This window comes from Acinetobacter sp. A47, assembly GCF_000805455.1.
GTDB lineage: Bacteria > Pseudomonadota > Gammaproteobacteria > Pseudomonadales > Moraxellaceae > Acinetobacter.
This window is the reverse complement of the sequence record NZ_JSUS01000016.1, coordinates 1-57,671: the sequence shown is the minus strand read 5'-3', so window position 1 is coordinate 57,671 and position 57,671 is coordinate 1. Positions and strand designations below refer to the sequence as shown.

General features: G+C 42.6%; 51 protein-coding genes, 1 other RNA gene and 2 pseudogenes. 33 read left to right on the top strand and 21 right to left on the bottom strand.

Annotated features, from left to right (window positions below):
• Positions 1 to 168 precede the first annotated feature (168 nt).
• Together OC23_RS05345 and rhtC are read left to right on the top strand one after the other, a co-directional pair.
• Positions 169 to 3,240 (top strand): DNA translocase FtsK, encoded by a 3,072-nt coding sequence (locus OC23_RS05345; RefSeq protein WP_038343346.1) that lies wholly within the window; start codon positions 169 to 171, stop codon positions 3,238 to 3,240.
• A 128-nt stretch (positions 3,241 to 3,368) separates the two neighbouring features.
• Positions 3,369 to 3,986 (top strand): threonine export protein RhtC, encoded by a 618-nt coding sequence (gene rhtC / locus OC23_RS05340; RefSeq protein WP_038343345.1) that lies wholly within the window; start codon positions 3,369 to 3,371, stop codon positions 3,984 to 3,986.
• A gap of 90 nt (positions 3,987 to 4,076) precedes the next feature.
• Here rhtC and OC23_RS05335 read toward each other — a convergent pair whose 3' ends face one another.
• The 7 genes from OC23_RS05335 to OC23_RS05305 all read right to left on the bottom strand — a co-directional run bounded on the left by OC23_RS05335 (position 4,077) and on the right by OC23_RS05305 (position 9,231).
• The gene (locus tag OC23_RS05335; protein ID WP_038343344.1) at positions 4,077 to 4,481 is read right to left on the bottom strand and encodes a hypothetical protein; all 405 of its coding nucleotides are present in this window, start codon (positions 4,479 to 4,481) and stop codon (positions 4,077 to 4,079) included.
• A 284-nt stretch (positions 4,482 to 4,765) separates the two neighbouring features.
• Positions 4,766 to 5,053: a PA4642 family protein gene (locus OC23_RS05330; protein ID WP_038343343.1), complete on the bottom strand. Its 288-nt coding sequence runs from the start codon at positions 5,051 to 5,053 to the stop codon at positions 4,766 to 4,768.
• A 187-nt stretch (positions 5,054 to 5,240) separates the two neighbouring features.
• Positions 5,241 to 5,513, bottom strand: a complete 273-nt coding sequence (gene minE, locus OC23_RS05325) for a cell division topological specificity factor MinE (protein ID WP_004655180.1) — start codon at positions 5,511 to 5,513, stop codon at positions 5,241 to 5,243.
• Positions 5,514 to 5,515: 2 nt separating this feature from the next.
• Entirely contained in the window at positions 5,516 to 6,328 is an 813-nt protein-coding gene (gene minD, locus OC23_RS05320; protein WP_038343342.1) for a septum site-determining protein MinD, read from the bottom strand.
• A gap of 65 nt (positions 6,329 to 6,393) precedes the next feature.
• Positions 6,394 to 7,113, bottom strand: a complete 720-nt coding sequence (gene minC / locus OC23_RS05315) for a septum site-determining protein MinC (protein ID WP_038343339.1) — start codon at positions 7,111 to 7,113, stop codon at positions 6,394 to 6,396.
• A gap of 117 nt (positions 7,114 to 7,230) precedes the next feature.
• Positions 7,231 to 8,289 carry a hypothetical protein gene (locus OC23_RS05310; protein ID WP_038343337.1) on the bottom strand — a complete coding sequence of 353 codons (1,059 nt, stop codon included), beginning with the start codon at positions 8,287 to 8,289 and terminating at the stop codon, positions 7,231 to 7,233.
• Between the two features lie 6 nt (positions 8,290 to 8,295).
• On the bottom strand, positions 8,296 to 9,231 hold the full coding sequence (locus OC23_RS05305) for an acyltransferase (RefSeq protein WP_038343336.1): 936 nt from the start codon (positions 9,229 to 9,231) through the stop codon (positions 8,296 to 8,298).
• 379 nt (positions 9,232 to 9,610) lie between these two features.
• On the opposite strand from OC23_RS05305, the gene OC23_RS05300 reads away from it, so the two are divergent.
• From OC23_RS05300 to OC23_RS05255, 10 genes are all read left to right on the top strand, one after another.
• Positions 9,611 to 10,264: an OmpA family protein gene (locus OC23_RS05300; RefSeq protein WP_038343333.1), complete on the top strand. Its 654-nt coding sequence runs from the start codon at positions 9,611 to 9,613 to the stop codon at positions 10,262 to 10,264.
• A 199-nt stretch (positions 10,265 to 10,463) separates the two neighbouring features.
• A complete protein-coding gene (gene rep, locus OC23_RS05295; RefSeq protein WP_038343332.1) occupies positions 10,464 to 12,503 on the top strand; it encodes a DNA helicase Rep in 2,040 nt (679 codons plus the stop codon).
• A 23-nt stretch (positions 12,504 to 12,526) separates the two neighbouring features.
• The gene (gene dut, locus OC23_RS05290) at positions 12,527 to 12,979 is read left to right on the top strand and encodes a dUTP diphosphatase (protein WP_038343330.1); all 453 of its coding nucleotides are present in this window, start codon (positions 12,527 to 12,529) and stop codon (positions 12,977 to 12,979) included.
• Positions 12,980 to 13,172: 193 nt separating this feature from the next.
• Entirely contained in the window at positions 13,173 to 14,594 is a 1,422-nt protein-coding gene (locus OC23_RS05285; protein WP_038343328.1) for a phosphomannomutase/phosphoglucomutase, read from the top strand.
• Positions 14,595 to 14,607: 13 nt separating this feature from the next.
• Entirely contained in the window at positions 14,608 to 15,507 is a 900-nt protein-coding gene (gene argB / locus OC23_RS05280; RefSeq protein WP_038343325.1) for an acetylglutamate kinase, read from the top strand.
• A gap of 124 nt (positions 15,508 to 15,631) precedes the next feature.
• On the top strand, positions 15,632 to 16,408 hold the full coding sequence (locus tag OC23_RS05275; protein WP_038343324.1) for a GNAT family N-acetyltransferase: 777 nt from the start codon (positions 15,632 to 15,634) through the stop codon (positions 16,406 to 16,408).
• A gap of 193 nt (positions 16,409 to 16,601) precedes the next feature.
• Positions 16,602 to 17,450, top strand: a complete 849-nt coding sequence (locus OC23_RS05270) for a class II glutamine amidotransferase (protein ID WP_038343357.1) — start codon at positions 16,602 to 16,604, stop codon at positions 17,448 to 17,450.
• Between the two features lie 286 nt (positions 17,451 to 17,736).
• Positions 17,737 to 18,192 carry a bacteriohemerythrin gene (locus OC23_RS05265; RefSeq protein WP_038343323.1) on the top strand — a complete coding sequence of 152 codons (456 nt, stop codon included), beginning with the start codon at positions 17,737 to 17,739 and terminating at the stop codon, positions 18,190 to 18,192.
• A 258-nt stretch (positions 18,193 to 18,450) separates the two neighbouring features.
• Positions 18,451 to 19,533, top strand: a complete 1,083-nt coding sequence (locus OC23_RS05260) for a membrane protein (RefSeq protein ID WP_038343322.1) — start codon at positions 18,451 to 18,453, stop codon at positions 19,531 to 19,533.
• Positions 19,533 to 19,856, top strand: a complete 324-nt coding sequence (locus OC23_RS05255) for an RnfH family protein (RefSeq protein WP_038343321.1) — start codon at positions 19,533 to 19,535, stop codon at positions 19,854 to 19,856. The genes OC23_RS05260 and OC23_RS05255 overlap by 1 nt, the downstream gene beginning before the upstream one ends.
• Before the next feature lie 53 nt (positions 19,857 to 19,909).
• Here OC23_RS05255 and OC23_RS05250 read toward each other — a convergent pair whose 3' ends face one another.
• Positions 19,910 to 20,308: an outer membrane protein assembly factor BamE gene (locus tag OC23_RS05250; RefSeq protein ID WP_038343320.1), complete on the bottom strand. Its 399-nt coding sequence runs from the start codon at positions 20,306 to 20,308 to the stop codon at positions 19,910 to 19,912.
• A gap of 111 nt (positions 20,309 to 20,419) precedes the next feature.
• On the opposite strand from OC23_RS05250, the gene fur reads away from it, so the two are divergent.
• Positions 20,420 to 20,857: a ferric iron uptake transcriptional regulator gene (gene fur, locus OC23_RS05245; RefSeq protein WP_038343319.1), complete on the top strand. Its 438-nt coding sequence runs from the start codon at positions 20,420 to 20,422 to the stop codon at positions 20,855 to 20,857.
• Between the two features lie 95 nt (positions 20,858 to 20,952).
• Here fur and OC23_RS05240 read toward each other — a convergent pair whose 3' ends face one another.
• Both OC23_RS05240 and OC23_RS05235 read right to left on the bottom strand, forming a co-directional pair.
• On the bottom strand, positions 20,953 to 22,071 hold the full coding sequence (locus OC23_RS05240; protein ID WP_038343317.1) for a PilT/PilU family type 4a pilus ATPase: 1,119 nt from the start codon (positions 22,069 to 22,071) through the stop codon (positions 20,953 to 20,955).
• Positions 22,072 to 22,095: 24 nt separating this feature from the next.
• Positions 22,096 to 23,133, bottom strand: coding sequence for a type IV pilus twitching motility protein PilT (locus OC23_RS05235; RefSeq protein ID WP_005229075.1), 1,038 nt, complete (start codon positions 23,131 to 23,133; stop codon positions 22,096 to 22,098).
• A gap of 127 nt (positions 23,134 to 23,260) precedes the next feature.
• On the opposite strand from OC23_RS05235, the gene OC23_RS05230 reads away from it, so the two are divergent.
• From OC23_RS05230 to OC23_RS05220, 3 genes are all read left to right on the top strand, one after another.
• A complete protein-coding gene (locus tag OC23_RS05230) occupies positions 23,261 to 23,947 on the top strand; it encodes a YggS family pyridoxal phosphate-dependent enzyme (protein WP_038343316.1) in 687 nt (228 codons plus the stop codon).
• A gap of 182 nt (positions 23,948 to 24,129) precedes the next feature.
• Complete coding sequence (locus OC23_RS05225) at positions 24,130 to 24,867, top strand: hypothetical protein (protein ID WP_038343315.1); 738 nt, start codon at positions 24,130 to 24,132, stop codon at positions 24,865 to 24,867.
• Between the two features lie 192 nt (positions 24,868 to 25,059).
• The gene (locus OC23_RS05220) at positions 25,060 to 25,449 is read left to right on the top strand and encodes a hypothetical protein (protein ID WP_227505540.1); all 390 of its coding nucleotides are present in this window, start codon (positions 25,060 to 25,062) and stop codon (positions 25,447 to 25,449) included.
• A 21-nt stretch (positions 25,450 to 25,470) separates the two neighbouring features.
• On the opposite strand, the gene OC23_RS05215 is transcribed toward OC23_RS05220, so the two are convergent.
• Together OC23_RS05215 and OC23_RS05210 are read right to left on the bottom strand one after the other, a co-directional pair.
• Entirely contained in the window at positions 25,471 to 29,067 is a 3,597-nt protein-coding gene (locus OC23_RS05215; RefSeq protein WP_038343312.1) for an SbcC/MukB-like Walker B domain-containing protein, read from the bottom strand.
• 9 nt (positions 29,068 to 29,076) lie between these two features.
• Positions 29,077 to 30,327, bottom strand: a complete 1,251-nt coding sequence (locus OC23_RS05210; protein WP_038343310.1) for an exonuclease SbcCD subunit D — start codon at positions 30,325 to 30,327, stop codon at positions 29,077 to 29,079.
• Positions 30,328 to 30,489: 162 nt separating this feature from the next.
• Between OC23_RS05210 and OC23_RS05205 the strand changes: the two genes are divergently transcribed.
• Positions 30,490 to 31,272: a crotonase/enoyl-CoA hydratase family protein gene (locus tag OC23_RS05205; RefSeq protein WP_038343309.1), complete on the top strand. Its 783-nt coding sequence runs from the start codon at positions 30,490 to 30,492 to the stop codon at positions 31,270 to 31,272.
• A 7-nt stretch (positions 31,273 to 31,279) separates the two neighbouring features.
• Here OC23_RS05205 and OC23_RS05200 read toward each other — a convergent pair whose 3' ends face one another.
• Both OC23_RS05200 and OC23_RS05195 read right to left on the bottom strand, forming a co-directional pair.
• Entirely contained in the window at positions 31,280 to 31,666 is a 387-nt protein-coding gene (locus OC23_RS05200) for an SMI1/KNR4 family protein (RefSeq protein ID WP_038343308.1), read from the bottom strand.
• A gap of 31 nt (positions 31,667 to 31,697) precedes the next feature.
• Positions 31,698 to 32,078, bottom strand: a complete 381-nt coding sequence (locus OC23_RS05195) for a VOC family protein (RefSeq protein WP_038343306.1) — start codon at positions 32,076 to 32,078, stop codon at positions 31,698 to 31,700.
• A gap of 158 nt (positions 32,079 to 32,236) precedes the next feature.
• On the opposite strand from OC23_RS05195, the gene OC23_RS05190 reads away from it, so the two are divergent.
• From OC23_RS05190 to OC23_RS05180, 3 genes are all read left to right on the top strand, one after another.
• Entirely contained in the window at positions 32,237 to 32,689 is a 453-nt protein-coding gene (locus tag OC23_RS05190) for a GNAT family N-acetyltransferase (RefSeq protein ID WP_038343356.1), read from the top strand.
• A gap of 287 nt (positions 32,690 to 32,976) precedes the next feature.
• Positions 32,977 to 33,426 (top strand): ABZJ_00895 family protein, encoded by a 450-nt coding sequence (locus OC23_RS05185; RefSeq protein WP_038343305.1) that lies wholly within the window; start codon positions 32,977 to 32,979, stop codon positions 33,424 to 33,426.
• 79 nt (positions 33,427 to 33,505) lie between these two features.
• The gene (locus OC23_RS05180; RefSeq protein ID WP_038343303.1) at positions 33,506 to 34,414 is read left to right on the top strand and encodes a TIGR01777 family oxidoreductase; all 909 of its coding nucleotides are present in this window, start codon (positions 33,506 to 33,508) and stop codon (positions 34,412 to 34,414) included.
• On the opposite strand, the gene thiO is transcribed toward OC23_RS05180, so the two are convergent.
• Together thiO and hemB are read right to left on the bottom strand one after the other, a co-directional pair.
• A complete protein-coding gene (gene thiO, locus OC23_RS05175) occupies positions 34,400 to 35,521 on the bottom strand; it encodes a glycine oxidase ThiO (protein ID WP_038343302.1) in 1,122 nt (373 codons plus the stop codon). The two genes, OC23_RS05180 and thiO, sit on opposite strands and share 15 nt — an antisense overlap.
• Positions 35,522 to 35,803: 282 nt before the next feature.
• Positions 35,804 to 36,817: a porphobilinogen synthase gene (hemB, locus tag OC23_RS05170; protein ID WP_038343301.1), complete on the bottom strand. Its 1,014-nt coding sequence runs from the start codon at positions 36,815 to 36,817 to the stop codon at positions 35,804 to 35,806.
• 169 nt (positions 36,818 to 36,986) lie between these two features.
• On the opposite strand from hemB, the gene OC23_RS05165 reads away from it, so the two are divergent.
• The 5 genes from OC23_RS05165 to ssrA all read left to right on the top strand — a co-directional run bounded on the left by OC23_RS05165 (position 36,987) and on the right by ssrA (position 43,402).
• Entirely contained in the window at positions 36,987 to 37,484 is a 498-nt protein-coding gene (locus tag OC23_RS05165; RefSeq protein ID WP_038343299.1) for a thioesterase family protein, read from the top strand.
• Between the two features lie 421 nt (positions 37,485 to 37,905).
• Positions 37,906 to 39,054 carry an HlyD family efflux transporter periplasmic adaptor subunit gene (locus OC23_RS05160; protein ID WP_038343297.1) on the top strand — a complete coding sequence of 383 codons (1,149 nt, stop codon included), beginning with the start codon at positions 37,906 to 37,908 and terminating at the stop codon, positions 39,052 to 39,054.
• 6 nt (positions 39,055 to 39,060) lie between these two features.
• On the top strand, positions 39,061 to 40,587 hold the full coding sequence (locus OC23_RS05155) for a DHA2 family efflux MFS transporter permease subunit (RefSeq protein WP_038343295.1): 1,527 nt from the start codon (positions 39,061 to 39,063) through the stop codon (positions 40,585 to 40,587).
• A gap of 299 nt (positions 40,588 to 40,886) precedes the next feature.
• On the top strand, positions 40,887 to 42,881 hold the full coding sequence (gene ggt / locus OC23_RS05150; RefSeq protein WP_038343293.1) for a gamma-glutamyltransferase: 1,995 nt from the start codon (positions 40,887 to 40,889) through the stop codon (positions 42,879 to 42,881).
• A 161-nt stretch (positions 42,882 to 43,042) separates the two neighbouring features.
• Positions 43,043 to 43,402, top strand: a transfer-messenger RNA (tmRNA) gene (gene ssrA / locus OC23_RS18695).
• A gap of 65 nt (positions 43,403 to 43,467) precedes the next feature.
• Here ssrA and OC23_RS05140 read toward each other — a convergent pair.
• Positions 43,468 to 44,628: pseudogene (locus tag OC23_RS05140) on the bottom strand (tyrosine-type recombinase/integrase).
• 1,110 nt (positions 44,629 to 45,738) lie between these two features.
• On the opposite strand from OC23_RS05140, the gene mobC reads away from it, so the two are divergent.
• Both mobC and OC23_RS05130 read left to right on the top strand, forming a co-directional pair.
• Positions 45,739 to 46,308, top strand: coding sequence for a plasmid mobilization relaxosome protein MobC (gene mobC, locus OC23_RS05135; RefSeq protein ID WP_038343290.1), 570 nt, complete (start codon positions 45,739 to 45,741; stop codon positions 46,306 to 46,308).
• A 38-nt stretch (positions 46,309 to 46,346) separates the two neighbouring features.
• Positions 46,347 to 48,776 carry a hypothetical protein gene (locus tag OC23_RS05130; protein WP_038343288.1) on the top strand — a complete coding sequence of 810 codons (2,430 nt, stop codon included), beginning with the start codon at positions 46,347 to 46,349 and terminating at the stop codon, positions 48,774 to 48,776.
• A 289-nt stretch (positions 48,777 to 49,065) separates the two neighbouring features.
• Here OC23_RS05130 and OC23_RS19270 read toward each other — a convergent pair whose 3' ends face one another.
• The 4 genes from OC23_RS19270 to OC23_RS05115 form a co-directional block, all read right to left on the bottom strand.
• On the bottom strand, positions 49,066 to 49,239 hold the full coding sequence (locus tag OC23_RS19270; RefSeq protein ID WP_171194757.1) for a hypothetical protein: 174 nt from the start codon (positions 49,237 to 49,239) through the stop codon (positions 49,066 to 49,068).
• 237 nt (positions 49,240 to 49,476) lie between these two features.
• The gene (locus OC23_RS05125; protein ID WP_038343286.1) at positions 49,477 to 50,331 is read right to left on the bottom strand and encodes a hypothetical protein; all 855 of its coding nucleotides are present in this window, start codon (positions 50,329 to 50,331) and stop codon (positions 49,477 to 49,479) included.
• On the bottom strand, positions 50,318 to 50,662 hold the full coding sequence (locus OC23_RS05120; RefSeq protein ID WP_038343285.1) for a hypothetical protein: 345 nt from the start codon (positions 50,660 to 50,662) through the stop codon (positions 50,318 to 50,320). Before OC23_RS05120 ends, OC23_RS05125 begins: the two co-directional genes overlap by 14 nt.
• A gap of 495 nt (positions 50,663 to 51,157) precedes the next feature.
• Positions 51,158 to 51,523, bottom strand: coding sequence for an antitoxin Xre-like helix-turn-helix domain-containing protein (locus OC23_RS05115; RefSeq protein WP_038343284.1), 366 nt, complete (start codon positions 51,521 to 51,523; stop codon positions 51,158 to 51,160).
• A gap of 862 nt (positions 51,524 to 52,385) precedes the next feature.
• Between OC23_RS05115 and OC23_RS05110 the strand changes: the two genes are divergently transcribed.
• The 6 genes and pseudogenes from OC23_RS05110 to OC23_RS18995 all read left to right on the top strand — a co-directional run.
• Positions 52,386 to 52,994 carry a hypothetical protein gene (locus OC23_RS05110; RefSeq protein WP_038343282.1) on the top strand — a complete coding sequence of 203 codons (609 nt, stop codon included), beginning with the start codon at positions 52,386 to 52,388 and terminating at the stop codon, positions 52,992 to 52,994.
• A 97-nt stretch (positions 52,995 to 53,091) separates the two neighbouring features.
• Positions 53,092 to 53,855: pseudogene (locus OC23_RS05105) on the top strand (hypothetical protein).
• A gap of 26 nt (positions 53,856 to 53,881) precedes the next feature.
• The gene (locus OC23_RS05100; protein WP_038343281.1) at positions 53,882 to 54,265 is read left to right on the top strand and encodes a hypothetical protein; all 384 of its coding nucleotides are present in this window, start codon (positions 53,882 to 53,884) and stop codon (positions 54,263 to 54,265) included.
• Between the two features lie 438 nt (positions 54,266 to 54,703).
• Entirely contained in the window at positions 54,704 to 55,417 is a 714-nt protein-coding gene (locus OC23_RS05090; protein WP_038343275.1) for a 4'-phosphopantetheinyl transferase family protein, read from the top strand.
• 104 nt (positions 55,418 to 55,521) lie between these two features.
• The gene (locus tag OC23_RS05085; protein WP_038343273.1) at positions 55,522 to 56,841 is read left to right on the top strand and encodes an MFS transporter; all 1,320 of its coding nucleotides are present in this window, start codon (positions 55,522 to 55,524) and stop codon (positions 56,839 to 56,841) included.
• Between the two features lie 628 nt (positions 56,842 to 57,469).
• On the top strand, positions 57,470 to 57,671 hold a 202-nt coding region (locus OC23_RS18995), incomplete at its 3' end, for a hypothetical protein (RefSeq protein ID WP_152607799.1).

The window sequence follows — 57,671 nt, the reverse complement described above, 5'->3', positions numbered from 1 at the left end:
ATTAACTCAATCGAATTGAGCTATATCCGTGCAGAATGTTAACAACAACAGTAAATAATCGTGCATCTTTTTTGTAAGAACGAGTGCATAATATAAAACGTATTGCTTTAAGGCAGGTTAAACCTTAAAAGATACCAACAAATAACGAATCGGGTTACAGGACTGTATATGACTGCGGTGTCAAGTGTTTATGCACAACGCTTTTTAATGACATTATTTTTGATTTCCTTTGGCATTTATTTATTTCTTGCCACAGTAACTTATACACCGTTTGATCCAGGGTGGATGCATATTTCCAGTGATACCCAGCAGGTTTCAAATGCAAGTGGTGTGGCAGGTGCCTGGATCGCAGATTTACTCTTTGGATTTCTGGGCTGGGCCAGCCTGCTTATTCCACTGTTCCTGTTTGTAGAAGCAATTCAGGTCTGGTGGCCGAGGAGCTTTTTAAATCGCCCATTTCGTTATGCTGCCCAGTTTTTCCTGATTCTTTCGGTTTCAAGCCTGCTGTATTTACACTGGAATATGCCTGCAGATACCCTGGACAATGCCGCTGGCGGAATCATCGGTTATGAACTGGGAGGAAGCCTGTCCCAATTGTTGACGATTTATGGGGCGAGCCTGTTTTTACTGGCTTTCAGTATTTTGTTGCTGACACTGGCTTTTGGAATTCAATGGAACAAGACCTGGGCCACTTTGAAAAATACCCCGGCCTATTTGCAAGACCTGTTTTATAAAAATGTACCGCAAAACGAATCGGCCTATGATTTAACCGAGCAGTTGGCAGCAGCAGAAACACCGGCCGTGCAGAAGAAGGCAACTCAAGCATCTGAACCTGCTGATCCTGCGCCTGAAGTAGAAGAACCTAGAACCGGGCAGGTACAGGCCAAACTGGTCAAGATTGATGATTCCCATCATCAGTTGATGGCTGAAAAGTTATTTGCAGATGTTGTTGCCAAAGAGCAGCAAGGCCAGCAACCACAGCCAGCTGTGGTGCAGGATGAAGATTTTGAAGAAACCCTGCAACGTGCATATCAGCTTGAAACCGAAAGTCAGCGTTTAGTCAAAACAGGCGAGGTGTGGCGCGCATTACAACGTGATGATGCAAGTCATAAACAGGAAATTGATGCCTTATTACGTGCTGCTGATGACGCTGTCCAGACGACTCCGCTTTCACCTGCTGCGGCTGAAGCTGTCATGCAAAGAGCCAATCCGGACAATCTGGACTGGAATGATGACCAGATTTTTGATGAGTTACTGGCGGCCGTACCAAATGGTAAAACGGCTACAGATGTGCATACGCCTTTTACTCAGGACACGCATACACCAGCTGTACAGGAAAACGAGTTTGAAGCTGATATTGAAGCCCTGATCAGTGAATCGAATCAGGTCAACGTTGCCCAGACTCACACGCCGCCTGTGCACCATACTGGGCCAGAGGACAAGACTTACTCTGTTGCAGAAGAGATTGATGAATTTAATGATCTTCTGGTTGAGGAAGAGCGTGAACCTGCTGCTCCACGCGCCACCAGTTATGCCCAGTCATCCGCTTTTGTAAAAGCACCGATTGAAGTGAAGGCCGCACCGAAAGAAACCTTGTCAAAAGAAGCTTTCATCGAGGCCTGGCAAGAAACGGCTGGTAAAGCTGAACCTGAACCGGACTTTGATATTGAAGATGACTTTGATCTGGATGCACCACTGACCGATGCATTTGGTCGTCCAATGTCGCGCGCCATGCAGGTGGCACAAAAACGCCGTGATTTACCAACCTTACCTGGACTGGAATTGCTGGATGAAGTTGATCCGAATAAAAAAGTAAACTTCACTGCCGAGCAGTTATCGCGTCTTTCTGAGCTGCTAGAGATCAAGTTGCAAGAATTTAATGTCAAGGCGCAAGTGGTGGAAGCGCAGCCTGGCCCGGTGGTGACACGTTTTGAACTGGATCTGGCTCCGGGTGTAAAAGCCTCTAAAGTCACTAATATCTCGCGCGATCTGGCACGTTCAATGTCGATGGCTTCGGTACGTGTGGTTGAGGTTATTCCAGGTAAGCCGTATATCGGGATTGAAGTACCAAACAGTACCCGTGAAATGGTTCGCTTGATTGAGTTATTGAAAACGCCAGCTTTTGAAGACCCTGCGGGTTTGCTCTCTATGGCGATGGGTAAAGACATTTCAGGTAATCCAGTCATTACTGACCTTGGTAAAGCACCGCATATGCTGGTTGCAGGGACCACTGGTTCAGGTAAATCGGTCGCAGTGAACTCGATGATCTTATCGATGTTGCTGAAATATACGCCAGATCAGTTACGCTTGATTCTGATTGACCCAAAACAGCTTGAACTGGCCAACTATAACGATATTCCTCACCTGTTGACGCCAGTAGTAACTGACATGAAAGATGCAGTCAGTGCGTTGAACTGGTGTGTCAATGAAATGGAACGCCGTTATAAACTGATGTCTTTCCTGAAAATCCGTAAGCTCAGCGATTATAACCGCAAAGTCGAAGAGGCGATTGCCAATGGCGAAGACCTGATCGATCCGACATGGAAGCCGGGAGACTCTGCCACACAAGAACGTGCACCGCGTTTAACCCCGTTACCTTCGATTGTGATCGTTGCCGACGAGTTTGCCGACATGATTATGCAGGTCGGTAAAAAGGCGGAAGAAATGATTACCCGTCTGGCACAAAAATCCCGTGCGGCAGGTATTCATCTGTTACTTGCCACACAACGACCTTCTGTGGATGTCATTACCGGTCTGATCAAGGCCAACATCCCGACACGTGTGGCATTACGTGTCAACAGCAAGATCGATTCCCGTACCATTCTGGATGCTGGCGGTGCAGAAGACCTGCTTGGTCATGGTGATATGCTGTTCCTTGGACCGGGTAAAATCGAGCCTGAGCGTGTGCATGGAGCATTCATCAGTGATGATGAGGTGAACCGTATTTGTGATGCTTGGCGTGAGCGTGGTGAACCGGATTATGTCGATGAGATCCTCACGCCGTTTGATGAAGAACCTGCATCGCGTGGTTTTGAAGAGGGTGATGGTGATCCAAGCCGTGACGCGCTTTATGACCAATGTGTTTCTTTTGTTCTGGAAACGCGTAAAGCCTCTACGTCATCTTTACAGCGTAAATTCAGTCTCGGTTATAACCGTGCTGCACGGATTATTGACCAGATGGAAGAGAACGGTATTGTCAGTTCCATGGGGGCAAATGGCAAGCGTGATATTCTCGTTTAAGGAGAATCTTCCACTGAAAAGCCTCTATATTAGAGGCTTTTCTGCTTTATAGTTCTGTATTTTTATATGGTAAAAATCACGTTTTTTATTTAAGCTAAACTTTTCAAATCTCAACCTTGAGGTGAGTCGTGTTCGTTGCATTAAGTACACTCATTTTTATTCATTTCTGTGCACTGATTACACCCGGACCAGACTTTTTCCTGGTTTCGCAAACCGCGATTAGCCGCTCCCGCAAAGAAGCGCTTCTGGTGGTTCTGGGGATTTGTCTTGGGGCAATGTCGTGGTCATTGCTGGCATTGATGGGACTGAACATCATCTTTGAAAAAATGACATGGCTTAAACAGGGGTTACTGATCGCGGGTGGACTATATTTATGTTGGCTGGGTTTCCAGATGCTCCGTTCTGCCTTTTCTAAAAATAAACAAGACCTCAATCCAATTACTTTACCCCGGTCACCTTATCTGTTTTTTATGAAAGGATTGCTCACCAACCTTTCCAATCCTAAAGCCATTATCTACTTTGGCAGTGTCTTCTCCTTGTTTTTGGCCAATCCTCTATTTGACCAGCATCATTCTTTATTATTTATCATTGTATCGGTTGAAACGGTATTGTGGTTTGTACTGGTTGCATTTGTATTCTCACTGCCAACCTTCCGTACTGCTTACCAGAACTTTGCAAAATGGATTGATGGCGTTTCTGGCGGTTTGTTTACCTTGCTGGGGATTTACCTGATTGGAAGCCGCTAATCGTTCTAAAAAGCCAGTATCTTGAAGCGCACCCCGAAAGTTAGACACTTAAGCTAATTTGAAGGGTGCTTCTTTATAGCCCGATACAGGTTAAATTTGCATAAAAAATCCAATCAAAAGTAGTAACCAGAAGATGCTCCCGAATATGATGACCATGACTTGAGCGAGATTGAATTTTTCCTGAAGTATGATGCTGAAAGCATTGGTATGCGTTTTTGCATAATTTAGTGCGACAAATGCCCGGATCAGGAATATAAAGCTCAGTGAGGAGATGAGCCAGTAAGGATCTGGCAGGTTAGCTACAATAACTGCAAAAAATAGATAGCCGATATACATCCAGCCTGTAGAAAAACGCTGGGCATACCCTTGTTCCCCGGCATAACGCTGAATTCTGTTAAACAGTGAATATAAAAAGAATATGAAAAAAATGGCACGGAGCGCCGGCATGATATTGAGGTGATCTTTAATTGCAAAAAAACGCCATGCCTTAAACATCCACCAAATTTAGTATAGGCCGAAAGAAATGAGAGATAAAAAAATAAACTTTCTTAGACTAATGATTTTCAGGTCGGCTAAATGAGGGGCAGTGGTATTATTTTCAATTATATTGAGGGTAGGTTCTGTCATTTTTGGAAAAGTGGCTGGTTCAAAGATAAACGGGCTGAGGCTGGATGACCAAGCTCAAAGCACCAAAATATATTCGTATTTTTTATCAAAACCACATACTTGTTTCCCAAACAGGAAATGCATAAGTGATGTGGTTTTATACCGGAGATTGATCAGGCAAATTTCGCCAGCACTTCCAGAAAGCCTGCTTTTTGGCGAGGAAACTGTGCAATTACCTCATGAATGCGCTGTCCTTCCGGATTGGTGGCATTCAGATCGCGGCCATCTGCCAGAAACTTGATGATCAAACGCTCGTAGTCGTTTGGACGCATATGTTTAAATGCATGATAGAGCACATGAAAGTCAGCATTTACGCCAGTTGGAGGAAGCTGGTTAAGGTAGGCAAATACACGCTCATCCGACCATTCTTCATTGAAAGTTGCTGGCTGTGATAATGCCATGACAATCTCCTCAGTCTTATAAAATAATAAAGGCAAAATATGAGGCAGGATCAGAAAAGTATCGCTTTTCCCTGTCACACAACCCGAAGTCTGGCTTCACGTGAAAGAGGGAAAAGAAAAGTCATACTTTTCAAATTCTGCGACGTATTTTGCCCTTATTTATAAAAAATCGCTAATGAAAAAACTTCTATCGATCTTCAGGTAAATTGATATTCATTTCTAACATTTCGATATTGGCTTCTGAACGAACCTGCATTTGAATGTGCTGTTCATCCACTCCACGAACATAACGACTGACGACCTGCATGATTTCTTTTTTCATCTGGTCGATTTTGTCTTGACCCAGGCGACGGCCCAGGCCTTGTTCAGATGCAACAATAACTTTTAAACGATCTTTGGCAGTTTGTGCACTTGATGGTTTTTCATCACTGCTGAAAAGTTTACTCCAGAATCCTGCCATAATTACGCTCCAAATAGTCTAGCTAACCAACCTTTTGGCTGTACTGCAATGTGTCGATAAGGACGGTCTTCGCCAAGGAAGCGAGCCACCAAGTCATCATAAGCCTGACCAGCTTTTTGATCTGAATACAGAATCACTGGCTTACCTTCGTTTGATGCTTGAAGCACGCTTGGACACTCAGGAATCACACCTAAAGTCGGCACACGCAAAATGTCTTTAGAAATATCGTCGATGGTCAGCATTTCCTGTTTATCAGCACGTTCCGGATTGAAACGGGTGATACATAAATGCTTACGGATACGACCTTCGTTTTGTTCAACTTTCTTGGTTTTGCTGTCTAGCATACCAATAATACGATCTGAGTCACGTACAGATGAAATTTCAGGGTTGGTCACAATGATGGCTTCATCAGCGTGATACATTGCTAAAATTGCACCGCGTTCAATGCCGGCAGGTGAGTCACAGATAATATAATCAAACTCTTGAGAGAGTTCGTCGATCACACGTGCAACACCTTCATCACTCAACGCATCTTTATCGCGGGTTTGTGACGCTGGGAGAATATATAAGTTTTCAATATCTTTATCACGGATGAGTGCTTGTTGTAAGCGAGCTTCATTATTGATGACATTGACAAAGTCATAAACTACACGGCGTTCGCAGCCCATGATCAAATCAAGATTACGTAAACCCACATCGAAATCGATCACAACAGTCTTATGACCACGTAGGGCTAAACCTGTTGCAAAAGATGCACTTGTTGTAGTTTTACCTACACCACCTTTGCCTGACGTTACGACAACAATTTTGGCCACCGAATCCACTCCTATTTATGGTCATACGCCCCTAAAAGGGCTTTTTTGGTGTTTAATGAGATAAATTAAAACTGCAAGGCCTCAAATTCAAGTTCTTGCTTGTTATTTAAATAAATATGCACAGGCTTTTTGATCATATCTTTTGGAATATCATCCGCTACACAATAGGTTCCAGCAATCGAAATTAATTCTGCTTCCAGTGAATGGCAGAAAATACGAGCTGCAGCTTGCCCACCTGCACCTGCAATGACTCTACCACGAGCATTACCATAAATGTGAATGTTTCCAGACGCAATGACTTCCGATCCACTATTCATGCCTGCATTTAAAATGATATCGCCCTGATCTTGCACCAGACATTGGCCTGTACGCAAAATTTCATCATGATACGAGGTGATATAAGCATTCGATGTGTTTTTTTGTGGTGTTTGTATTGCAGAATGATCGGCTGCCTTGGCTGGTGCGTGCTCAACCACCTGTTCTTTTGTGGCTTTAATACGCTGCAAGGGCTGGTCTGCCGGCAGGACAGGGAACTGGATGGCACGTGCTTCATCGCCCAAAATGCCATCAATCACCGCCATCGGTTGTAATCCGATATCGATAAGAAGCTGAATTAAGGCAATCAATTCCTGTTCTACGGTACTGTCAATAATGACCAGGGTTCCAATATAAGAACCTTCACTCATTGTCGACGTCAGTTGCTGTCGGATTGCATTATGGTCATTTGTGTCGAAAGTCAGACGACTAAAATTCACCATTCTGCCCGTAATCCGTATATCAGCCATAATTTATCCTTCAGGGCTTTTTAAGCGCTCTATATGTGTTAAAGCAGTTGTAAATAAAAGCAAATGCTAGAACAAATTACACGAATTCTCTAGCTTGATTGGTAATTTTTCTTGTAATCATTCTGCTTTTTTATCCAATTGATCATATTCTTGCAAAGTTTGCTGCCATTGCTTGACCTTGACCTGTTTGCGTATGGCTTCAAGGCTCTCAAATACGACAGACTCCACCAGTTCTTCCAGGTATTGATTGTCAATATTTAACCGGCTGACCTGATCGGCAATATATTGATAGTTCTCATTGGGTCTTTGAACCGAACCGGCCGTAAAGGGTTCAATCAAACCGGCACTGATATTTTCCCCGAGACGCTGTCCAATACTTTGAATCTGCTGTTCAATCCTTCCCCCAACAATGGGAATCAGACGCAGCAGTTGCGTGAGTTCAGGTGTATCTTCAATTGCCTGATTGACAATGGTACCGACTTTTTGGGTAATCAAAGGCTGTTGCTGTTGCAGCGCGGTTGCCAGAGATTCCTGCAACATGGACGCAAGCGTAACGGTAAACAGCTGACGGTGGTGATCGACCAGATCATGTATAATTTTTTTATGATGTGAACTGGTTTGCAACTCATGACGAATACCATCAATGACGGTAATCACTACACGATCTGATAATTCTTCCATGACCACGCGGTAGTAAAAGACCGCTTTAATACGAATTCCGTCCGGTACCACTTTATAGCCCAGCTCATATAAGCGATAAGCAATGATGCCGGCACGGAACAGGCGCAAGAAGCGGAAATATGGAATGATTGCCAGAATTTCATACCAGTGAACAAAAGGAAAGAACCACCAGCGTGCATGATGTTTTTGCACAATTGACAAAAACCAGCGAATGACCAGCTCTACAATTAAAAAGATAATGAACCAGGCTTCAGTGGTGATCACCCAAGGATGCAGGTACGTCCGGTAATATTCCAGCACAGACGGGAGTTGGATGGTATTGAAAAACCAGCTCCCGATATTGCTCATCAGGAAAAAGTTCATGCCTAGGCAGAACAGGTTAAAAACAATAATAAAGACCATAAAAATGTCATAGACCAGAAACAGCTTAAAGAATTTGCTGTTCGGGTTGACATCGTTATATTTAGAGTTTTTTCCTGAGTCCTGCTGGGTCATGTCTTACTATGATTCCTTTTGAAGTGAGGGTTGGTATCTGGATTTCATCTGGCTGATCAGCTGGTCTTTTTCAGTCCAGATCTGGTCTACCCATTTCTGGAAACGTTCCCGATAAACCGGATCGTCTTCATAGTTACCACCTGGTACCCAGTCCGGAATATCTATTTTACGTAAATCTACCGCGATACGAGACACATCACCCAGCCAGAAATCACCATAACCCGGCGCCCCGTCCGGATAGACAATGGTCATATCTACAAGGGCATCAATCTGGTCACCCAGGATATTCAGCGCCAAGGCCAGACCGCCTGCTTTAGGTTTAAGCAGGTTCTGATAAGGGGATTGCTGTGCGGCATGCTTTTCTGCTGTAAAGCGAGTACCTTCCAAATAATTGAGCAGGGTAAAGGGCTGGCTCAGGAGCTGTTCACAGGCTTTACGTGCTTCCAGCATATCGCGTGACTTGAGTTCCGGATTTTTCGCGATCTGCTCTTTGGTGTGGCGTTTCATCATCGGGAAACCGAGGATTTTAAATGCCTGCCCGACAAATGGAATAAAAATGAGTTCCCATTTGGTAAAGAAACGGGTCAGTGGCATACGGGTTAGGCCAAAATATTGATTGACTGTGGTATCGACCCAGCTTTGATGATTACAGATCATCATATATCGGCCCTGCAAATTCAGATCAAGACTCTCATCGATTGTGATGTCCCAGTGCAGGTCTGGCAGCACGTGATCAATTAACCAGTTGTTGACGCCTAGCCAGCTATTGGTGATCTGTATATTGGTTTCATCGACTTTTGCTGATTTTTTAAATAATTTTGTCAGGCCCAGTGCCAGTACTGGAGGCCCATGCAAAAAGGTACTTCCTGTAATGACGGAACTAACTGTTAATCCTTTACTGACTTTTTGCAATAAGGACGCTTTTTTATTGGCATTAGACATAAATCGAGCCTTGAGTGCAGCTGTTTGAAAAAGAGATGTCCCAACTATAAACAACAGATGTTGAAATACAACTGTCTATTTTCAGATCTTGACAATTTTTATATATTTACACAGCTTAACTGCACTTTTTTCCGATAAATTCCGTTTTGGGGGATTGGGGTGGTGAAAGGTTAATTGTGTGATGTTATTCACATAAAGAAATAATAGTGTGAAAAGCATAACCATGAAGAAATTGTGGTGCTGTATTCAAGCAAAATGCATCAAAATATTACAAAAATACAAATAAAGTGTTTATTATTAACAAAATATCAATGGTCTAGGCCTGTTTTCTCATTCATTATTTGTCCAGACAACAAAATACATAGACAGGAGCTACGCAATGCGTGCATTAGTAATTTCAACACTCGTAGGGGCTGGATTGGTACTTTCTGGTTGCCAAACGACTGGTAATAACATCGGTGGCGTAGAATATGACAAATCTGCTCTAGGTGCATTAATTGGTGCAGCAGCAGGTTATGGCGTATCTAAAGGTAACGCAAATACAAGTAAACAAAACAACCGTGCTGCGGCAATCGGTGCTGTGCTTGGTGCTGCTGGTGGTTTATATCTCGACAATAAAGAGAAAAAATTACGTGAGCAAATGGCTGGTACTGGTGTAGAAGTTGGCCGTAATCCAGATGGTTCTGTACAGTTAATCATGCCGGGTAGCATTACTTTTGATACCAACAAGTCAAACATCAAGCCTAACTTCTACGGTACTTTAAACAAAGTAGCGCAAACACTGGCTGAAGATAACCGAAGTGCGATCCTTGTAACTGGTTATACAGACAATACAGGTAATGATTCAATCAATATCCCGTTATCTCAAGCACGTGCACAATCAGTGAAGAATTACCTGGCTGGTCAAGGCGTAGCGTCTAGCCGTATTGATGCACAAGGTTATGGTTCTTCTAACCCGATCGCATCTAACGCGACTGCTGCTGGTAAAGAGCAAAACCGTCGTGTAGAAATCAGCATTTATGCAAAACAGTAATTTATACTGATTTCTCAAAAAACCACCTTCGGGTGGTTTTTTTATTGTCGCTTTGGTCAGGCGACAAGCCGTGGCGCATCAGGTCGATTAAGGCATCATAATTTATACATATCCCGAGATTTACTATTGGGTTTCTAAAACAGAGATGTCTATAATTGTGCTCGAAAAATCAGGCTCGGAAACGAGAGAGGAATAACCAATGTCATCTGCCAGTCAACTTAATGACAAGCAACTTGAAGCCATGAAGTATGTTCAGGGGCCTTTGTTGGTACTTGCAGGTGCAGGTTCGGGTAAAACTTCGGTGATTACCCAGAAAATTGCCTTTCTGGTACAGCAGTGCGGGATTCCGGCATATCGTATTACCGCGATGACCTTTACCAATAAAGCCGCGCGCGAAATGAAAGAACGTGTAGGCAAGCTTCTGTCCCGTGAAGAAGCCAAAGGCCTCTCGGTTTCAACCTTCCATACCTTTGGCCTGAACTTGCTCCGGGTAGAGCTGAAACATCTACCGCTTAAACCGAACTTCTCGATTCTTGATGCAGATGACTGTAAACGGATCCTGATGGATTTGATGCAGCGTGACAATATGTCCGGGGCTGAAAGCAAAGAGCTGATTGCCAAGGCCATGAAGAAAATCTCGGACTGGAAGAACGATCTGGTGGTCCCGGAGCAGGCCCATTCAACTTGTGAAACTGCTGAAGATGTTCAACTGGCGCATTTGTACCAGCTATATGAGCGCAACTTGCGGGCTTATAACGCGGTTGATTTTGATGACCTGATTGTTATGCCGACACGTTTGCTTCAGGAAAATGCAGAAGTTCGTGATAAATGGCAGAACCGTGTCCGTTATTTGCTGGTCGATGAATATCAGGATACCAACACGGCGCAATATACCTTGGTGAAACTGTTGGTGGGTGTGCTGGGGCAGTTTACTGCGGTAGGGGATGATGACCAGTCGATTTATGCTTGGCGGGGCGCCAAACCGGAAAACATGGCCTTGTTGAAAGATGACTTTCATAATCTTAAAGTCATTAAACTTGAGCAGAACTATCGTTCCACCAGTCGTATTCTAAAAGCAGCCAATGCCGTAATTGAAAATAATCCGCATATTTTTGACAAGAAACTGTGGAGTGATAAAGGGCATGGCGAAACCATTCGTGTGATCACCTGTTTAAATGATGATGATGAAGCAGAGCGCGTTGTAAAAGACCTGATCACCCACAAGCTGATGAATGGTAAAAACTGGAAAGACTATGCGGTGTTATATCGCGGTAACTTTCAGGCACGTGTGATTGAAACCCAACTGCGTCAGATGCAGATTCCCTATAAATTATCAGGTGGCCAGTCTTTCTTCGCGCGCGCCGAAATTAAGGATGTGATGAGCTACTTACGTCTCATCATTAACCCGGAAGATGACAGTGCATTCTTGCGTATCATCAATACGCCAAAACGTGCCATCGGGCCTGTCACTCTCGAGAAGCTGGGTTTGTTTGCCCAGGAAAATACCTTGTCGTTGCTGACAGCTTCGTCTGACCAGCGTTTAAGCATGGTATTACCAAAGAAAGCGGCAACACAATTACATGAGTTTGCCGACTTTATCGCGACCTTTACCCGTGAATTGCTTGATGATGATGAGCCGATGCCAAAGGTTCGCCAAATGATCAATGAAGCCGGTTATATCGATTATATCCGTGAACAGGCATCTACACCTGCTCAGGAAAAAACCAAGCTCGACAGCATCGAAAGTCTGTATAGCAGTATTCAGAACCTTCTGAACCGTACCGATGACGTGGATGAAAAAAATATTGAAAGCGTGATCCGTAAACTGGTGCTGCTGGACATGCTTGAGCAGCAGCAGGAAGAAGAGGATACCGATAAAGTCAACCTGTTGACCCTGCATGCTGCAAAGGGGCTGGAGTTCCCTTATGTGTACATGATTGGTCTGGAAGAAGAGCTGTTGCCACATAAAAACTCGATTGCATCGGAAACCATCGAGGAAGAGCGCCGTTTGATGTATGTCGGCATTACCCGCGCGCGTCAGGGCTTGACTTTGACACTGGCGGAACAGCGCAAGAATGGCGGCCAAATGCGTCAGATGACCCCAAGCCGCTTTCTGGACGAAATGCCGCAAGATGATCTGGAATGGCATGGCCGCAAGAAGAAACTGGCGCCAAATGTTGACCCGAAAGAGCAGGCACAGCAATACCTTGCTAACCTGAAAGCATTGTTAAAACGTTAAGAATTTGTAAGTAGGAAGTTGTAATGAAAGTCCAGGTTAAAGTATTAGATACGCGTTTAGGTCAAGAGTGGGCTTTGCCTTCTTATGCAACCACCGGTTCGGCAGGTTTAGACCTGCGTGCATGTCTAGACAGTGCAATCGAGATTGCACCCGGTGAAACAGTGTTGGTAAAAACCGGATTGGCGATCTACATTGAAGATCCAAATTTTGCTGGCCTGATCTTGCCGCGTTCAGGTCTGGGCCATAAACACGGGATTGTGCTGGGGAATCTGGTCGGTCTGATTGACTCGGACTATCAAGGTGAATTGATGGTGTCGGTCTGGAATCGTGGACAAAATACCTTCCGTTTAGAGCCGGGCGAGCGTCTGGCGCAATATGTTCTGGTGCCGGTAGTACAGGCCGAGTTTGAACAGGTAAACGAGTTTGTCGCAACCGAGCGTGGTGCTGGTGGTTTTGGACATACCGGTCAGCAATAGATTTAGAACGTTACCGATTGAAAATGCAATGCTTTGCTAAAAGCGTTGCATTTCTTATATTGATTGTTGATTAAAATTATATTACAAAGCAAATGATTAATTATTTTAATTTTTCTGAACAAGGGTTAATTAATTACTTAATAATTTTGCCATTTTTTGCATAATCGAATGATTATAAAAATAGGGGCTTGCTGTGAATATACAACAAACTTTTCCTTTGAATATTTTTCGCGCCTATGATATTCGCGGAAAACTTTCAAATCTCACGCCAGACATTATATGTTCAATTGCCCATGCCCTTGCTTTACAGTATAAAAATGCTGGACAAAATCAGGTTGTTATTGGTTATGATGCACGATTAACCAGTCCTTATTATGCTGAGATTATTCAACAGGTTTTTCAACAGCAAGGTTTTCAGGTTACCCAGATCGGCTGTTGCTCAACGCCGATGATGTATTATATTGCCCGTGATTTTGGCGGTAATGGCATTATGGTCACAGCAAGCCATAATCCAAAGTCAGATAACGGGATCAAATGGATTGTAAAAGGGGAACCTCCCAGCCCTGAAGCCATTCAGGCGGTTGGTCAGCTAGCCCAGATTGCACTCCCGACCTTCAAGAACAGTTTTTTCTCCGAGCTTGGCTCTCATCAGATCGTTTCTCAGTATTGTTTACAGTATCAGCAGGCAGTGCTGGATGATATTCAGCTGCAACGACCATTAAAAGTTGCCCTGGATGGCCTGCATGGCTCGGCAGGCCGTTGTGCAAAACAGGTGCTGGAAAAGCTAGGCTGTGAGGTCATCGCTTTACGTTGCGAAGCCAATGGAGATTTCCCGGATCATGCTCCTGACCCATCTCATGCGGCGCATTTAAGGCAGTTACAGCTTGCTATTGTGACGGGCCAGGCCGACCTTGGGATTGCTCTGGATGGTGATGGCGACCGTGTGGTATTGCTGGATGAACAGGCAAATATTATCAGCCCTGACCGGTTACTGTCCCTATTTGCACAAATGTGTTTACAGCAGCATCCGCAAAAAGAGATTGTATTTGATGTGAAATGCTCGCGCATGGTGGCAGATACGGTTCAGCAGCTTGCCGGGCAGGCCAAAATGATCCGGACGGGCAGCAGTTTCCTGCGGGCCTATTTATCCCGTTCACAAGGGCAGGCGGTGTTCGGTGGCGAGTATGCAGGTCATTATGTCTTTAACGACGGACGCGGGTATGGCTATGATGACGGCCTGTATGCGGCTTTGCGGGTGATGGAATACCTCACACGATCAACAGCAAAAAGCTTGTCTGAATTATTGAGTATTTATCCTGAACGTTATTGTACAGAAGACACCTATATCGGCACGCATGATGCCAATCCGCAACAGGTTTTAGGCGCTATTGAAATCCTGAGTCAGCGTTTAGGCGCCCGTCTAAGTAAAATAGATGGGGTAAGACTTGATTTTGATGATGGTTTTGGCATTATTCGAGCATCGAATACCGGCGAATATTTTACCGTTCGTTTTGATGCAGATAACCCTGAACGTTTAATCGATATTCGCCAGAAATTTGTTTCCATGCTACAGGATCAGTATCCACTAATTGCACAAGAACTTGCACAGGCTTAATAAGGAGAAAGGCATGCCACATGAGCATATCGGCATTGATAAAGCAAAAATTTTGATTGAAGCTTTGCCGTATATCCAGCGATTTTCAGGAAAAACGTTGGTCGTCAAATATGGTGGTAATGCGATGACTGATCCTGAGCTGGAAAGTTCATTTGCCCGTGACATCGTACTGTTAAAAACCGTGGGGTTAAATCCTGTAGTTGTACATGGCGGGGGCCCGCAGGTTGACTCATTATTAAAACGTCTGGGACAGGAATCTGACCGCATTGATGGCATGCGTGTGACTGATCAGGCCACGATGGAAGTGGTCGAGATGGTGTTGGGCGGTAGCGTCAATAAATCGATTGTGAACCTGATTAACAAGCATGGCGGTCGTGCCATCGGTTTAACCGGTAAAGATGGCAATTTGCTGCGTGCGCGTAAGTTGTTGATGGAAAAACACGAAGCAGATGGTTCGGTTTCGCAAATTGATCTGGGGATGGTGGGTGAAGTCACCGGTGTGAAAACTGATGTGCTGGAAATGTTTACCCAAAGTGATTTTATTCCAGTGATTGCACCGCTTGGAGTAGATGAAGAAGGCAATACCTATAATATCAATGCCGATCTGGTCGCAGGCAAGGTTGCAGAAGCACTCGGTGCAGAAAAACTGATCCTGTTAACCAATATCTCAGGTGTGCTGGATGAAAACAAACAGCTATTAACCGGCCTGACCACGCAAGAAGTCGATCGTCTGATTGAAACCGGTGTGATTTATGGTGGCATGATTCCGAAAGTTGGCTGTGCACTGGATGCGGTAAAAGGTGGTGTGGTAAGTGCACACATTGTGGATGGCCGTGTACCGCATGCAAGTCTGCTGGAAATCTTTACCGATCATGGCGTCGGGACGCTCATTACCAATCGTGTGAAGCATTAATTTTACCGATTCAGAAACAGGCCCTAAACGGGCCTGTTTTTTTCGTCATCTGTTGTTCATGTTTTGGTCATCTGGATGTCATTTAAGCGCTTTAAGGTAAATTTAGCCATAAGGAGCTTTCATTATGCTAGAAAAATTAAATCAATATCGCCAGACATTGACTTTACCTTTACGCCATAAGCCAGCGCAAAGCCAGTTCCGCTTTGAATGGGTCGATAATTTAAAAGAATTACAAGATGTACAGCGTTTTAGAGCAACACAATTTAGTCACCAGTTTGGTTTACATTTTGAAGACGGTCTGGATCAGGACCTGTATGATTTTGGCTGTGAACATGCCGTTTTACGTGAAAAATGGACTGGTGAAATTGTGGCCTATACCCGGTTAAAATTATTTCAGGGCCATGAAATCGGGCAGAGCTATAGTGCTCAGGAATTTGAACTTGTTCCGCATCTGTCACATTTACCTAATGTTGTGGAAATTGGCCGGACCTGTGTTCATCCACAGTTTCGCTCTGGTAAGGCGCTTTCCATGCTATGGCTGAATCTGGTGCCTAAAGTGTTATGGTCAATGCGTGCCAAATATCTGATGGGCTGTGTCAGTATTCATCTGGAAGACAATCTGGCACGTGCCTATTATACCCATCGCCAGATTCAACAACTGGGTGAACAGCAGAGTATTGATATACGTTCAAAACGTCTCTTTGAACCTGAGCGTCCGGATTATAGTTTTCCGCAAGATGAACGGATGCCAAAATTGTTCCAGACCTATTTGGGCATGCAGTCCAGGCTGTCAAAGCAGGCATTTTATGATGAAGACTTTAAATGTCTGGATTATTTCGTATTTTTAGAAGTCAATAAGATTGCCATGTCTTTTGTCATGAACAAAATGGTACAGCGTTAACAGGATGCCGTGCCGAGGTTCAGGTCATTTGATTGTAGACCTGATACCGGTCCTTTCAAGCCATTGTCTGTTGTATGCCGGAGGCATGGGCAGGGGCTTATCATTCCTAGTCGAATAGTGCGCACATATTCAGATTTACAAGCGATCTCAACCTCATGCACAATAGGCAGAGATGTTTGTAAGTTTTAAAGATATGTGCCAGCTATTAGGAATGAATTGTGCCACCCCGACAGATATTACCTTTTCATTTCGCGGGTTCTCCCAGCGAGCCGGGGTCACGTCTGATCATTGTGATGGTTTTGGTATCGCGTTCTTTGAGGACAAGGCTTGCCGCCTGTTTGTCGATAACCAGTCGGCGGTGGAGTCTCCAATTGCCGACCTGATCCGTAATTATCCGATCAAGTCCCGTAATGTCATCGCGCATATCCGCAAGGCGACCCAAGGTAAAATCAACCTTGAAAACTCACATCCTTTCTTGCGTGAGTTATGGGGGAGACACTGGATTTTTGCCCATAATGGCGATTTGCATGACTTCAAACCTGAGCTGAGCGGCCGTTTTGAGCCGGTCGGTAATACCGACAGCGAGCTGGCGTTTTGTTATCTGCTCGATCAGATGGTTGAAGCTTTTGGCTATACGGAACCGGGGCTAGAGGAAATCTTTGCATTATTGCAGCGTATTGCTCCACAAATTGCCGAACATGGCACCTTTAATTTTTGCCTGTCGAACGGCAAGGCGCTGTACAGTTATGCCACCACCAAACTGCACTGGCTGGTACGTGAATATCCATTCCAGCATGCGCATTTGATCGATCTGGATGTTGAAGTCGATTTTAGCCAGGTGACTACACCTGAGGATCGGGTCGCAGTCATCACCACAGAACCTTTAACGCATAATGAAGCATGGACTGCCTATCAGGCAGGAGAAATGATTTTATTCCAGCATGGTCAACCGGTTTTGCATGCATTAACTCGTGTGGAACGCCTGATTCGCGAGGCAGAAAATCCGGCATTAAAACGAGTAACCAAAGCGGATCAGTATTAATCGGTTAAAGATATAACTGAAAGATAGCTTCAGGCATGTTTTTCTTAAAAAAATAAATGATATTTTTTCAGTTATATCAATAAAATGAGTGAGATAGTTTTTCTCGCTGGTTAAAAAATACTTGAGCGTTTTGATTGGTAAAAATATTAAATTAAATATAAAACAATAGCTTAATTTATTTTAGATATAAAATTTTCAAACCTGACAAAAATGCTGCGTTTTTATTTAATTCTTTTGTCGATATTATATCTGTATTCAATAAATCAAATATAGTTTGGGGTTCGATATGGGGATGAAATGGTCTGTCGAATATAATACGGGAATAGAGGTCATCGATGATCAGCATCGTCGTATTCTAGATTATATTAATGAAATTGATGAATTAAAAGAAGACGATGACCGTGCAAAGTTAAAGGGGATTCTGGATAATATTATTGATTATACCCAGTCCCATTTTACTTTTGAAGAAAGTTTGCAGGAAGAGGCAAACTATAAATATCGTGTACCGCATAAACGGGTACATGATTTATTTATCAAGAAGATAGAAACTTATCGTCAACGTTTTGAATTGGGGCAGGAAATTGATGACGAGTTGCATGAAGCATTGTCAAAATGGTTGATCAACCATATTCGACATGATGATGCTGATTATGTTGGGGCTGTTAAGGAAAATATGATTGGCATTATTAAGGAAAATGAAAAGAAAAAAGGGAAAAACTGGTTTTCTCGTTTCTTCTCATAATAAGAAGATAATAAAAAAATAATAACAAAAGATCCCTTGTTATAAAAAGTAATAAGGTTGGTATGAGTGATATACAAGGGGTCTAATGAGCAAAATAATAACTGGTGCGCAGCAAATCATCTTCACTGGGTGATTTGCTTTTTTCTTTCGATATCTTTTGTTTTGATTTTCAAGCGTGAGAAAGGCAAAATAGATTGAATATTTCATTGCAAACACCATAAAGCGCAATGAGTTCAAAGTTTTTTCAAGGATTGCATTATGCAGGACACAACTCTGTCACGCTGGTTCGCCCCAGTGATGGCGTTTTGCCTATCTTTTGTCATGATTACCACATTGGCACCGACTGTAGGCATCCAGATAGACCGCCAGTTCGATTTCTGGCTGCTCTGGTTAGGTACCATGCTGTTATTGGCATTGCCGATTGGTTATCTTGAAATTGCCTTGGCAAAGCGCTCACAAACCACCGCATTACAAGCACTTTCTAGCCTGACTCGGGATGCCGATGCTTCACCAAGATGGCGTTTGGTCGGCTGGTTGGCAGTTGTGTTTGTCCCGTTTTTTGCCGGTAGTGTCTTAACCACCGCAACGCAGGTCGTAAAGCAGCAACTGGCACTGGATTTTTCCAGCCAGATTTTGTTTGCAGGACTTGCCGTTGTAGCATTGGCATTCTCTTTTATTCCGCGTCAGTTCCTGATTATTCTGACAACGATCGGGGTTGTGGCAGCGTTTATTCTGGCTAATGTCATGGGCACCAAGTTACAGGCATGGCACTGGACGGGAGTAGAGTTTAAAGAGTGGGGCAATGCGACAGTGCTTGCTTTGGTGGCCAGTGGTTTAGGTCTGGGCTTGTACTGGCAGAGCAGTCTGGCTGTGGTGAAAAAGCAGGATGCTGCAACCGCGTCGGTTTTACCGATCTGGATTGCCCAGCTGCTGGCTGTGATTGCATTTGGTTTCTTCTCTATTCAGACCCAGCTTCCAGCTTTGGCTTGGGGTTTTGCTGCACTGATGTCTGCGGCCTTACTCATCCAGTTTGCAAAAGAGCAACTGGCGCAGCGCCAGCTGGCGGTTGTGGTGCAATGGGCAATTTTACTTGCCGCCATTGCAGTATGGGCTGTGCCACAAGTTGAGCAAATTTTTAATACGGTATTGATGCTATGGGGCCTGATCATCTGTCTGATCTATGCAGTTTTTGCAGGCTGGATCATGAAGATCAGCCATCTGCGTAAAGCGATGGGCTTTAGCAATGAGCTGTTTTATAACCTCTGGCGGATTGCCGTGCGGATTGTGTTACCACTTTCAATTATAGTGGCCATCGTTGCCGTGATTGGGCAAGTGCTCTGATGGAACAGGGCAAACAAGTCTGGGTGGCTTATACGACACCCGAGCAACAATTTCATCTTGCTGTTGCATTTAGCGAGGGAATGACCGCCCGGCAGGCGATTGAAGCCAGTTGCTTAACCGGGATGGTCACTTTGCCTGAGGTTTTACATCTGGGCATTTTTGGCAGCAAGATTGAGGCCGATGCCGTGCTGCAAGCAGGTGACCGGGTCGAGATTTATCGCCCCCTGACCATCAATCCAAAAGATATCCGCCGTAAGCGGGCTGCAAAGAACCCGGTTGGACGTTTTATCAAGGGTAATCGTTTTAGACCATCAAGTTCATAAAGAAAACCCCTCACGATTGTCTCGATGAGGGGTTTCTTTTTGTGACAAAGCCGTTATAGTGGGGGCGCAGTCAAAATTGCTTCTTTTGATGCCGGTAAGCCAGGTTGTGTTTCTGGTATCGTATCCAAACCTTCTATACGTTCTACGTTACCATTCGCATCAAAATAAATTTTCAAATGTTGACCGTGTGCCGCAGGTATTTTTGCTTTTTTCGCATAAGTACCTGGGATATAGTTGTAGATATAGTCCCAACGTAACGGGTTTAATGGATCTGTAACTGTTGGGCTACCAAGCAAGAAACGGACTTGCTGAAAGCTCATGCCCACTTGTACTTGAGATGCTTGTGCTTTGGTTAATGGTGTTCCCTGTGGAATATCGACTTTATAAACACCAAAGACTGAACAACCGCTAAGTACTGAAGTGACGAACAACGCCAGCATGATTTTTTGCATTTTGCTACACTATCCTGATAAATGATGATGCATTTGGTTCAAGGATAGATCATACTGCATCTAAACTCTATTGCCTATTCCAACTTAAGATTTGTTGAGAGACCTTTTTTTATGCCGATTTCCAATCAAGACTTACGCAAAGCTGGACTTAAAGTTACCCTTCCTCGCATTAAGATTCTGGAATTATTAGAAAATTCAAAACAACATCATTTAAGTGCAGAAGATATTTATAAAACTTTGCTTGAGCAGGGCGAAGACGTGGGTCTCGCAACAGTTTACCGTGTATTAACACAATTTGAAGCTGCCGGTATCATTCAGCGCCATCATTTTGAAAACAACCATTCGGTTTTTGAAATCATGCAGGAAGATCATCATGATCACCTTGTTTGCTTAAACTGTAATAAAGTCGTTGAATTTACAAATGATATTATTGAGCAAGAACAGCATGCCGTTGCAGAAAAGCATCAGTTTGCTTTAACAGGGCATTCATTAAACCTTTACGGTTATTGTAACGAAGCAGAATGCCAAGAGGCTTATCGTAAAAAATAAGCGTGTTTGGGTTACATTTTTAAAGTTCACCAAAATTGAACAAATAAAAAGGGAAGGTTACAAAAACCTTCCCTTTTTTAATGGTTTAGATTGAATTATTGACCATCAAAGGTAATGTTGCGGCTGGCGCTCAATAACTGCTCTGCACCTTCTTCTGAAAGTTTGATGGTGAGACGCAGGTCGTTTGGCGAGTCTGCGTGTTTCAGTGCATCTTTATAGGTAATCTGGCCTGCTTTATACAGGTCAAACAACGCCTGATCGAAGGTTTGCATGCCCAGCTCACGTGAACGTTTCATCAGGTCCTTGATCTCATGGATTTCACCTTTACGGATATAGTCGGCCAGCAGCGGGGTATTGATCAGGATCTCAATCGCTGCACGGCGTGAATTGCCATCGGGTGTCGGAATTAACTGTTGTGCTACCAAGGCCTTCAAGTTCAGCGACAAGTCCATATACAGCTGGCTATGGCGATCAGCTTCAAAGAAATGAATGATACGGTCCAGCGCCTGGTTGGCGTTATTGGCATGCAGGGTAGCAAGTACCAAATGTCCGGTTTCGGCAAAGGCAATGGCATAGTCCATGGTTTCACGGGAACGGATTTCGCCGATCAGGATTACGTCTGGTGCCTGACGCAAGGTATTTTTCAAGGCCACTTCAAATGAATCGGTATCAATGCCCACTTCGCGTTGGGTCACAATACAGCCTGCATGCTGATGCACAAATTCAATCGGGTCTTCAATGGTAATGATATGGCCTTTTGAATTCTGGTTACGATAGCCAATCATGGAAGCCAGCGAGGTTGATTTACCTGTACCTGTTGCACCGACAAAAATGATGATGCCACGTTTGGTCATGGCCAGCTCTTTGAGCACTTCAGGCAGTTTCAGCTCATCCATGGTCGGGATGTGGGTTTCGATCTTACGCAAAACCATGCCCGGCATATCACGTTGTTGGAAGGCACTGACACGGAAACGGGCAGTTTTTTCGCGGTTCATGATGGCAAAGTTACACTCACGTGTTTCTGCAAATTCTTTACGCTGTTTCTCGGTCATGATGGATTGTACCAGTTGACCGACGATTTCCCCTGAAAGCTTGGTTTTTGAAACAGGCACGATCTGCCCGTTAATTTTCATTGAAGGCTCGACATCTGCAGTAACAAACAGATCCGAGGCATTCTGCTGAATCATCAAATTGAGTAAATCATTAAAATCCATGTTATTTCTCTAATCTATTTATTTTTATAGGAATGACTCAGGCTGTTTGGCGACGGTACGTGCGGTTTGCGGACTGATCAAACCTTTAGATACCAGTGTTTTCAGGCTTTGATCCAGGGTGGTCATACCGTAGTTGGCACCGGTCTGGATGGCAGAGTACATCTGTGCGACCTTGTTTTCACGCACCAGGTTACGGATTGCCGGAATCCCGATCATGATTTCATGGGCGGCAACACGGCCACCGCCGTTCTTTTTCAATAAGGTCTGTGAAATTACGGCCTGTAGAGATTCAGACAACATGGCACGTACCATGTCTTTTTCTTCAGCAGGGAAAACGTCGATGACACGGTCAATGGTTTTTGCAGCAGAGGTGGTATGCAGGGTACCAAACACCAGATGGCCGGTTTCTGCAGCCGTCAATGCCAGACGGATGGTTTCCAGGTCACGCATCTCACCGACCAGAATAATATCCGGGTCTTCACGCAGGGCAGAACGGAGGGCTTCATTAAAGCCATGTGTATCGCGATGGACTTCACGCTGGTTGATCAGGCATTTCTTGGACTGGTGTACAAATTCGATCGGGTCTTCGACCGTAAGGATATGGTCATAACGGTTTTCGTTAATATAGTCGATCATTGCGGCGAGGGTGGTCGATTTACCTGAACCGGTCGGGCCGGTGACCAGCACAATCCCACGTGGATAATCACAAATTTCCTTGAAAATGGTGCCGAGGCCTAAATCTTCCATGGTCAGCACTTTAGAGGGAATGGTACGGAATACAGCGCCTGCACCGCGGTTCTGATTAAATGCATTGACACGGAACCGGGCAATATTGGGTACTTCAAATGAAAAGTCGGTTTCCAGATCTTCTTCAAAATCACGACGTTGTTTATCATTCATGATGTCATACACCAAACGGTGTACATCTTTATGTTCAAGTGCTGGCAAGTTGATACGACGGACTTCCCCATCTACACGAATCATAGGAGGCATACCCGCTGACAGGTGTAAATCTGATGCACCGTTCTTGACCGAAAAGGCGAGTAATTCTGTAATATCCATAATTTCCCCGAAACAAACTCAAAAAGTCTCATTATTTTGTAGAATAATATAAGGCTTTCATTCCGGCTTACCAACACCTTAGAGAATGGGAAAGCAAAAAAACATTTCGTAAATGAGAACTGTGTCAATGAATCAATCGCAACAATCCCGCCAAACTGTTTTAAATCAAATAGAACACGCCTGCCAGCGCGTTCAGCGTGATCCTGCGACTGTACAATTGCTGGCCGTTTCCAAGACTCATCCTGCTGAACGTCTTCGGGACATGCATGAGGCTGGACAGCGATGTTTTGGTGAAAACTATTTACAGGAAGCCTTGGAAAAAATAGAAGCGTTACAGGATTTAGAGATTGAATGGCATTTTATTGGTCATGTACAGCGTAATAAAACCAAGCATCTGGCTGAAAAATTTGACTGGGTGCATGGAGTTGACCGTTTGATTATTGCCGAGCGCTTATCTGGTCAGCGTCTGGCGTCACAAGTACCGCTGAATATCTGTTTGCAAGTGAATATTGACGGGCAGGATTCAAAAGATGGTTGTCAGCCCGAACAAGTGGCTGAACTGGTGCAGCAGATCAGCCAGCTTCCCCATATCCGTTTACGTGGCTTGATGGTGATTCCTGCGCCTGACAATCATGCGGCATTTACAACTGCCCAAGCACTATTTGATCAGGTGAAATCCTTGCATACACAACCTCAAGACTGGGATACCTTGAGTATGGGGATGTCGGCTGACTTAGAGGCTGCGATTGCAGCAGGTTCGACCATGGTCAGGATCGGGACAGCATTGTTTGGCGCAAGGGATTATACGACATAATCAAATTCATGGCTTTTTGACCAGCAGGTATAAAAACAGTTCGTCATTATATAAAATATAGCGGCTGTCTATTTAAACCGGATATTTTAAAATAATTTGCTTATGTAGCTCAGTAAATAATGGCTGGGCTGCATAACGCTAGTTTTACAACGATAAAAACCGAATTCAGGATCATGTTTAAAATGAAAAATTTCTATTTTTTAATTTCTTTGTTGTTATGCTTATTTTTAGCTGCCTGTAGTAATAAAGAAGATGATGTTGCTGCAGAATCTGCCGACAGTAATGCTCAGGTGAGTGTAGACGAAAAACTGGGTACCAAATGGGGCGATGAGATCAGTTCACAGGTGACCGAGGTCAATCTCAGCCGTTTGTCTGAACAGCCGATTGCAGAAACACAGGTCCGTTATGCCAACAAGCAGTATCAAGGCAAAATGGTCAACAGTATTTCATTGGCAGCAGGCAAAATCAGTTTTTCAGTGATTGATGATGCAAAACAGCCTCTGGCTTTATTCCGTGATGGCCAGAACTACTATCTTTCAGGTCAGGCGGGACAAAGCTATCAATTAAAATATGAAAATCATAGCGATCATACCTATGAAGTGGTCGCTAGTGTGGACGGTATTGATGTTCTCAATGGACGCGCTGCTTCACGTAGTAATGCCGGTTATATTTTATCCCCTCATCGTGAGCTTAGCATTGAAGGCTTCCGTAAGAGTGATAAGGCTGTTGCTTCTTTTACCTTTAGTCAGCCAGAAGATGCCTATGCGGCCAATTCTGATCATGGTTCAATCCAGAATACCGGGGTGATCGGGACCGTGATTTATCAGGTTGAATCAGCAAAATCAACAGAGGCAGCCCAAGAGCAAAAGCCATCTAAATATGCCCCGCCACCGAAGGCCTTTCCGGCAGACCGGAATTAAAGCCGGAGAGCTGGGGTATTAATATTCAAGACATCGGACTAGGCAGGGTTTCTATAATACCAAAGCGCTGTCCTGAGCTGCTTTGAATGTTAGAACCCGGATGAACATTCCATTTATAAACAGAAGGAGCGCGCTTGCAGTGCTCCCTGACTTCATAACACAACGACACAACACTTGGGAATATAAATGAAGATGATGAAATATATACTGGCCGTTTTGATGGTCATGCCGTGTGCTCCGGTTTTAGCAAATCCGGTACCTGAAATGGAAAAGGCTGTTATTTCTGAACATAAAAGTTATCAGGATTTTAAAGAAACCTTCCTGTTTCTGATTGCAAAACTGACAGAAGAACATGAAGAGGGTTCTGATGAGGAAAATGTATCGAACGCGCACTGGACATGTGTTAATCAGCAAGAAATTGTGAAGATGTTTAATAATAATAAAAAATATAAGAAACAGTTTGATCAGGAGTTTGCAAAGGAATATCCAGGTTTTGATGCGACGCTAGACGGCTTTCAAAAGTCCGTGCTTGAAATGAAGACGTATTGTGACCAGATGCAAGCGGAGTATGACAAGATCTAGACCATAAAAAAGGTGAGTTGCCTAACTCACCACTTCAATCCGGCTGGAGCCTGAGCCGACAGGTTGAACCTGAATCTGTACAGGAATCCGTTCGTGCATTTCCTGAATATGCGAGATTAAAATCACCTTACGGCCCTGGCTTTGTAGCTGATCCAGCGCATTCATGACCATGTGCAAGGATGAAGCATCTAGCGTACCAAAGCCTTCATCAATAAACAGCGATTCGATTTTCATGGAGCCGGAGGCCATATTGGCAATCGCCAGCGAAATCGCTAAGGCCGTGAGGAAAGATTCTCCACCGGACAGCGAGGCTACCGAACGGGTTTCACCATCCATATCATGGTCGATAATCGCCAGACTGAGTGAGTTATCCAGACGCTTTAGGGTGTAACGCTGCGATAGCATTGCCAGTTGCTGATTGGCATATTCCAGCAAAATATCCAGATTATATTGCTGGGCCAAGTCTCGGAAATCCTTACCTTTAGAATCACCAATCAGGCTGGAAATCTTATTCCAGCGATGTTCCTGTTGCTGAATATGTTGAATTTGCTCTGCAAACTGCTTTTGCTTGGCAAGGTTTTGCTGATGCAGTTCCAGCTGGACTTTATATTGATCGCGTTGTTCAAGCTGTTGTTGCAGTTTATCCTGATTTAAATGAATCAGCTCAGACAGCTGTTCCTGCTGGATATCAGGCTGGTGTTGTTGATGCTGGTTTAATTGCTGTTGTGCAGTTTTGAGCGCATAGGCAGCTTCGCTGAGGACACGTTCTGCATTTTGCAGCGTTAAGCGAATCTGCTGTTCCTGTGTAGATGAAATGGCCAGCAACTGACTCAGCTGCAGCTCCTCAAACTGGGTGTGCTGCGTCAGCCATGCACTAATTTCGTTTTTGCATTGAGTCAATGCTTGCTGATTGTGCTGATGCTGGGCTTTGAGTTGCTCCAGCTCATTCTTGTGCTGCTCAAAGTCATGCCGTACCTGTTCAAAATGCTGTTTGGCTTGCTGATATTGGTGCTGCACCTGCTGACGTTGCTGATCGTGCTGTTGTAGCCACTCATTGGCTTTGAGCTCGCCTGAGCCCGTCATGGCCAGAATCAGCCGGTGGGCAGCCTCACTGTTCTGTTGGCCTTTTTGCGCAATCTCCTGCAATTGCTGGTTCAGCTCAGTGTGTTGCATGCCCAGACTATTGAGATTTGATGTGAATAAATTGAGCTGCTGGGTGAGCTGTTCTTGCTGTTTGTTTAGCAAATCGCTTTGTTCGAGTTGTTGCAGGCGTTGTTTTAAACGTTGCACAAGCTGTTCCGATAGCGGTAATGGCTGTTGCAGCCAGCGTGTTTTTTCAGCGGTCTCCAGACAATCTACAATATGCTGGATGTGCTGTTGCAATTGCAGGATGGTTTCCAGTTGATAGGTGGTGTTCTGGATGGACTGGTTTAAATGAAGCTGCTGTTTGCTGGCCTGACTGAGCTGTTGTAACTCCTGTTCAAGCTGTTGTTTGTTCTGTAATGATCGGGAGCATAAGTCTTGCAAGTAAACTTCAAGTTCCGGTTGTGCAGCACTCAAATCAAGTTGAATCTGCGTTTGGGTCAGATATTGCTGTAATTCTTGCTGCTGCGTATTTAATTTTTCATGAGCCTGTTGCAAGGCTGTCCGTTGCTGCTTGCGCTCGGATTGCAGCTGGGTAAATTGCTGTTGTGTATGCTGCCACAACTGAAAACACTGTTGTTCCTGTTGTAAGGCCTGTTGTTCCTGTTGTTGCTGCAAGGCGAACAGGGCCTTGGAAACCGGGCTTTCATCCTCGCGATAGGGATGCTCGGTACTGCCACAGACCAGACAGGCTTCACCTGGCTTCAGTTCAGCACGTAGATGTTCGACATTTTCAGCATGTAATAAGCGTTGTTGTTGCAAGATGTGTTGTAATTTTTCCCGCTCGTTTTTGGCTGCCTGAAATTCATGTTCGGTTTGTTGGGTGGCTTGTTCAAGCTGTTGATGCTGTTGCTCTAAGGTATCTAACCTGTGCTGGAGCAGTGTGGCTTCATTGTTGAATTGGACATGCTGCTGCAACTTTTGTTGAATCACATCCAGCTGGTTGAGCCGGGTCAACAGTTGTTCTTTCTGTGCCTGTTTGTGTTCCAGCGTAGACTCAATCTGCCGGGCGGTACCGAACTGATCGATCAATTGTTCCAGCTGGCTTTTATCTTGCTGCAGGTTGGCCTGAGCCTGTTGGATATTACCGAGCGTATTTTCAACTTTTTGATAATGTTGAATAAACTGTTGGAGCTGCTGGACATGGGCAGGCAGTCCCTTATCCAAAACCGAGAAATGGCTGCTGTGCTGTAATTGCTCAAGACAGGTTACTTGTTGTGTACCTATATGCTGTAGCTGCTGTTCAATCTGTTGCTGCTGTTGCAGTAGAGGTTGTTGCTGGGTTTCAACATGTGCCAGTCTACTTTTGGTCTTTTTATAATCTTCTGCAATATAGTCACGTTCCTGTACATATTTACGTACCAGAGCCAATTCATGCTGATGTTGTAACTCAAAATTTTGAAACTGTTGCAGTGCAGTTTCTGCCTGGGTATAGCGTAATTTTTCCTGCTCAAACCGGGTGCTCAGCTGAGCAAAATGTTGCTGTTTCTGTTGCAGCTGTGGCTCAAGCTGTTGCAGGTTTTTTTGAAGCTGCTGTTGCTGGAAAACAACAGGGCGAATTTCGGAAAAGCTCTCTAGCTGTTCCAGTAACTGGCGCTCTGTTGCCAAAGCCGCATGGGCCTGAAGCTGGCTATCATGCTGTTGCTGTTTGACCAAACGGTCATTTGCCAGTTGCTGTTGCTGTTCAAACCACTGTTGTTGCTGCTTCAGTTGGGCCTGTTCATTTTCAAGTTGCTGCACATGCTGTTGCTGTTGCTGAAACTGGCTGTGCAGGACTGCAATTTCTTCATCCGAGCGAATTTCGATATGGCCAAGCACATTTTCCAGCTGCTTACGCTGGTTGGTCATTTCACGGGTTTTTTCAAAGGCCAGTTGTCCAATTTTGGCAAAGATACTTGAATTGGTCAGATATTCCAGTAATTCGCCACGTTCAGTATCCCGTGCCTTTAAAAAGGCAGTGACCTCGGACTGTGCCAGTAAAACGGCGCGGGTAAACTGTTCAAAACTAAGCTGGGTGATTTGCTGGATATGGCTTTCAACAGCTTTGGTTTTATCTGCAATCACCACACCATCGGTCAGGCATTTGAGCGAGCGCTGCACACTTTGCAGTTTTCCACTGGCATTTTCACGGGCGCGTTTAATTTCCCAGCGCGCCTGATAGTGCTTCTGGTCTTGTGCCACAAAGCATAACTCAGCAAAGCCGTGGCCTGTACCGCGACGTAAAACGGTCAGGGGAGAGTTGGTCAGCAGCTCCGAACCATCGACATCCAGCAGTTTGCCATCACTTTCTTTGAGGCGGGGGATCTTATTAAACAGGGCCAGACACATGGCATCTAAAATGGTAGATTTGCCTGCACCTGTTTTGCCGACAATGGCGATCAGGCCTGCATTGGCCAAGGGTTCGCTTTCAAAATCGATAAAATGTTCACCTGCCAGAGACGCCAGATTTTTTAGCCGGATTGATAAAATTTTCATGGCAGTTCCTTAAGCAGTCTGGTCATCTTCAAGTTTTTTTTGTGCCTCAGCCACCAGACTCAGGAAATCTTTATGTACCTCGTCATCGGCGTGATAGCCTTTTTTCTCCCAGATTTGCTGGAACAGTTTTTCGGGCGTAGGTGGCTCCAGACTGATAGTTTGCTTGCTTTCGGCATGGCTCTCACTGGACAGATATTGTCTGGAAATCCGCACCAGTCGATAGCGGTCTTTTGGCAGCGCATCTTCAAATTGTTGCCTTAAATTCGGCTGTGGCGGCGTTGCGGTATGATATTCAATATCGACATATTCACGATGCTCGATATTTTCAATAGGGCCACTGGGCAGGTTTTTAAGCTGCTGCATGACCGCTGCAAGTTCATCCTTAATTTTATGCAGCTGAATACTTCGTGGCACGACCAAGGCTTCAAAACCCAGTCTGTGCTCTGCTTGGGCCGGGTCAATCGTGACCTCAACCACTTGATGTTTATAATTGATTTCACTAAAGGACAGCGGAATCGGAGAGCCGCTATAACGAATATGTGGATGCTGTACCTTTTGCGGTTTATGTAAATGGCCCAGCGCAACATAATCGATGCTGTCATCAAACAGGCTGGTAGACAGAGCCTCTTCATTGCCAATAATAATCGGGCGTTCCGAGTCTGAGGTTTCGCCGCCTTGCATATGTGCATGTGACATCAGGATCAAGGCCTGCTGATCGGTCTTGCGCCGTTTGGCTTCTTCGATTAATTGCTGATGTAAATAAGCAATGGCATTGTGGCTATTGGTGGTGTGTTCATTAAAGCCCGTGATTTCGGCGGAACGCAAGAAGGGCAGGGCAATACACCATGCCACTACCTGTTTTTGCTCGTCATAAATCGGCAAGATTAAACGTTCCAGATCGAGTGTTTTATCTTCTTTCCAGCGAATTACCCCGACCGTTTTGGCATTGTATTTGGCCAATAATGGCTCAACCTGTTCAATTCGGTAGCCCGAATCGTGGTTGCCTGCAATCATGAGCGTTTGCATGTGTGGTGCGAGTTCATGGGCATCGGCAAGAAACTGGTAGAGCTGTTTTTGTGCCTGTGAGCTTGGGTTAATCACATCAAAGATATCACCTGCAATCAGCAAGGCATGCGGTTGTTTCTGTTTAATCTGCTCCAGTAACCATGCCAGAAATTGTTCATGTTCATAATGGCGGGAATGATGATAGAAGAATTGTCCCAGATGCCAGTCAGAAGTATGAAAAAAACGCACAGTCATAGATGAATCTAAAAATGGAATGAACCCGGATAAGGTAGCATGGATTGACGCAGAAAGGAGCGTCTGTTCTGGCAGAAAAACAATACATGAGACAGCTTGATCATTTTTAAACGATGCTCTAGTTTGAGAATAAAGTCATGGTTGAAAAAAGAGGGCATAAAAATGAGCTGGGGTAAAGTAAGCCGTGAAGTGCAGGATCAGATCATGTTGATTGGGCTGGACCGTGTAGAAAAACGCAATGCCTTTGATAGCCATATGATTCAGGACTTGTCATTGGCGTTAACCGAATATGAACATGATCCTGAACTCCGCTGTGCCGTGATTTTCGCACATGGCGATCACTTTACAGCAGGCCTGGATCTGGTCGAGTTACAACCGAAACTATCCGAAGGCATTTTTAATTTTGCGGAACAACAAATTAACCCGTGGGGAACAGCGGGCCGGCATCGAAGCAAACCTGTGGTCGTCGCGGTACAGGGATTCTGTTATACCGCCGGAGTTGAGTTGATGCTCAATGCCGATGTGGTGATTGCCAGCGAAAATACCATCTTTGGTCAGCTTGAAGTGTTACGTGGCATCATGCCATTTGGTGGGGCAACGGTGCGCTTTGTGCAGGCTGCAGGATGGCAAAAAGCCATGCCCTATTTATTAACCGGCAAAACGTTTGATGCGAAAACGGCAGATCAACTCAACCTGATTTCCGAGATTGTGGAAAATGGTCAACAGTTGCAGCGGGCCATTGAAATTGCCAAAGAGATTTGTATTGCTGCGCCACTTGCGGTACAGGCGCTGCTGGCTTCTGCAACTGATGCGCTAACTCAAGGGCAGACGGCGGCATTTGAAAAGATGAACCATTATCTGATGCCGCTGTTTGAATCGCAAGATGCCCAGGAGGGCGTCCGTGCCATGTTAGAAAAACGTCCGCCGCAGTTTAAGGGGCATTAATCATATTTTAAAATAATGGATTAGTGATTTGTTCGACTTGATGAGTTTCATGAAACCAAACATAGACAGATTCTGATAAAACATTGGAGTTGAAAGGCTCAGGAAGAAAAATTAAATAATCGCCACAATCATTTTGAGCAAACGCAATTGCAGAATCTGGAAATCCATCCCATGTTCTTGCGAGCTTAGTTTCTCTCACAATATGATTACATGTACGTATTTTTCTTTTTGGAGTGGACTCATCAAAAAAAGGAAAGATCTGCCAATAATCATCTGCGATGAATAATTCACCGCCATTTTCCTCAATCATTTTGTTTTTGAATGCTTGGGGAAATATAAGCTGTAATTCATTTTCCGCCGCTATAATATATTCTTCTGCAACTGGAAAAGGCATTGTGATCTCTCAATAAAAATCGGTCATTCATTTATACGGCCTTTTCATCGATTTCACAAATACCAAAAGTATTATGATCAGAATCAAGAAAATAGCCCTGCCAGCAACGGTTCGGGATTGCGAATTTATCCATTGCCACAATGCCGCCGAGGCTAAGAATTTTAGCTGCTGTTTCATCAAAGTTTTCGACTTCTATGGTGCAGGTAAAGGCATTGGTCCCGCATCCTGTGGGTGGAGTCGCCACTGGACGTTGCAGTAAGCCGCCGTGAATGCCTTCAGTTTCAATCCGGTAATATTCAATTGGCAGGCCTTCCACTTTTTCAAAATGCCAGCCAAAGACAGCCTGATAAAAATGGACGTCGCGTTGAGGGTTGGAGGACTGAATTTCAAAATAAGTGACCGTATTTTTCATTTTTATTGCCTGTTCCTTATGGGGTTTGGTTTATTCTAAAGACTGCCGTAATGAGATTGTTCAAGAGTTATGTAAATGCCGATGCGGGTGTTGTTGTTGCCAACCTGCCAGCAAGTCTGGTTTGCGTAACTGGCATAGATGAGATGGATTAAATGTTGATGAAGATAATCAAGCTGGCCGAATCCCCTGAGCTGTCAGAGCAGGCAGCGAACTGGTTTGCACAGAAATGGGGGATTGCTGTTGAGGCCTATCGTGACAGCATACAGCTCTCGATTGAACAGCAGGAGGGGATTCCGCAGTGGTATGTGATGCTGGATGACAGGCAGCACATTATTGCGGGTGCAGGCGTGATTGATAATGACTTTCATGACCGCAAGGATCTGGCACCAAACTTATGTGCCTTATTTGTTGAACAGCCTTATCGAAATCGGCAGTTTGCCAGACAGCTGTTAGACTTCGCCCGACACGATATGAAAAATTATGGATATAAAAAGCTATATTTGATCACTGATCTGAGTCTGTTCTATGAAAAGTGTGGCTGGGCGTTTCTGACCCTGGTTGAGGATGATGACGGTGAGTTGATTAAAATGTATGTTGCCGATACCTTTTAAATCATAAATTTCGGGCAAATAAAAACCGACGATTCGAGTGATGAGAAATCGTCGGTCAAAATCTTTTCCAATGGTTATGGCTGCTAACACAACCATTGTTAAAGATGGAGAGTCATAATGAAAGGTCACCGAAAACATTACGGATGCCGTGCAATGTACAATTCGGTTGCTGCGACCTTGTACCCTATATAACGCTGCTGGTTGAGGATTGGTTGACATAAAAATGAAAAAAAAGTGAAAAAAATTTATAATTATTTCTTAAAGCCAGTCTAATTAGGTTTATCTTTATGATTTCATTGCGTTTGTATTATCTCTGGTTTTTTATTATTTGTTTGGCCTCGACGTTAATTGCCGGTGTGCTGGCTGCAATCTTACCCAATAGTATCGGGGGCGTGCTGACAGCAGTTCCTTATTTGATTGCCATTATTGCGGTTTTATTCAAATTTCTCAAGCAACAACGCCGGGCACCGACCCCTCAGGAAAAGAAACGTCTGAGCATTGGCTTTAGCCTGATCTTTTGGGGGTATAACGCCTTGGGTTTATTGCTTGGGTTATTTCTTTTTGCGCGTAAAGATCCGGAAATCTGGCAAAACTTTTTACTTTATCTGAAACAGCCACCATTTGTGCTGACTGTATTGGCAATGTGGTTTGTGATTGCCGTACCCCTGTTCCTGATTACTTACTGGTTTTATGGTCCTCAGGCACAAAGAATGGCCCATAAGATGTTTTCCTCTTAAAAGAAAGTCGACTTGTAATTTGCCCTTATTCTGCTAAGACTAGAACCAGAGATACCAAGTATCATGAAGGGGCTGCCGAATGCAGACACAGACAGTTTTAATTACCGGAGCAACTGGCTTTATCGGTTCCCATCTGCTGCCTTTTTTGATGGAGCGAGGCTATCAGGTCATTGCGCTCAGCCGCCAGCCCAATCGGAGATCGTCGCATCCGGCATTGCATTGGGTAAATGATCTGGATCAGATCGAAACGCGACAGATCGATTATGTGATTAATCTGGCGGGTGAGAGTATTGGCACAAAGCGCTGGACAGCTAAGCGCAAACAGCAGCTAATAGACAGTCGTGTTGCGCTGACAGAAAAGCTGTATCAATGGCTTGAACGCCAGCAAATTTTTCCGCGATGTATCATTTCCGGTTCTGCCATTGGTTATTACGGCATTGACCCGCAGGGGCAATGGAACCTTGTTTGTGATGAAAATACGCCGCCCCAGTCCATTTTTATGTCTGAGCTGTGCCAGAAGTGGGAGCAAAGCGCTTTAAAGTATACGCAGCAAAATACCAGGATTATCCGTTTAGGTGTGGTTTTTGGTCAGGGAGGCGGGATTTTGCCGCAAATGCTGTTACCGGTTCGTTTGAATACAGTTGCGAAAATTGGTTCCGGGCAGCAACCTGTGGTATGGATTCACATTCAGGATGTACTGAACGCCATCCTTTTTCTGTTCAGGTCTAGCCATAGCCAAAAGGTTTATAATCTGGTGGCGCCTGCTCATGTGAATCAACAGCAGTTTGTTCAGGTGGCGGCTGGTGTGTTAAAACGTAAGCCTTTTATCGCGATGCCCAAGTGCGTATTTAACCTGATGCTGGGCGAACAGGCACAACTGATTTTGAACGGTCAATATGTCACTCCCAAGGCATTGCTGGAGCAGGGCTTCCAGTTTCAATATCCCGACCTTAATGAAGCACTTGGCGAGATTTTAGGGCGACATTAAATCCTGTTGTTTTAGCCGCTGAGGAGAGTAGCCATGAGGCTCTACCAGCGTTTTCTGACCTAGCATGAGTTGACGTAACAGTCGTGCTGAGCCAGCGCCCATACATAAGCCGTTACGGAAATGGCCAAAATTGGCCCAAAGGTTTTCCAGTTCAGGCATTGGGCCAATATAGGGAATCCCTTGTGGTGAGCTTGGACGCAATCCAGCCCAACGTTTTACGATCGGGAATTGTGCTAATTCAGGAACCATCTCCAAGCAGGCAGCAAGAATATTCTGCTGGGTCTGTTCATCTACCGCAGTGTTAAAGCCTGTATCTGCCATGCTTGAACCACAGACAATATGACCGTCCTGTCGTGGAATCAGGTACATCACCCGATTCATGCACATGGTCGGGAGCCAGTTTTCCGGAGTTTTAAATAACAGCATCTGGCCCTGTACGGGGTGCACCGGAATATGACATTGCAGTTGCTTGGCCCAGTGCTGGCTCCATGCCCCAGAGCTGATAACCACATGATCGGCTTTAAATTTCTGAGCATCTTCGGTTTCAATTCCGAGCACTTTGTTATTCTGAATCATTAACTTTTCAACAGGACAATGTTCAAAAAAACGCACCAATTTGTGTTGTTTTAAATAAATGATCAGGGATTGCAATAAACGTGGATTACGCACATTGGAGAGTTGCGGGAAGTAGATGGCCTGCTGGAATTGTCGGGAAATATGGGGGTTAATCTGTTCGAGTCTGGAGCGATTGAGCAACTCGCATTGCTGCATCGGTTCTTGATGTCGAGTGGCATAATTCAAGCCGGTGTCAAAATCTTGCTGATCAAAGATCAGCATACCGGTATTGTGGATTTGAAAATCAACGCCGGTGACGGGGAGTAGCTTTTCATTCCACGCCTGATAGAGCGATTTGCCATATTGCGCCAGCTGATTGACTTCGGGCGCATAGCGCCAGGGATACATCGGGGAGAGAATACCGCCACCTGCCCATGAAGTGGCCTGGCCTGCTTGTTGTTGATCAAAAATATCGACAGAGCAGCCTTGTTCAGCGAGTTCCAGTGCTGACATTAAGCCGCTAATACCCGCACCAATGATGGCAATATGCATAACTTTAATTTAAGTGGTTTCTAAGATAAAACGTATCTTGAAATTTGCTACACGGAAGACGTCATTCGCAACCTGCGTGATATACGCTAAGAGAAATCCTGTTATACATCCCCAATATCAGAAAAATGTAAGAAGTGAACAGGTTTTGCGAATGACAATGGTTTTGCCTACTTTTCCCGAAAGAAAAGAGGTCGAGCCGAAGGCTAATCCAGAAATAAGGATGAGAGCTCAACAAGACTCTGGAGTAGATACTATCATTTTCAGATAGATGAAATATAACTTCTATTTCATCTCTTTTAATTTACGTGCTGCATCTTCTGCAAAATAGGTCCAGATCCCATCAGCACCAGCACGACGGCAGCACATCAATGACTCCAGAATCACGCTGTCAGATAACCAGCCGTTCTGGATTGCACCGGCAAGCATGGCATATTCACCACTGACCTGATACAGGAAAGTCGGCACGCCAAAAGTATCTTTGACTTCACGTACGATATCCAGATAAGGCATGCCCGGTTTGACAATCACCATATCTGCACCTTCTTGCAGGTCCAGTGCGATTTCATGTAAGGCTTCGGCACGGTTGCCAATATCCATCTGGTAATTGTATTTATTGCCGCCTTTCAGGTTGCTGGCAGAACCGACTGCATCACGGAAAGGGCCGTAGAAGCTGGAAGCATATTTCGCTGAATAGGCCATGATATTGGTATAGATAAAATCATTTTGCTCGAGTGCTTGGCGAATCGCACCGATACGGCCGTCCATCATGTCACTTGGTGCAATCACATCAGCCCCAGCTGCAGCATGACTGAGTGCCTGTTTCACCAGACATTCAACCGTTTCATCATTTAACACATAACCTGTGTCATCAATAATGCCGTCTTGACCGTGTGTGGTATAAGGGTCAAGCGCACCGTCGGTAATCAGCACCATTTCTGGTAATTCTTTTTTGAGTAGACGACAGGTGGTTTGAACCAGGCCATTTTCGTCCCAAGCGGCTTCCGCTGTTAAACTTTTATCTTGTTGTGGTGTGACAGGGAATAAAGCAAGTTTCGAGACACCGAGTTCAAGCAGGGTTTCCGCTTTCTTTAGCAGTAAATCAGCCGACAAGCGTTGTACATTCGGCATGCTTGGAATGTCTTGGGTCTGTTGTTGTCCTGGTAATACAAACACTGGATAAATCAGGTGATCTGCCGTTAGATGTGTTTCACTGACCATGGCACGAAGTTGGTCATTTTTACGGATACGGCGCATGCGAGTCGCAGGGAAAGCTGGACGATTGAACGTATAAGTCATAACAATCTCGATGTTCAGTATTACACTAAAAGAAGAATTGAGGTATTAAGTCACGCGAGGGAGAGCTTGGCGACTTCGCTCAATAACGAACCTTGCTATTGTAGCCCCTTATTTTTAGATTTGTGCAAAATAATGGAAAGTTATTCTTTCCATTCAGTGTAGGCCATGTATGAATGATGTAAAGAGAAACTGGACGGGCAATCTGCAGTTAGGCGCAAAGGTCGACCATCAGGTGGTGTTGAAACAGCTATGCAAGGCATTTAATGCCTGTCCGTTTTTTAAGTACAGTGGTATGGTCATGCGTGTGGTCGATGACCAGATCGAAGCGTATGTCGAAATGCAGCCGGAACTGGTCGGGAACCTGGCATTCCAGATTTTACATGGTGGCGTTGCCGCAACCATACTGGATAGTATCGGCGGCGTGGCAGCCATGGAGCAGCTCTATCGCCGTGCTTCACCAGAAGACTTGCCTGATACCATCAAAAAAGTATCCCGACTGGCAACGGTAGATATGCGGGTTGATTATCTGGCTCCGGGACGTGGTAAATATTTTATTGCCCGCGCTGAAACTCTACGTCTAGGCCGTAAGGGCTGTACCATGCGTATGACCATGGTCAATGATGAAGACAAGCCGATTGCCACGGCCATCGCGTCTTATGCCTATTGATGGCCTGTACCTGATAACCGGTTAAAGCCTCTCATGAAAACATGAGTGGCTTTATTCATTTTATGCGGTAGTGATGGGGCGTACACCATTTTTAAGCCCCTATGTGGCCGGTCTTGCTCGGCCGTTATGATGTCAGGGCTGTTCAAATGCTGGCTTCGATCTGGTGCGTGAGTGACATGGGACCCTGAGTGAAACATGCATTAGAACAGCGTCAGTGCTATAAAAATATCAATTGATAAGAATTGAACGCATCAGTTATTTTTTTTAATCTCGTTATATGATTTTTTATCGTTAAAATGCCCCATCATTTTCGTCTGGATTTTGCGTTTTGGTTTTTAACATTCAGTTAAGTTTTCAAAATTAAACTGGTAGGTTGTTTAAACCAAAAGTTAAAAATCTCTTTAATTTTCAGGAATAACCTATGACTGACGCTCAAGCCACTCCACAGGATGCCGCTTCAGGTTCGGCATCAGATGATGCAATGAAAGCAAAACGTAAAAAGTTTCTCGGATTTTTCGCGCTCATTCTCATTCTTGCAGCAATTGTGTATGGCATTTGGGCGTTGTTCTTTAATCATTCTGTCAGTACCGATAATGCCTATGTGGGCGCTGAAACTGCACAGATCACTTCCATGGTCAGTGGGCAGGTGTCGGAAGTCTTGGTGAAAGATACCCAGCAGGTAAAAAAAGGCGATGTACTGGTACGCATAGACGAGCGGGATGCCAAGATTCAACTGGCACAGGCACAGGCTGAACTGGCCAAAGCACAACGTCAGTATAAGCAGACGCAGGCAAATAGCAGTTCTTTGAACTCACAGGTGGTGGTGCGTAATGATGAAATCAGCAGTGCTCAGGCGCAAGTAACCAAAGCGCAGGCCGATTATGACCGGGCAGCACTGGAACTGAAACGCCGTAACGAGCTGGCTGCAACAGGGGCGATTTCTAAAGAAGAATTAAGCAAGGCGCAAAGTGCGGTGTCGACGGCAAAAGCCAGTCTGGAACTGGCTCAGGCGGGACTGGCTCAGGCTACCTCTAGCCGTAAAGCTGCTGAAAGTAACCTGGCTGCCAATGAAGCCCTGATTCAGGGAGTAAGTGAAAGCTCTACACCTGATGTATTGGTGGCGAAGGCGCATGTGGAACAGGCGGCCCTGGATCTGGAACGTACGGTTATTCGTGCTCCTGTAGATGGGGTTATCGCCCGTCGTAATATCCAGATTGGTCAACGTGTCGCACCCGGCACAGTCATGATGTCAGTGGTGCCGTTATCGGCCCTGTATGTCGATGCCAATTTTAAGGAAAGCCAGCTGGCCAAAGTCAGAGAAGGGCAAAAAGTTACATTGCGTTCGGATCTGTATGGGGATGATGTGGTGTATCACGGTACGGTACAAGGTTTCTCGGGAGGCACCGGGGCTGCATTTGCCTTGATTCCGGCACAAAATGCGACAGGGAACTGGATCAAGGTGGTACAGCGTTTACCGGTACGTATCAGTCTTGACCCTCAAGAACTTGCACAACATCCATTGCGTGTAGGCTTGTCGATGCAAGCGGATATTGATCTGGCATCGAAGTAAGCAGCCATGAAAACGCAAACTCCTTTTGCAGAACTCAGTGGCGGGCGTTTGCTGCTTGCAGCTTTTGTCATCGCCCTTTCAAACTTTATGGTGGTGCTGGATACCACCATTGCCAATGTCTCTGTGCCCCATATTACCGGGAACCTCGCCGTTTCCAGTTCGCAAGGGACATGGGTGATTACCTCTTATGCGGTTGCCGAAGCGATTTGTGTGCCTTTAACCGGCTGGCTTGCAGGACGTTTTGGTACGGTCCGGGTGTTTATCTTCGGCTTGATTGGTTTCACCATCTTTTCATTCCTCTGTGGTCTGGCGACCTCGCTGGAAATGCTGGTGTTTTTCCGGATCGGGCAAGGTCTGTGTGGCGGTCCGTTGATGCCACTCAGCCAAACCCTGCTTATGCGGATTTTCCCGCCAGAAAAGCATGCACAGGCGATGGGCCTTTGGGCCATGACCACGGTCATTGGGCCCATTCTCGGGCCGATTCTTGGTGGCCTGATTAGTGATAACCTGTCCTGGCACTGGATTTTCTTTATCAACATACCTGTCGGGATTGTCTGTGCGATTGCAGCATTACGCTTGCTGACCGTGGCAGAAACCAAAACTGAAAAACTACGCATTGATGCCATTGGTCTGGGCTTGCTGGTGTTATGGATTGGGGCACTGCAATTAATGCTCGATTTGGGACATGAGCGTGACTGGTTTAACAGTACCAGTATCATCATCCTTGCACTGGTGGCGGTGGTTGGCTTTATCATATTTATGATCTGGGAACTGACCGAAAAGCATCCTGTCGTTAATCTCTATGTGTTCAGGCATCGGGGCTTTGCTGTTTCGGTTCTGGCGCTGGCCTTTGGTTTTGGTTCCTTCTTTGGCAGTATTGTACTGATTCCACAGTGGTTGCAGATCAATCTGGGCTATACCGCAACATGGGCAGGTTATCTGACCGCGACCATGGGCTTTGGCAGTTTGACCATGTCGCCGATAGTCGCAAAGCTGTCGACCAAATATGATCCCCGGGCATTGGCCAGTTTTGGTCTGGGTTTGCTGGGTGTGGTGACCCTGATGCGAGCATTCTGGGTGACCGATGCCGATTTTATGGCGCTGGCCTGGCCACAGATTTTGCAAGGCTTTGCGGTGCCATTTTTCTTTATCCCATTATCGAATATTGCCATGGGGTCCGTGCTGCCACAGGAAATGGCATCTGCTGCAGGGTTAATGAATTTTCTGAGAACCATGGCCGGTGCGATCGGGGCTTCGATTGCGGTCACGATTTGGGATGACCATGCCAAAGTGGCACGCAGTGAGATGGTCAATAGCCTGCATCCACAAGACGTCCAGAACAGCCTGATTCAAAATGGATTTACTCCCGATGCTACCTTGGGGGTGATTGCCAATCTGGTAGATAAAGAGGCGATCACCATTTCCTCTAATCATGTATTCATGATTCTGGCGCTGGTATTTGTGTTTGCCAGTGCACTGATCTGGTTAAGTCCAAAACCGAAAGCAAATACGGGTGGCATGCCGAGCCATTAAAAAGCGGAACTAAAAAAAAGCATCTCGATAGGAGGTGCTTTTTTATTGCCATACCTATGCGGGGACGGGGAATTGGCAGATTTTGCCTGTTTCTATACCGCTAAAGCATGCCAGAATCCTGTTGTAAACCAGTACAGCAGCAGGGAGGAAAATGACTGGGCACAAGATGATTTGCCCACAATCATTCAACACTATTAAAAATTTAATATTTAACAAAGACTAAAATTTTTATACCTGAGAACAAAGTTGCCAGCATGGAAATTGCATGGATCGGCATATATATAAAGTGGAGTTATCACGTGAATTATCGATATTCATTTTGGTTTGGCAGCCTGTTGGCGATTGGTTTATTACAAGGATGTGGTCATGACACGTCCTCAGATCAATCAAGCACACAGCCAGATACAGGCCACCCTTCAAACCCCAGCCTGATTATTGACCAGAACCTTGAAAGTTGTAGCAAACGGGCCGAGGACGGCTCCAGTGTGGTGGTCGGGTCGGATCAGGAAGGTGATCCGGCAGCGCCTGAAGGTGCATCGGGCTATCGGTTAAACCAGACGGTGAAATACGCCGATAAATATATGGTGGTAGCCAATACACCACTGGCGGTAAAAGCCGGTTGCGAGATTTTAAAAGCAGGTGGGAGTGCAGTGGATGCGGCGGTTGCCGTACAGGCGGTATTGGGGCTGGTTGAGCCTCAGTCCAGTACTATCGCGGGCAGTGCTTTTATGATGTACTACGATGCGAACAGCAAAACGGTCACGGCTTATGATGGACGGGAGACCGCACCTGCGGCAGCCAATGAATATTATCTGCTGCGACAGGATATGGATGATCCTCAATCTCCAGCCCCGCTACCAAGTGCGCGCCGTAGTGGCCGTTCGATTGGCGTGCCTGGGGTGATGCGCTTGCTGGAACAGGCGCAGCAGGAGCATGGCAAACTGAAATGGAACCAGCTTTTTGCTCAGGCGATTGATCTGGCAGATCGCGGTTTCCGTATTCCTGGGCGTCTGGCTGATGCAATTGCAGGTAATGCAGAGCATCTGGCACTGGATGCCAATGCCGTCGCGACTTATTTTTATCCGGATGGCACACCGCGCAAAGCCGGTGAAATCATGACCAATAAGGCCTATGCCAGAACGCTTGAGGCACTTGCTACCCAGGGGGCACAAGCCATGTACAGCGGACCGATAGCGAAAAATATTGTAGCCAAGGCAGCTCAGACGGTAGGGGATGATGCAGCCCGGACGCCCATTACGCCAAGTTTGATGACCCTACAGGATTTATCGGATTATAAAGTCAAAAAACGCACGCCCATCTGCAGCACTTACCGCGACCGTTATTATGTCTGTACCATGCCGCCACCTTCATCAGGCGGGATTGCGGTTGCGCAAACGCTGGGCATTTTAGAAAATTTTGAGATGAGTAAATATCCGCCTAAAAACCCAGAAAATGAAGGCGGGATTCCTGACACCATGGGGGTGCATCTGGTTACTGAGGCTGAGCGACTGGCCTATGCAGACCGCGATAAATATGTGGCAGACACTGATTTTGTATCTTTACCAGCGAAGGGTATCGCCAGTCTGATTGATAAAAATTACCTGAAACAACGTGCCGGATTGATCAATCCGGAGCAAAGCATGGGCGTGGCTCAGGCAGGACAGTTTAACTCAAATGCGGGGATTGATCGCACGGTTGAGCATGGCACCACTCAATTTACCATTGTCGATAGCTATGGCAATGTGGTGTCGATGACCTCCACTGTTGAATCGAGTATGGGATCATTTCATATGGTAGATGGTTTTCTGTTATCCAACCAGTTAACCGATTTTAGTACTAATCCGGTCGATCAAACCGGTGCATTACTGGCGAATCGGGTTGAAGGAGGTAAACGCCCACGGAGTACCATGGCACCTACTTTGGTCTTTAAGGGAACAGCCCCGGGAGAATTTTATATGGCAACCGGTTCCCCGGGTGGCGGTACCATTATTCAATATGTGGTCAAAACTTTGGTTGGGGCACTGGACTGGAACCTGAATGCACAACAAGCCACCTCTCTGGTCAATTTTGGTGCGACCAATAGCCCCAATACCAATATTGATAGTTCTAATAGCCAGTTATCTTTAATTGAACTGATTGATGCTTTGAAAGCCAAAGGACATGGTATTTCCAATACAGCCCAGACCAGTGGTATTGCCACCATCATGAAAGTCAAAGTTGATGATCAAAGCAAATATGCGGGTGGGGTCGATCCACGCCGTGAAGGTATTGTTTTGGGCAATGGTACATTATAAGCCAAACTGGAAAAGCTGTTTGTGTAACCGCTTTTTTAGAATTTAACCCTTGAAAAAGCAGGTTAAGTAACCATATAACGGAATAAGCGCATATTTTGCTCGATGGTTGGAAATTAAGATTTAAATTTTAACGATCTATGTTATGATGTGCGTTCAGATATGGGGATGTTATTGGCTTCGACGCTGGTGATGAAACTCATAGATGCATGCCGAGAGCGCATTTTCTCTCGTAAATAAAATTTGCATTTAAATAGTCGCAAACGACGAAACTTACGCTCTAGCTGCCTAAGGGCCGCTTGTCCGCTTCACTGAATACTTGTGGTCAGTGAACCCGACCGAAGCGCACGCACACAAGTCCGTATAGAGTCAAGCCTCGGGGCTTTATACCAAACTTAGAGGATCGCATCTTGTACCCTGTTCGTCGGGTCACTTGGTGTTAAAACAATAGACGATATCTAAGCATGTAGTATTCTCGAGTGTAGTGCTGGCGGACGCGGGTTCAACTCCCGCCATCTCCACCAAAATTCTTTATAAAAAACAGGCACCTAATTAGGTGCCTGTTTGCTTTGACAGGTTTTTGACAGGATTAGTCTGTCTTGAGCTTTCCCATCTCGATTTTATTCTTTTCGCCGTGCATCCACTTTGCATAGCGTTTCATCATCATCTGCAAGCTATGGCCCATCTGGTTTGATACAAACACCGGGTTCAATCCATCCATGAGCATCATGGTTGCATATGTATGTCGAGCATTGTACGCAGGGCGGTGACGAATACCACAAGCCTTCATTGCAGCGACCAGTCTGTTACGTGGTGGCTTCTCATTAAAGAACGGTTCGCCAGTCTCAGGACAAATCATCAAATACTTAGTTCAAATATCTCTATCCTTTTTGTACTTGATTAATTGCTGTGCAGCTTTTTTAGATCGTGGATTTAAACAAATCTCACGTGCAGTATGAGTTTTTGTCACATTCTTTTCTATACCGCGTACCCGACTTTTATTCACTTTGAACATGCCACTGAAAAAATCAAAATCTGCTTCTTTAAGTGCAATTAATTCAGAAGGTCGACAACCAGACCAGAATGCCAGCTCGTAATACCAGTAATATAAAATATCATCATCGGTTAAATTCGACTTTAGCCAATCAAGTAGGGCATTCATTTCCTTCCGGCTGAAAGGATCAGGAATATCAATCTGCACTTTTTTATTTCTGATGCTTTCTAGTGGATTTTCCGAAATGTATTTGTTTTCCATTGCGCAATCAAAAACACCCCGCAAAGGTATTAAGCAATTATTCAAAGTTTTTGCCGTTTGGAAATCTCGATCAATAATTGCTTCTTTAATATCTTCTGTGGTAATTGATTGGATCGGCTCAAGTGCAAAGTATCCCATCCAGTGATATTCAAGAATATTTAAATACCCCTTTTTTGTGTCCGAATTACTTTCACAGAATCTAAGATATTTCTGGGCGACTTCCTGAAATAAGATGCCCTCGTTAACAATAACTGTGTCATCGTCAACGAGTTTGCCACGTGCTTCTTCAATATCACTAGCGGTTAAAATTCCCCATTCAGCTTTAATCACTAGCTGGTTTCTAATTTTAGCTGCTGCCGTGATACCCTCTGCATTTGGGGGGGGCGGTAATGTGATGTTGTATTCTTTCTTTCTACGCTCGAAGTAGATTTGAATTGCACCGTTTCTGATCCGTACACCTGTTGGCATCGACTTTGTGCTTTTTGAGTCAGCCATTGATTAAAACCTCTAATCGAATAATAAATATTTCCATCTTGTTTGGTCCAAACAAGGTCCTCTTGCCAACGTTTGCGGCGGTGTGTCAGCTTTTCTTCATCAATACCAGTGAGTACTGAAAACTGGCTGGCACTTACCCAGTCCACTGGAGTTAGACCCAAGCATGAAAGGAGCTCTAAAAGTTCTTCATTCATGCTAATTTACTCCTTCCTTCTTGTTAGAAAGTCTGGCTTCAGTTTTTGTATATCTAATAATTAATTTTATTAGATAAAGATCTTTAATCATTTTGACCTCTTCAATTTTTAATACAGTTGAAGAAAGCCTTGTTTTCTTTAAATCCCCTTTTTGGTAACTAGGATCTGAAGAGTAAAACAAGTTTCTATGCTTTGAAAGCTAGCATATTTTTTTATATAAAAGTAATTTTGGTGTAAAAGATCAGAAAATAGGTTTATTTCCTAAACTGGTTTTATGTTTATTATGATAGTAATTAATCTTTTGTATGATTGAGGTTGATTTTAAAATTTGAAGTTTGGGTTTTAAACTTTAGGGTGCTTGGTTTTTAATATTTAAAGGTCGTTTTTATTTTTAGATAATATTTCATTGGATTAAGATTAATTTTTATTAAATTTTAATGCATAGTTTGTCTCTGTGGGATTATTTTTTACTAATTTTATTGATTTTTTATTGTTGAAATAATTTATTCAGTATTTTTTTAGCTAAGTTTATGTTTTTGAATTGTATTTTATAATTATTTTCTTTAGATGTTTATCCTTTGGTAAGGTTTTTTTAGTTATTATTTGATGATCATAATACTCTTGATCTTTATAAAATTTAATATGACACTTAATAATCTAAAGTACATTAAATATGATTTTAACCGGTCGAGCCAGATTACCCATGTCCGTACAAAATCACAACAAAAGTTGTGGTTTTGTACGAATGGGATCTGGTTGGCTTGCAGCCAAACCGCTACTTTTAATGGGGGTATTTTAAATTTTTAGAGTAACTATTTATTCTAGTTTAAAATCACTATAAATTTCTGTCAAAAACACTTTTTTTATTTTAAAAAATATTATAGATTAAAAATAGATTGATGGTTTTGGTGTAATTATGATTGATGCGGATGTTATTAGGAAGTCAAAAAGATTAAGTAGGCTTGAATTACGTTTGAATGATGATGAATTAGGGATAATTAAAAAATCGGCAAAGTTATTAAATAAAACCACTAGCGATTTTATTCGGTTTTCCGTTAATCACTATATTCAAAATATTTTGAATGTTGATCAATCTACAATTCGTGAATCGCATGTCGTTGCCAAGCAAGTATCCGATCGCGGAGTGGAAGAAGATAGCAAAAGCATTGCATTCCAACTTGCAAAAATTGGCAATAATCTCAATCAGATTACCCGTGCAATTCACATTAGCAACAAAATCGGAAAGCCAATTGACTTGCTTCGAACTTATCTACTTGTCGAAGACTATTTAAAAAAAATCTATCAACTTTATCCACTTCCTTGTCCTCCGTCACTGCATCGTTCTGATGAAACTGTTCAGCGCCGACATCAGCATATTGAACAAAAATATCTCACCGATTTATTGCGACAAATGCAAGTCGTTGGAGAAGGTGAACTTGAATCAGTTTCAGACGCTGATCTTTCTGATGACCATATAGAAATTTAATTTTATTTCCTTTTTTATTTTAAACGGGAGGGTAGTTCATGTTGATTAAGATGTTGAGGCATGGAACGGGCAGTGCAGCACGTGCAGCGGCCTATGTCCTCGATGAAAAGGATCACATGAATATTGTACGTCCGCATGTCGAAGTGCTCTGTGGTGATCCACATCTCTTTGCAAAAATTGCAGACAGCTCTCCTTATAAGCATAAATACACGTCTGCCGTCATTGCATTTACTGAAGAAGATCAACCGACCGATGTTGAAATAAAAGATGTCTTAAAACAGTTCGAAGCATTGGCTTTCAGCGGTCTTGAACCTGATCAATATCATTTGACGGCTGTTCTGCATCAGGAACTAAACAGTTCAAAACACATTCATATACTTGTGCCACGACTTGAGCTCAGGTCAGGAAAAGCAATGAATATTGCGCCTCCTGGAAAATTTCAAAAGCATTTTCATACCTTGCAAGACAAGCTGAATTTCGAATACGGCTGGTCAGATCCGAATGATCCCGACCGTGCCCGATTCACAAAAAAAGGTCATGAGACATATTTGCATGCTGCGCTGAAAAAGATTGGAAAAGATCGAGAGAATTATAAACAGTACATCGAAAATCTGTATTTAAAGCTTTTATCAATATCGTTGAAACAACTAGAAAAAAAGCATGCTCAAGTAATTCCGTCTGAATTTTTGGTCAGAAACCGTGATGACTTTATGCAGTTCGTGTTAACCAACAAGTTGGCAAGTGAAGTAGTCAAAATTCGAGATAAACAGTTCAGCCTAGTTCCACCTTTCGGCAAAAAACCTATTCATTTTCAAGGAGAAATCTATGAAAGACAATTCAACATCGAAAAATGTTCAAGAACAATTCGAGAGCGTATCAAATCTCTTGAACAAGTTCAAACAGCAGATCGAGAACGTGGAAACGATGAGCAGCGAACAGTTAATCAGATTTCAAAATACACTCGAACGCCTTGTGCTCAACTTCGAGATCGAGCAGAACAGGCTTTGCAAGGAGCTCGACAAGCAAGAGCAGATTACAACAGACAACGTTATGCATCTGCTACAACACCAAAAGAACGAGACCCAGATTTTAATCAGAGGGTTGAAATCATATCTAGGAGAACTGAAGCAGAATATCGACAATATACAAATGAAGCTGTCTTCACATCTCAACGAAATCGATCAGATCATGCAAAAGCATCTTCAGCAGAGCAAAGTCCTATTGCAACAGACGATCAAAGACAATCAGAATTTGATCAAAGCCCAAATTCAGAACAACAATCAGGGAATCTCGCAAATATTAGAAGATCAGAAGAAACAATTGCAGCAGCAAGTAGATCAGGCATTAACTCAGTCGATCACTCACAACCCGAAATTGATTCTAAAAATGTTCATTCTCATGGCGCTTGGAATGTGGCTGCTGAATATTTTAACAATATTACCCGCGAACTATTATATGACACAGCCGATTTTAACCAAAAACCAGACCGAAATCTTGACGGACGGCAAGGGCAATCGTTTTCGAGCAATTACCTCTCCGAAATGGATCGATTGCAATACTCTGAACTTGAACAAAAAAATGATTCATCCAACAGAGCCGAACATTCATCTGACCTTTCCATGCATCGTGGAGAAATAAGTTATGAAAGAACAGCAACATACGATTATTCAACATCACAACGGCAGCGACACACAGCAGATGATTTTGGATTTACTCGAACAAATGAGTTTAGCTTTGACGCCATCATCGCTGAGTACTATGCAAGACTTGCAAGAAAACGTCGAGAAGATGAAAAAAAGGCTCAGCGTGATCGAGCATTACGAGCAGAGCAACAGAGACAACATGAACAAGATCTTGAAAATCTTAGGTTTCAGCAGTCCGTCAGACTTGAGCCAAGCCGAGATCAATCTATTTCAGAATATTGGATTGATAATCAAAGAGTTACAATCGAGGCAGGAAAAATTAGAACAGTTAGAGCAACAACAGCAGTTACAGCATCAGAAAGAGCAGCGACTTCAAGAACAGAGCATGTCATGCGCTACACAGATCAGCAGACTAGAGTACTTAACCACAATTTGGATCAAGCGCTTCGACGTGCTGGAGAAGCAAGAGTCGAATTTGAAACAGTTGCAATTGCAACAGCAACTACAAATCAAAGACTTAAACGAGATGATGTTGAATTGTATTCAGAGTATGAGCAATTTAAACAAAATATGCGTCGACTTAGAGAACAAGCAGATGCAGATCAAGAACATGCAGCAACAGTGCAACAGCAATACCAACTCGATCGAGAGCATTCAGCAGAACTTACAGCAACAATACTCCAATTTGCAAAACTCATTGAAGAAATTGTCAAACTAATAATGAACTTAATTGCGGCAATGTTTGGACAGCAAAATACTGTCCAAATTCAGCCTAGGATTGAATCTAAATGGTATAAATCAAATGACTATGATCATGAATTTTAAACAATCTTCATTTAAAAAAAAATAGCACTCTTTTTTTATTTTATCATCGATAATTTGACGGGATGTGCGCAAGCCTTTCCTTAAGTACATACATGCTTTTTTAGCTAAAACAGTATCATATGGTTAGCTATCTTGAATAAACTATTTATATTGTTTAATTACATTTTCCAAACGATGCGACTTTAATACACTTACAAGCTTATCATAGTCAAAATTCTAAACGCTATATCATTTCTATTTAAGGTTTCATTACCGGCCTGCAAAAATCATAAAGTTAATATAATTAAACTTATTTGTAAGCAAGGTTATTGAGTTCATCTTTGTGCTTTTGAATTATATGTTTAGTTGTGTAGGTCGCAATGCGCTTTGTGGACTCATCATTTACAAACTGCATAGATAGAACAGGGATAATTGGGCGAGCTTTTCGACCTTCAACTTTGAAGTCTTTAAGACGTTTAATCATAATGTATTCCACAGAATTTCTTAGATTGGCCATATAAGTACGTTTCAGACGGGAATGATCAGTATAGAGTAGACAAAAATAGATGGTACATTCTAACCAGAATCCATAGTAGTTAGGCAGGTCTACAAAAACTTATAAAGGTACTTCATACCTACCTTGCTTTTGGCTGGGCTGGTGGTTTTTTACTCATTAACAGTTGGTAATAAAGCCTTATGATTTTCGTTTGTTGAGTACCTTTCACTTATTTCTTAAATAATTTTCCATTTGTAGCTGTTCAAGTGTATGCCATTGGTAACGCTCATGTCCTGCAAAAGCCTGTTTGATATATACAATATGCTGGAGAGCACGCTTTTGATATTTCAGCAGTTGTTTAATACGTTGATCATCATAATCAATATCTACACGTTGCTGCCTTAGAGCTAGATAAAGGCAGCGGTAATTCATATCCATATTTTTTAATATTTCCCTTGATGCAGTGGGAGAGAGTGGTTGATTTAATCCTTTCACTGGAAAAGTTTCCGGAGCTAAAAAATTAGGGTGGGGATGGGATTGCTTAGCCACTTTTAATGAGGGTTTAATTGCATCGGATTCAATCTTGATGGCTTGAAATACCTGTTCCGTCGGATGCATTAACACAACCTGTTGGACTCCTTGAGTAGGTTTAACCAAAGGTCGTGTGTCTACTGCTGGATCAGTAAGTGGAACTACCTCATTAGGCTGACTTTTTTGCCTATTTTTCCCTATAATTAACTGTTTTAACTTCTTATAGTTAATCGTATAGAAATTAGTTTGTAGCCATTTATTCTGTGCCAACTTTTCAATCAAAAGAACTCCAGCTTGTTTTAACTTTGCCACAATTCGTTTAATCGTTGATACGCTATAAACGCCAAGTGTCGTCTGCCATTGCTCATAGCTGTGAAACCAGTATTTTTTACCGTTGTAGATTTTCCCCTCGTTATTTTCTAAGCAATAATGCAGTTTCTGGAGAAAATTGGCGGCGGCCACGCCATACGCTTTAGCAAGCGCAGGCGAAGCAATTAAAGGATAGTCTCCCGAAATTAGGAGATTGTTATTCTTCTTAGCCTTCGACATGACCAGCTCCAAACAGCACACGCTGTGCGCGCTCAATCAACTTATGACGTTGATGCGTACGGAATGTCCATAGGGAGGAGAGGTTATTATTTTGGTTAAGCTTTGCGACTTCAAGAATTTGTTTATCATTCATTTCATGCATACATTCACGAATGATTTGATGTGCTTGTTCAAGCTCTTTGAGCAAGGAATTTGCGGTGTCCACAGCAATATAAAGATTTGCCAACGTTTGACGCTGAGGATTTGAAATAGATTTACCGAGTTCAACAATCAGTTGAGAGGCTTGTTTTTTAGATGTGCAAGTGTTTGCACCATGAAGAATCGAGTTCATAGCAGTAGTCCTAGATAAGTTTTAACACCTACCATCATTACTTCTCACGGTAATGGTGGCAGCAAGACAGGGGTGAGAATACTGAATCTAGGATCAGCCAACCTTACGGTTGCCCTGCAAGCTGCCATAACGACTGCTAAACAGTAGACAAAAAAATAGCCGCTAGTGCGACATTAATTTGCACCTAGATTGTATCAGGTTCTCACGCCTGAACACAGATTTCGCTGTGTAATACAAGGTTAGCTGGGTATACCTTAACCTGTCAACGATCCAATTTAATATTTTTACATATCTTAACATTAAATAATTTATTGATTAACCTGAAGATATTTTAGGTTTCTGACGGCTAAGAAACTGATTGCCTACGTATTGAGGGACGGCTATCTTTGCTTGATATTTATGCGTTTGGGATTTTGAGCAATCTACTCAATAGAGAGTAGAAGAGAGGAAATTATAAAATCGAGGGTGATTATTCAAAATAATGAGATGAATTGACTATCGATTCTTGATGGCTTCAACAATATTTAAAACTTTGACCAAGCCTTCTCTAGTTTGAATTTGTTGAACCGGGATATCACCAGAAGCTGTATTGAATGTATTCATAAAATTAGAAATCCATTCTGGATCATCGCTCATTTGTGCAGATAAGCCTTGATAAAGACGTATCAGCAATAACGCTGATTCACCTTGTGGAGAGGAAGGATCCAATTTAGCCGAGTTTTCTATTTGCTGGATTGTGTTGAGTTCCCAGCCGATTACAGAGGCAAGCTGAGTTTTGCTTAGACCGAGTTGATCAGCAGCCTTGAATACGGCTTGAGCTAAAACAGTTTTGGGGTCGGGTTGTATAGCGATAGAATTCATTACATCTTCCCACTGAATTTTGAAGATATTTGATTTTATCCCATTTAATTAAATTTAGTGAACGTTAAGATTCTTCAACTTACTCAATTTAAAAGCAGTCTATACACCATATTGATCATCTGACTATTTGTACAGATTATCCTGACTAAATCAACCTAAAAAGAATCAATACGAAAAGGTGAGGTCTGTAGATTTATTCCTTAATTTTATTGTTTCATTTTAATAAAGAAGAGCAGCCCATTTTAGCCTCATCCATCAAGCCTAAATGAGCAAATCGATTGGCTTAATTTGACCTTATGGGAAAAATCAAACACTTAACTTAAGTTTTACAAGTAATTTGATTGTCTAGATTTTAGTGTGAGTAAAATTGACTAAAGCCCGATATGAAATTAATATGTGCTCGCTGGCCTACATTGCCAGTCGGTTTTAGCAGACCGATTCATCTAGCACATGAGATTTATATCTTTAGATATAAATTGAGTGTGGGAATCTTCTCGTCCCCCTTTTTTTCTATGGTAGGACGGAAGGGGGACACCTTCGGGTGTGCTGATTCCTAGATGATCAGTCTGCTAACCCCTTTTCGTTCTGCCACCATTATTTAGCAGTAATTGGTAGAACTTCTAAGAACATCTAGGAGTTTCATATGCTGTACCTATCTTTTCTGATTTTTGCTTCACCCCATGTTCAACCTGGTTGTAGTTTTCAACGAGGTTTATACGGCTAATTCTTATTATTCGCCTGTATTAAAAAAACTTTTTAAAAGAACAATCCAACGGTGGATGGCTAAGTCACGCCTGTAAAAAATAAAACTTTTTATATCTGCTGGTGATTGTGAATTGCATTGAACACGCGGGAAACAACCATGACTGAATTAACGAAACCCAAAATCATTCCAATCGAAAACCGTCCACAGAAATTTAAGCTCTTTTTTAAATGTGTGGTTTTGCCAATTGTGATCTTTCTGATTGTTGCCAAAATCTTTTCCTTTGGTGCTTTCGCCTATATCTTCTTTAGCTTTGACCTGTTCTGGTTTGTGATCATTTACTACCTCTATCAATATGGAAATACATATTTTGATGGAATGACTGAGCAACTGAAACGCCAAGGGGAAACTTTTAACTATCAAAATCGTGGTGTCTGGATTAATAGTCAGGATAAAACCATCATCCTGTTTGATCAGCCAGATCAACGCCTAGTCAAATATCCTTTTGACTATATTACCTCTGTAGGACATTACAACCTGGTTGAAGATCGCTTCAGAACCACGACCACGGTGATCAGTAATCCGATGATGGGAACCCATGTTAATCAGCAAGAACATCGGACACCGATGAAACGAGAGTTTCAAGTCAATATTGGCACACGGGATCAATTTAAACCCAATTACAGTCTCAAAGTGCTTTTTCCTTGGCGTAGTCCCCAAATGGCCAGTGAAATCCGCCAGCTTCTATCCGCAGATCATTATCAATAACAAAGAGTTAAATCCGTAGAAATTTAATAACGGTTCTAAATGAGTGTTTTATACAGGATTAACGTGAATAACCCGTAGGAACACAAGGATAAGTAAAATGAAGTATCAACTTATACAACTACTCATCACCAGTATTACGCTGCTAGTGATGAGTAAAGCAACGGCTCAACCTGTTTCTACATCACAATCATTCACTCTAGAGCAGGGCTTATCTTGTCTGGATTGGGCCAAGAAAGAACAATCGTTTACAAATCAGCTTGCTTTAGGTGCCAGCGATATTAAATCATCATCTGCAATAAAAGCTTTACAGCAACAATTTCAACATCAGTACCGCAAACAAAAGCCTACCGTTATCACTGATCCGGATGATGAAAACTTTTGTGAGGATTGTCCCGAAACAGCCATCTATTTACTGAGCAATAAAAGTAACCCGATCCAACGGATTGAGACTTTAAAGCATGTGAGTGTTGCAGGAGCAAATACATCTGTTTATCGAAACGATGAAATCCTCCAAACCAAACAAAAGATTGAGGAGGGATTAAAGATTAAATTTAGTCACTACAGCGGACAACAATTCAAAAGCTTTAAACAGCAGTGGGATAAAGCTTCTCTACACGATGATCAAAATAGAAGCAAAGCCCAAAAAATCTTTCAGCAATATCTACATTAAAGGTCTTTGATGGTGAGGTCATCCAGAATGAGAAGGTCTATACACCTAAACAAATTTACATTTACAGCCAGCCTTATAAACGTAATTCTGCTGATACAAATAGCATGATTGCCTTTATCAGTCTTTATGACAATCCAGTTAAACCCTCACAGCACATCTTAAAGTGTGGCTTTATCGACAATGTGTTTTAACAACTGAATAAAAAGAGTCTTATCAAATGAATAAATTAATATTCACAGGATTATGTCTAAGTCTTTCAACGTTAGCCTGTGCAGGTGCAAAAGAAAGCCTTGTTGGGAAGCGTTTAGTCTTGGATTTACCTGATACTGAATGTGCTGGATTGTCTTTTGCTAAAAATGGTAAAGATGCTGCCATGTATGCCGAAATGGGACAATGCCAAGATCCTTTACTACTTCGAGTGAGATGGTTAGATGACAAAACCTTTATTTTAATTGAGAAAGTACGAACGAATAATATCTCCCCACCACGTAGCCATCTATATAAAGTCCAAAGCGTTAATCAGCATTACGTAAAGCTGACTGAAATCTGGACAGGATGGGGTGATTCAAAAGACGATACATTAGGTTATTTTATTAAATAGCTTGAGCTTAGATAGATTGAATAGATAAGGCAAAAACGATAGCTGATCATAGGAGTAAAATATATGAATTACTACGCTGAGGATCCCTTCTAGGTAACTTAATCTAGGAGGTAATATGCAAAAGCTGAAATTTCAGAATCAACGAGCTGTAAAAAATTATCCTAATGATGACATCCGAAAACGATATCCTCATCTGAGAAGTAGATATTTTAAAAAGTTCATTACATATCAAGAGCGTAGATTTTATTTTCTTTATTTGATTAGATATAAAAAATATCTATATTATGACTATAATATTTATTATTAAAAGTAAGGATTTTTCATAATGATTAACCTTAAAGTATATGAAAATTACCTAAATTTAACAATTTTTTTGTAGTAAAGTGTAGTATTTATACATTATTTTAGTCAAATTATTTGCTAATCTGCTATATAAGTATGTCGTTGATAGAATATACGCCTTCTTCCTTACGAGGGACTTCAAGACTTGATTTCGTTCAAAGTGTAATTTGTTATCAAACTCCAATAGATAATTTTCTAAAAAATCAAGCATATTTAACTTTTGAGAAACCAAAGTATTTAGAATATGCATTAACGTCAAGAATTAAAGAATTTTGGGCTGGAAGGTTATTGGCTGAAGAAATTCTAAAAAAATATTTTGATTATCATTTGTCTATTACTCATAAAACATCAAAACTTCCGCAATGGCCAAAAGGAACAGTTGGATGTATTAGTCATACATATGACTATGTAATAGCAGCTGTTTCGTCAGAATCAAAATATCTAGGCATTGATATGGAATATATTGTAGATAAAAATGTTTTGGAGGAAAGTAAAAATCTAGTTTTAACTATATCAGAACAATCTTTTTGGGAGCTAAAATATAATAAGACTATAAGTTTTTGTGAATATTTTACACTTGTATTTTCTCTAAAAGAAAGCTTGTACAAAGCTGTTTACCCTCTTGCAAAAAAATATATTGACTTTTTAGAAGTGACTGTTATTGAGCTTGATTTTGAAAAAAAAGAAGCTTTTTTAAAATTTAATAGGGATATTGAATATTGTTATGGTTTACTAAGTAGATACAAAGGTTTTTGGTTTTTTGAAAAGGGCCGGGTTATAACATGTATTGAAGGAAAAACTTTATGTTGAATAATATCTTATAAATAAGTATATTTCTTAGTTTTTACATATTTGATGTGTAGTTTTATATAAGTTTAATTGCTAAATATTTATTAAATAGTTTTGGTTGCTTTATGAATAAAAGATTAATAGATAATTTTTCCTTGGGAAAAGATTTTTACATTATACAGTTTTCAGAGTTTCTGTATAGTGTTGGGTTGAGAAGTATTCAGTTTGCTTTGGCTTGGTGGATATTAACTATTACAAACGATCCCACAGTGTTTTCTTTTTTTGTTACAGTTGCTTTAATATCTGATGTAATATCTAGGTGTTTTTTAGGATGGTTAGGTGATGTATATAGTAAGAAATTATTAATCGAAATTTGTTATTTTGTAAGTTTAATATTTTCAATTTTTATTGCGGCTCTTACAGCTATGCAACTTTATATATTTGGAGTGCTTTTTTTATGCCAATGTATTATTGGTTTTAGTATTGGAATTCGAGAGCCAATACAATCAAGCATAATAGTTTCATTAGTAGATAGGTCTCAAATAGCTGAAGCTGTACGCTGGAGGGCTATGGTTTTGACAATGGCTAGTTTTGTAGCACCATTATTTGGAACAGTTTTGATTTCTTATGTAGAGCCTATAGGTACGATGTATATAGGTATAGCTATTACTTTAATAGCATTGATAGCCTTAAGATTTGTTTCATTAGGAACTACTGAAAATGAAGCTAATAAAGATAAATTAACCAATGGAAGTTGGTACAGCGGTATAAAAGTTGTATATAAGCTACCTCCAGAAAAGTTTTTAGCAAAAGTTTCTTTTCTTATTAACCTTGGTTTATGTTCAATTTTTGGCTTTATCTTACCAGTTTATTTTCAAAAAAATTTTAGTGAGAGTCCTTGGTTGCTAGGAGTAGTTGAGATATCTTTTGCTATAGGACTTTTTATTGGAGCATCGAAGGTTAATCTTTTTCTTAATAGCTTTTATGGAAGAGCTAGATCAACATTCTTTAGTTATATTGTATCTGGGGTTGGGATTCTCTTTATTTCATTGATAAGTAAGAATCTACCTGAATATAGTTACTGGTATTTTGTGCCTGTTTGTATGATCTTTATGTTTGTAGGCATTGGTATTGCTACTGCGACAATAAATTCTAATTTTTTACGAACGGTAGCTACCCCTAAAAGTTATTTGAATAGAGTAAATGCTGCTGCTTTATTTTGTTCTGGTTTGGCAGCTCCAGTTGGGATTGCACTTACTGGATATGCATATTCTTTCCTTGATCCTTTTGTTGTATTTCTACTATTGTCTCTATTGTTGGTAATTACATCAATATTTACCTGTATGAGTCATGAGTTAAAAGAAGCTTTATCTTTATCTGATGAGAGAATGGATGGTTTTTATTCAAATCGTTATCCCAAAGTCTTTATAGAAGAAGAAAAATAATTTTATTAATTATATGGTTGTGTTGAGTGGTTAAACTTTCATCTATTCTGTAATTACTATGAATTGATGACTATATTTTGGCCTTGTAAAAATATTTAAGAAGATTTTTTTATGAGGCTGTTTTTATTTGTGTTATTAAAGTTAATCTGTATTTTATTGGTTTAATAAATAGTCAGACTGATTTGTATGTTTATTAATTTTCTAGTATATATATTCTGTGTCTTTAGATGGTGAACTTCTATTTTTGAGTTTTTGTTATTAAAACTAATAATTTCTTAAATTACATTTAGTTATGCATTTTTGTTGAATTTTAAAAATTTAATAAAAATGCAATAATGTTTAATTAGATTCCTTATCTGAGTCTTATTGTTAAATTTTTTTTTGGAGATTTTTAATTTAGATTTTATTTTTATACTTACATTTTTAAATAAAATGTATTGTTAATATATTTTATAGGCGTATGAAGAGATTCTGGTCTAAAGTATTTATTAATAGTATTGAAGTTTATTTTGGTTAAATTCCAATCTTAAATGTATTTAATGGATTGGAAAAAATATTTAAATCAATAGCTTATCCATTCTAAATTTTTAGGGATGGTTTCTTATTTTTTATTAATAACGGTAAATTTATGATTTCTAATAACGAAGAAATGTCTCCAAAATATATGTCATTTAAAGCAAAGGCTTTTTTTCAAGAAATGTTAGGTGATATTACCGAGCCGGTACTGGCCTTTGGTATCAATGATGTAAGACTTGAAGGTGTCGAAACCTCAGAACACCGTATACAGCTGGCTGATGATTTAAATGCAAGATTAAGAACACAGGCTACGC

Excerpts from the sequence above, each read along its gene's own strand:
- OC23_RS05130 (WP_038343288.1), top strand. The coding sequence starts at position 46,347 with ATGTTGATTAAGATGTTGAGGCATGGAACGGGCAGTGCAGCACGTGCA.
- OC23_RS05300 (WP_038343333.1), top strand. The coding sequence starts at position 9,611 with ATGCGTGCATTAGTAATTTCAACACTCGTAGGGGCTGGATTGGTACTT.
- OC23_RS05085 (WP_038343273.1), top strand. The coding sequence starts at position 55,522 with ATGAATAAAAGATTAATAGATAATTTTTCCTTGGGAAAAGATTTTTAC.
- OC23_RS05205 (WP_038343309.1), top strand. The coding sequence starts at position 30,490 with ATGAGCTGGGGTAAAGTAAGCCGTGAAGTGCAGGATCAGATCATGTTG.
- OC23_RS05180 (WP_038343303.1), top strand. The coding sequence starts at position 33,506 with ATGCAGACACAGACAGTTTTAATTACCGGAGCAACTGGCTTTATCGGT.
- OC23_RS05125 (WP_038343286.1), bottom strand. The coding sequence starts at position 50,331 with ATGTCGAAGGCTAAGAAGAATAACAATCTCCTAATTTCGGGAGACTAT.
- OC23_RS05305 (WP_038343336.1), bottom strand. The coding sequence starts at position 9,231 with ATGTCTAATGCCAATAAAAAAGCGTCCTTATTGCAAAAAGTCAGTAAA.
- OC23_RS05195 (WP_038343306.1), bottom strand. The coding sequence starts at position 32,078 with ATGAAAAATACGGTCACTTATTTTGAAATTCAGTCCTCCAACCCTCAA.
- OC23_RS05120 (WP_038343285.1), bottom strand. The coding sequence starts at position 50,662 with ATGAACTCGATTCTTCATGGTGCAAACACTTGCACATCTAAAAAACAA.
- dut (WP_038343330.1), top strand. The coding sequence starts at position 12,527 with ATGAAAGTCCAGGTTAAAGTATTAGATACGCGTTTAGGTCAAGAGTGG.
- OC23_RS05345 (WP_038343346.1), top strand. The coding sequence starts at position 169 with ATGACTGCGGTGTCAAGTGTTTATGCACAACGCTTTTTAATGACATTA.
- hemB (WP_038343301.1), bottom strand. The coding sequence starts at position 36,817 with ATGACTTATACGTTCAATCGTCCAGCTTTCCCTGCGACTCGCATGCGC.
- OC23_RS05185 (WP_038343305.1), top strand. The coding sequence starts at position 32,977 with ATGATTTCATTGCGTTTGTATTATCTCTGGTTTTTTATTATTTGTTTG.
- fur (WP_038343319.1), top strand. The coding sequence starts at position 20,420 with ATGCCGATTTCCAATCAAGACTTACGCAAAGCTGGACTTAAAGTTACC.
- minE (WP_004655180.1), bottom strand. The coding sequence starts at position 5,513 with ATGGCAGGATTCTGGAGTAAACTTTTCAGCAGTGATGAAAAACCATCA.
- OC23_RS05335 (WP_038343344.1), bottom strand. The coding sequence starts at position 4,481 with ATGTTTAAGGCATGGCGTTTTTTTGCAATTAAAGATCACCTCAATATC.
- OC23_RS05330 (WP_038343343.1), bottom strand. The coding sequence starts at position 5,053 with ATGGCATTATCACAGCCAGCAACTTTCAATGAAGAATGGTCGGATGAG.
- argB (WP_038343325.1), top strand. The coding sequence starts at position 14,608 with ATGCCACATGAGCATATCGGCATTGATAAAGCAAAAATTTTGATTGAA.
- OC23_RS05310 (WP_038343337.1), bottom strand. The coding sequence starts at position 8,289 with ATGACCCAGCAGGACTCAGGAAAAAACTCTAAATATAACGATGTCAAC.
- OC23_RS05240 (WP_038343317.1), bottom strand. The coding sequence starts at position 22,071 with ATGGATTTTAATGATTTACTCAATTTGATGATTCAGCAGAATGCCTCG.
- OC23_RS05155 (WP_038343295.1), top strand. The coding sequence starts at position 39,061 with ATGAAAACGCAAACTCCTTTTGCAGAACTCAGTGGCGGGCGTTTGCTG.
- OC23_RS05230 (WP_038343316.1), top strand. The coding sequence starts at position 23,261 with ATGAATCAATCGCAACAATCCCGCCAAACTGTTTTAAATCAAATAGAA.
- OC23_RS05265 (WP_038343323.1), top strand. The coding sequence starts at position 17,737 with ATGGGGATGAAATGGTCTGTCGAATATAATACGGGAATAGAGGTCATC.
- OC23_RS05235 (WP_005229075.1), bottom strand. The coding sequence starts at position 23,133 with ATGGATATTACAGAATTACTCGCCTTTTCGGTCAAGAACGGTGCATCA.
- OC23_RS05250 (WP_038343320.1), bottom strand. The coding sequence starts at position 20,308 with ATGCAAAAAATCATGCTGGCGTTGTTCGTCACTTCAGTACTTAGCGGT.
- mobC (WP_038343290.1), top strand. The coding sequence starts at position 45,739 with ATGATTGATGCGGATGTTATTAGGAAGTCAAAAAGATTAAGTAGGCTT.
- OC23_RS19270 (WP_171194757.1), bottom strand. The coding sequence starts at position 49,239 with ATGATTAAACGTCTTAAAGACTTCAAAGTTGAAGGTCGAAAAGCTCGC.
- OC23_RS05090 (WP_038343275.1), top strand. The coding sequence starts at position 54,704 with ATGTCGTTGATAGAATATACGCCTTCTTCCTTACGAGGGACTTCAAGA.
- OC23_RS05110 (WP_038343282.1), top strand. The coding sequence starts at position 52,386 with ATGACTGAATTAACGAAACCCAAAATCATTCCAATCGAAAACCGTCCA.
- rep (WP_038343332.1), top strand. The coding sequence starts at position 10,464 with ATGTCATCTGCCAGTCAACTTAATGACAAGCAACTTGAAGCCATGAAG.
- OC23_RS05160 (WP_038343297.1), top strand. The coding sequence starts at position 37,906 with ATGACTGACGCTCAAGCCACTCCACAGGATGCCGCTTCAGGTTCGGCA.
- OC23_RS05220 (WP_227505540.1), top strand. The coding sequence starts at position 25,060 with ATGATGAAATATATACTGGCCGTTTTGATGGTCATGCCGTGTGCTCCG.
- OC23_RS05100 (WP_038343281.1), top strand. The coding sequence starts at position 53,882 with ATGAATAAATTAATATTCACAGGATTATGTCTAAGTCTTTCAACGTTA.
- minC (WP_038343339.1), bottom strand. The coding sequence starts at position 7,113 with ATGGCTGATATACGGATTACGGGCAGAATGGTGAATTTTAGTCGTCTG.
- OC23_RS05165 (WP_038343299.1), top strand. The coding sequence starts at position 36,987 with ATGAATGATGTAAAGAGAAACTGGACGGGCAATCTGCAGTTAGGCGCA.
- OC23_RS05210 (WP_038343310.1), bottom strand. The coding sequence starts at position 30,327 with ATGACTGTGCGTTTTTTTCATACTTCTGACTGGCATCTGGGACAATTC.
- OC23_RS05200 (WP_038343308.1), bottom strand. The coding sequence starts at position 31,666 with ATGCCTTTTCCAGTTGCAGAAGAATATATTATAGCGGCGGAAAATGAA.
- thiO (WP_038343302.1), bottom strand. The coding sequence starts at position 35,521 with ATGCATATTGCCATCATTGGTGCGGGTATTAGCGGCTTAATGTCAGCA.
- OC23_RS05225 (WP_038343315.1), top strand. The coding sequence starts at position 24,130 with ATGAAAAATTTCTATTTTTTAATTTCTTTGTTGTTATGCTTATTTTTA.
- OC23_RS05260 (WP_038343322.1), top strand. The coding sequence starts at position 18,451 with ATGCAGGACACAACTCTGTCACGCTGGTTCGCCCCAGTGATGGCGTTT.
- OC23_RS05255 (WP_038343321.1), top strand. The coding sequence starts at position 19,533 with ATGGAACAGGGCAAACAAGTCTGGGTGGCTTATACGACACCCGAGCAA.
- OC23_RS05190 (WP_038343356.1), top strand. The coding sequence starts at position 32,237 with ATGAAGATAATCAAGCTGGCCGAATCCCCTGAGCTGTCAGAGCAGGCA.
- OC23_RS05275 (WP_038343324.1), top strand. The coding sequence starts at position 15,632 with ATGCTAGAAAAATTAAATCAATATCGCCAGACATTGACTTTACCTTTA.
- OC23_RS05115 (WP_038343284.1), bottom strand. The coding sequence starts at position 51,523 with ATGAATTCTATCGCTATACAACCCGACCCCAAAACTGTTTTAGCTCAA.
- OC23_RS05270 (WP_038343357.1), top strand. The coding sequence starts at position 16,602 with ATGTGCCAGCTATTAGGAATGAATTGTGCCACCCCGACAGATATTACC.
- OC23_RS05215 (WP_038343312.1), bottom strand. The coding sequence starts at position 29,067 with ATGAAAATTTTATCAATCCGGCTAAAAAATCTGGCGTCTCTGGCAGGT.